Here is a 56,125-nt window from a genome sequence, read left to right on the forward strand (position 1 = left end):
ATTACTTTACCCTTATACGTCGCCCGATAGCTTCGGTGCCGGCGGCTTAGTCCAACAGACATTTAAAGGTCATGCTGCGCACGACCATTAAATGCTTAGGTGTTAGGCACTATGAATATAACGGAGAAGCAACTCATAAGGGCGATCTACTCGACTTGGGACTTCCAGCAAGCCCTGTCTGCTTTGACATTCCTGCTCGAGGACTGTGATTTTGGGGCGAAACATAGTCACGTAGAATTGCGTCGATTCAGATGCTACGAATCCACCCTGATAATCTCAATGGCGCGACCCTTCGAGACAACCAGAGGCGGGACGACAATTGGTTTGCGTGCTCTCGGCATCAGCTTGAACCAAGAGCAAAAGACGCTAGTTGATAGAGTATTGGACCTGCGCCGCAAGATAGTGGCGCATTCCTCGGAGGAAGAGATGCATTTCAGGATTTCTACCATCCCCATAGACGACGGCCGTTTCAATCTTCCTCATTTTCAGTTTAATGAGCGGCTGCATCTCGAAGAGAAGGAGCTTCGCCAACTCGAATATTTTCTAAGATATCTGAAGCATCAGATGGTCGAGTTCTTTTATAAAGTGGCTCAAGAGCAGCCCGAGCTTCTTGATCGTTACAAGGAGCCGAGCTCCCGGGGAGCCTAACAATTTGTTGTAGTACGTTCCGGCCAGCGGCCTTCACCGGACGCCCCTGCCGGGGCACCGCTAAACAAGCGCGTTAAGCTCTATTGTTGCGTGATGCGCACCATGCTATCATTCCCTCATGATTAAATCTTTCCGTCACAAAGGACTGAAGCGGTTCTACTCGACCGGCAGCACGGCGGGCATACAGTCTGAGCATGCCAAGAAACTGCGTATGCAGTTAGCTGCTCTAGATACGGCCACTTCGGTGGAGGACATGGATATCCCTGGCTTTCGGCTTCACCCATTGAAGGGTAAAGACAAGGGGCGGTGGTCGATTCGGGTTAACGGAAATTGGCGAATGACGTTCGAATTTCAGGACGGCAACGCCTACATTCTTGATTATGAGGATTATCACTAATGACTATGCATAATCCGCCGCATCCTGGTGAATTCATTCGCGAGGTGTACCTGGAGCCTTTCGGTATCAGCTCCCGTCAGCTTGCTTCCAGTCTGGGCGTTTCACCTTCTACTTTGTCTCGGCTGCTCAAAGGGGATAGCGGCATTAGCCCTGAAATGTCTTTGCGGCTGTCCAAGGTACTCGGGCGTACACCTGAGAGTTGGCTGGCGATGCAGGATATGTACGATCTCTGGGTGGCCCGCAGCACGGTAAATCTGGATGGCATTCAGCCCCTGGACTTCGAAGCAGCTTAACCAGTGGCTGTTGTCGGATGCGCCTGCGCTAGTGCTCCGGCACGCCGCAAAGCCAAGCCTTAAGTGTCAAAGGATTGATCGATGCAAGGTGAATGTCTCTGCGGAAGCGTGAAATTCGAAATTGATGGCGAGGTACGGAATCTCTATCAGTGTCACTGCTCGCTATGCCGCAAAGCCACAGGGGCTGCAGCCAACGCTGCCACGTTTGTGCAGGGTTCTAGTTTTCGTTGGGTCTCAGGTCAAAGCGAGATCCGGTCGTATCAAAAGCCAAGTGGTTTCCGGAGCGATTTTTGTTCGAGTTGTGGGAGTCCGGTTCCAAATAGCCTGCGGGGCACCGAGATGGTATGGGTTCCAGCCGGTTTGCTCGATGAACTCGCCGTATCAAAGATTTCTGTTCACCTCCACACAGCATCCGCCGCGCCATGGGAGCAAGAATCTACTGAGTGCGTTCGATTGGAGGGCGGCCCTGAGAGTCTGGAATCACTTAACAAATTGTTGTAGTACGTTCCGGGCCTCCGGCCCTACACCGGACGCCCATTTCGCTGCGCTACATGTGCGCCGCTAAACAAAAGCGTTATGGGGAGAGCCGTCTCCGCCAGTAGCCTGGTTTTCTGGAGTGGTGAGCAAAAGCAACGACTATGATAGCTTGGTTTCTTTCGATGGTTACGAGGGAGAAGGGGAATCTATGAAGGATGAGTTGTTTTGCTCCGGATTCTGCGGCGTCAGGGTTGACTGGAACCAGTGGGGGATAGGGTTCCTCAAGCAGCTCAATTGCTTGTTCGAAAGCATTGATCAGGCGTTCTCCAAGCCCAACTTCTTCCTGCTCATACCAGACAGCGGCTTCTTCCAATTCTGTAGCAGCTTCCCTGCTGACTCTTGCTCTCAAAACGATCAGCCTCTAATTCGATCTCTGGCGCGGGACAGAACTTCCTTTGCATCGAGCAGCTCTGCTTCTCCTGAATCAATCTGGTGGATTCTTCGGCGAATCTCACGGTCCCATGCTTCTGCAACACCTTCATCTGCAGGGCCATCCAAGCTTGCCACCAGATCTTTGGCTAAAGCGGCGCGCTCCTGTTCGGAGAGCGTCATGGCAGCATTTCTGAGGGTTTCGAGTTCGAGCGCAGTCATTTGACACCCCGCGGAGATAGACATAGGTAAATGATGCAGGATGTTTCACCCCATAACAAGGCGCATCGATTCGCGGCCTGCGGCCGCCATTGTGCGCTGGCGTTGGGCCACACCATTCTGTTTACTGACATCAGGAGGATGATTACATGAGCTCGTCCGCCCGTGCCGTTCTTAAAATGGGCAAGGTGTTTGTGGTTCTTCTGCTGCTGAGCAGTTTCACCGTGTTCGCACAGACTTCTCAAGAGCGCGTCCACCAGATGTCGCACAACGTAATGCCCTTCGACATGTCGAAGACCGTACACATCTTCAAGATGACAGAGTCGGGAGGCGTACAGCGTGTTCTTGCGAGGGATCCAGGCAAAAGCAACCAAATTGCACTGATCCGGCAGCATCTCAAGCACGAAGCTGAAAGGTTTCAGCGCGGCGACTATTCAGACCCAGAGATGCTGCATGGCGCAGACATGCCAGGGCTTAGGGAGCTTCGAGCCGGAGCCTCGGGCATCGAGATCTCGTATGCGGAGCTTTCCGCAGGCGCTGAGATCACGTTTGAAACGACTGATCTACACTTGCTAACGGCTATACATCGCTGGTTCGGCGCTCAGCTTTCGGAGCACGGCGCCGACGCCAAGGCAGAGTGAGCCGCAGGGAGAAAAAGCCCATGGAAGAATTGGCCGATGGTTCCTTGAAGGCTGTTTTTCGCCTTCTGAGCCTAGTTGTGAGATCCCTTATCTGGCTTGTCTGGGAGCTGTATTTCGAAATTATTGCCTGGTACGTGGGCTGGCCCATTTGCCGTGCTCTCTCTTTCGGTCGTTACCCAAAGGAGGCCATTGGCGAGAGCGAGGACGCCAATATGTTCACCAGTATTCTGGTGTCATTGGTTGGACTGGCTTTTCTCGCTGCTCTGGCGGTCGGTCTCGCTCAGCTCACCGGTGGGGGATGAAAGGGAACGGCCCTCAGCGGATAGATAACATGGACAGACTAATTTTTCATTTTCAGAGCAGGCACGCCGCAGTTTGAGCGCCGATGATCAATCACGATAAGTTCCAGAGTTTGGTAAAACAGCTTTACGAGACGGTCCACGAGTTAGAAGCGATGTTTCCCGGTCGCCATTTCACCCCTGACGGCCATATGGTGGGTAGCCTGGGCGAGTGTCTGGTTGCCGATGCCTACAATCTTGATTTGAAGACTGCATCCAACAAAGGCTATGACGCTGTCACTGAAAGCGGGCTGGAAGTTGAGATCAAGGCTACACAGTCCAGCTCCGTCGGATTCCGGAGTCAGCCCCAGCATACGATCATCATCAAGATCCTGCCTGATGGTACGTTCGAGGAGATCTACAACGGACCCGGCGCCCTTGTTTGGAAGCAGTTCAACGGGAAGCGGCTACCGAGTAACGGCCAGTTTCAGATCTCTCTCAACAAGCTCCGGCAATTAAATCAAAGCGTGGCTCAAACAGACCGTGTGCCCAGAGTCATTCCCTCTGCTTCGCGCAGGTTTGGTTGAAAAACAGGGACACCCATTAACCACCATAAACAGGCATAGCCAACGTCGCCTGCGTTACCCGGCCGATCATCCCCTTATCGTCAAATAGCCGCGTCTCCACCAGGCCATTACCGTTATCGCCCATGCGTGCCCGCGCATCGAATCCTATCCATTCGCCGCAGGGCGGACGTGTCAGGTACAGGCTGATGTCGGCATTGATGCTGCCCACGTTGTCGGCCACGTGCAGTTGCCCGATACCGTTGCCGAAGTCCGCCAGGGTGGCCGCCTGCACGGTGGTTGAGCAGGGCTCGCCGGCCACCACCGGAATCGGCAAGCGCATCCAGACCCGCCCCTCACCACGGCCCTGCACGCCGTCGATCAGGTGGACCTCGGCGGTGGTGTGCAGCCCGGTGAGTGTCAGTTGTGGCTCGTCGCGGTCGCGTTCGGCAACCTGTATCAGGGTTTGGGCTGGGCCCTCGCGGGCCGGCAGGGTGTCATCGGGAAAGCGGGCGTGCCCGGGGACGTCCAGCGGCGCCTGCTCCAGATACAGCGCGGTGGCCCGGCTGACCACCACATCATCCGCCAGCAGGTCGGCCTGCAGCACGCGAAGCCGGCGACCGGAGCGTACCGTGTCGACCCTTACGCTCAGAGGCTTTGACGGCACCGGACGCAGCAGGTCGGTGGTCAGTCTCGCCAGACGCAGACCACTGCCGGCGGCAGTCTGTTCCAGCGCCCATGCCAGCAGCCCGGTGGGCGGACCACCGTGCAGGTAATCCGGGCTCCAGGGCCCGCTGGCATTTTCAGTGGGTACGTAGGCTTCACCATCGCGCAGGAATAACGCCTCGGCCATCGTTGTCTTCCTTATGATTGTTGTAATAAAGGGGCAAGCATAACGGGAAAGTCCTGCCTTGTGGATATCAGCGCATAGTCTGGCATTGTCCGTTGTACGCCACCACGCCCTCCCCGGGTTCTGGGTTACACTGCAGCCTGTTCCATTTCCCGAATACGACAAGGCGCCCATGACCCCCGACCACAATGACCTCTGGTTCCTGCCCCTCGGCGGCACTGGTGAAATCGGCATGAACCTCAACCTCTACGGCCACGACGGCCAGTGGCTGATGGTGGACTGTGGAGTAACCTTTCCCCGGACGGGTCGGGTGATCGCCGACGGCACCGTGCACGGGCGCGGCGAACCACCGGTGCAAATGGCTGATCCTGCGTTTATTGCTGACCGCCGTGAGCAACTTGCCGGGCTGGTCATTACCCACGCCCATGAGGACCACATCGGTGCCGTGCCCTACCTGTGGCCGCTGCTGCAATGCCCAATTTACACCAGCCGCTTTACCGCCGAGATCCTGCGCCGCAAGCTGGCGGAGTTCGACCTGCTGCACCGGGTGCCGATCCATGTGGTGGACGTGGACGAGCGCCGCACCATCGGCCCGTTCGAGGTGCAGTGGCTGGCACTGACCCACTCCATCCCCGACCCCAACGCCCTCATGATCCGCACCCCGGCGGGGCGGATCTTCCATAGCGGCGACTGGAAGTTGGACGAGAAGCCACTGGTGGGCCATGGCTACACACCGGGCACGTTCAAGGCCCTGGCGGAGGAAGGGGTGACGGCCATGGTGTGCGATTCCACCAACGCCACCGTGGCGGGGCACTCGGTATCCGAATCGGCACTCGAAAAGGGGTTGCTGGCCGCCGTCGATGATGCGCCGGGGCGGGTTATCGTGGCCTGCTTCGGCAGTAACATCGCCCGGTTGCATACCCTGGCCAACGTGGCCCGGGCCACCGGCCGCTACATGGGCCTGTTGGGGCGCTCGCTGATCAACATGGCAGGAGCCGCCAAGGCCGCCGGCGTCTGGAACACGGACGACCATCTTATCCCTCCTGCCCACCTGGGCTACCTTCCTCGCGAGGAGGTGCTGGCTGTCGCCACCGGTAGCCAGGGCGAACCGCGCACCGCCCTGCGCCGCATGGCCATGGGCTCGCATCCCGAGGTGGAGCTGGAGCCTGGCGACCGGGTGATCTTCAGCGCCCGCGCCATCCCCGGCAACGAAGACGCCATTGAGGCGCTGATTGCCAGCCTCAGGGAACAGGGGGTGGAAGTAATCACCGCCGAAGCCGCCGACCTGCCCATCCATGCCTCCGGCCACCCGGCCCGGGACGAACTGCGGGCGATGTATCAATGGGTGCAGCCTGGTGTGGCCATCCCCGTACACGGCGAGGCTGAACACATGGATGCCCACGCCGGCCTTGCTCGCGAATGCGGCGTTCCCAAGACCCTGCTCGGTCGCAATGGCGACCTGTTCATGATCCGCCCGGTGCCGGGGATGCGTCGGCAGGTAGTGGAGACCGGTCGGCTTGGTTGGGACAAGGGGGAGCTGGTTCAAATCATTTCAGCGCCTCTCAGCTGACGGAGATCATGGCATACTGTTAGGTGTCTCGGAGGTTACTATGAATTTTGGAGTTCTTGTATTCAATCAGGTCGAGGAACTCGACTTTGTTGGGCCGTGGGAAATGCTCACGATGTGGCGGAAAAATGCCAACGGCCCTGAAAACTGCATCATTGTGGGCCAATCGATGGAGCCAATCACTTGTGCAAAAGGGTTGTCTATTAACCCACATGCTTCGTTTGCTACATGCCCCCCACTTGACTATTTACTAATTCCGGGAGGGCAAGGCACGCGTATTGAAGTTAACAATCCTGTGTTGGTTGATTTCGTTGCCAATCAAGCAAAGAACTGCAAGGCAGTCCTATCGGTTTGCACTGGTTCATTTGTGCTGCATGCCGCAGGGCTTTTATCGGGAAGGAAGGCAACAACTCACTGGGGCTCTTTAGAGCGTTTGCGTGCACTCGGTGACGTAACGGTTGTTGAGCAACGGTACGTACAAGACGACAACATATGGTCATCTGCTGGTGTCTCTGCTGGCACTGATCTCATGCTTGCATTTATTGCCAGCGTTGACGGTGAAGCTGCCGCTGGGGAAGTTCAATTTGCTTCAGAGTATTATCCCTCTTCAATCAAATACGGTGGTTTTGAAGACCACGCGCAAGCACCTACATATATCAAAGACACCTAACCATGCGTTGCACCGGATGAGCCGGTGAACGCGGCGATACATGGCTAGAAACGCGAAAGCAGTGGAGGGATCCAATTGATGACCGGTCGTTACGAAGTCAACAGCTCTGAAGGTGAGTACGAACCCGGCTCTGACGGTCTGGTTCTGGCAAACCGACTTGGCATCACTTCACCAGAGGATATGGACGAATTGGAGCTGCAGCTTCTGGAGGCGCTTTATCAGGCCGTGTTGATAGACCACTTTCCAGACCGCACCCTTACCGTTGAAGACCTGAAATCCTGGCATCGTCGCTGGATGGGTAATGTTTACGGATGGGCCGGGGAGGAACGCTCCGTCAACATGAGCAAGGGAGATTTCCCATTTGCTGCAGCGGCCCAGATTCCGAAGTTACTTTCAGGCTTTGAAACCAGCGTCCTTGCAAGAAATACACCCTGTCACGACGTTTCTGAAGATCAGCTTGCGGAGGCTATTGCCGAAACCCATGTAGAGTTTATCCTCATTCATCCCTTCCGAGAGGGGAATGGCCGACTGTCTCGCTTGTTGGCTGATGTGATGGCAGTTCAGGCAGGTTATGGCACGCTGGATTACAGCTATTGGGATCAGAGCAAGCTCGAGTACTTTCAGGCAATCCAGGTAGGAATGGGATGCGACTACACACCAATGACCAGGTTTGTTCGCTTGGCGTTGGCCAGTGGTGATAGCTCTATTTAGCTGGCCAGCTTTATGTGCGCGTATTTTCCAGACTTACGGCGTAGCTTACCTTCAAGTTCCTGGACACTCTCACCAGTCTCAATAGCCGTGGAGCTTGCCACCGAACGGCGAATGGATGCACTGGTGACGAGTCGTGATTTTTTCGAGGTTGGCGATTTGGCGCTCATCGACGGGCTTGCTCCAAAAATCCTGCATACTGAACCTAAATTATAGCAGAACGAAGGTAGCCCCGTTAGCCCGTAAAAGGAAAACGATTCATGACGACCGTCAACAATAACGGCGTAACCATCTACTACGAGGTGCTCGGCGCGGGCCAACCGGTTGTTCTTCTGCATGGCTTTACCGCCAGCAGAGCCCAGTGGCACTACTCCGGCCTGGCTGCCGAACTGGCAAAAGAACACCAGGTCATCCTTGTGGACCTGCGCGGGCATGGCAGAAGCAGCAAGCCCCACGATCAGGCTCTCTACTCCCTCGATGAGCGCCTGTCTGATATCAACGCTGTTCTTGACGACCTGGGCGTGGATCAGGCTCATTTGCTCGGCTACTCCATGGGTGGCTGGCTGGCCTTCGGCATGGCAGCCAGGTATCCGGAACGGGTGGCGTCGCTGATGATTGGCGGGGCCCATCCTTTCGCCGAATCAGCAGAGCCTTTCTATCAGGTATCCGGCGAGGATCCACAAGCCTTCCTTGAGGCGCTGGAGACGTTCATTGGTGAGACCATCGCGGATGCCGCCAGACCACTGGTGCTGCAGAATGACCTGGTGGCACTGGTCGCCGCGGCTGTCGATCGCCAGGACCTGTCGGAAGCGCTGGGCGAGGCCTCCATCCCCATGCTTCTGTTTGTGGGCGAGCAGGACAAGCGACTGAATGCCATGAAGACCACGGCGGAACGTTTCGACGCCGAACTGATTATGCTACCCGGGGTCGGTCATGCCATGACATTGTTCAGCGGCGCTTCGCTGGCCGGCGCGCTCAAGGCGTTTTTGAGGAAGGTAGCCTGAGACCGGGCGGTCACAAGCAACATTTTTTAGCGGAAAGGACGGGAAACCAAATTATGATGGACTATCTTCGCAACAATCCGGGTCAGGGTTTTCGAACCTCACCTTTCCGGGCCCCGCTCAGGGCGTGGGCGCTGGTGCCGGTGTTTGCCCTTATTGCGGGGGCTATCGGATTCAGCACCGGTCTGTTGGATGTGGCACCCATGGCTTCAAAGACAGCGCTCCTGCTCCCCCTGACCCTGTTTGTCTTCCCGTCGTTGCTGGAAGAGGCGTTTTTCAGGGGCGTGCTCATTCCACGGAACATACTGGACTCCGGCACCGCCAGCGCTGCCAAAGCGGTGGCCATCAGCACGTTCATATTCGTGGCCTGGCATCCGCTCAACGCACTGGCGTTCAACCATTCCGCCATTTCGCTTTTCCTGGACCCCTGGTTTCTGCTGATCGTGTGCGCACTCGGGATTACCTGCGGGTATGGCTATGTGGTTTCCCGGTCTGTCTGGGTTCCCACCATCATTCACTGGGCAACGGTGACCGTGTGGGTGCTTTTGCTCGGTGGCAGGAACCTTGTATTGGAGGTGTAACCACCCCAAGACGGATCAGGCACCAAAGACGATGCCCGAAATGACAGGAAAGCACCTAGTGTCCTGGCCCTGTCTCCCAACCTCCCCCCAAGGTATACTTGCAGGGATCATTCACTAAAGCCCGCCGTTTATGCGCGAACTGTATTTTTCCCCCATGTTGCTGGGCCTGTGCCTGTTGTTGGCACTGGCGGTCGCCTCCACGGCGCTCTGGCGGGTGTCGCGCCCCTACTCCGGGCCCGGTTTCTGGATGGCCGGTATCTGGTCGCTGATTGGCGGCATTGTGCTGTTCATCGGCTTCATGGCCACCGGCAGCCCGACACTCAACGTGTTGGGCAATGCAGGGCAACTGGCCGGTGAGGCGCTTTTCCTGCTGGGCATCTTCCGCTTCATGGGGCGCCCCCTGCCCTGGTGGATTGTGCCTGTCAGTGTCGCTGTTATGGCGGTCTTCAATATTCATTACTGGGTCTACGCCGGCAGTTCGGACTTCCTCATGGGGGTTTATTCCTCCATCGCCGGGCTTCTGCCCTGGCAGGCCATCTGGCTGCTGATACGGGCCCGTGACGACAACGCCACGCGACCGGCCCGCCTGCTGGTGGCCATCAGCCTGTTGATCTATTCGGTGGTCACCCTGGTTCGCGGTGGTTTCGGGTATGTGAATTGGTGGATCGACCATCCCTACGAGATGCCCTACGAGTCTTTCAGTTACCTGCTGCCCTACAACTTTGCGATACCAGCACTGGTGATGGGTTTTGTGGGTGTCACCCTGATGACCATGCAGCGCATTCTGGCCCTGAGCGAGTACCACGCGGACCAGGCCCGCAGCAGTGCCCAGCGTTTTGAACGATTGATGCGGGCCTCTACGTCCGGCGTCGCCGTGTTGCGGGAGGGACTGATCATGGATGCCAACCCCGGGCTGGAAAAACTCACCGGGCTGCCCCGCGACCAGTTGCTGCAGAAGCCTGTCACGGCGCTGTTCGCACCAGAGAGCCATTCGGCACTGCAACATTGTCTTGATCGGGGTGATGTCCATGAGCAGGAGCTGGTGGCCCGGCATCTCAGCGAGGGCGCCTATGCGGCAGAGATCTCCCTGTCGCCCCTGGAACAACAGACCAGTGACTGCATTCTGGAGATGCGGGACATCAGCCGCCATAAGGCCCTGGAAAAGCAGCTCAGCAGGCTCGCCACCCACGATCCCCTGACCGGCACCCTGAATCGGCGAGCATTCGACCAGGCCACTCATACTGAGCTGGACCGGGCCCACCGCTACGGCCATGGTTTCTGTGTGGCACTGCTGGACCTGGACCACTTCAAAAGGATCAACGACGAGTACGGTCACGCCGCCGGCGATCAGGTACTGAAAAGTTTTGCCTCCTGCTGTGGCCAGCAGTTAAGGGCCACCGACTACCTGGCACGATTTGGTGGTGAGGAGTTCATCATCCTGCTGGTGGATACTCAACTGGAGGACGCCAGGCAGTTACTGGAGCGCATGCGGGAGGCGGTGCAGGGACTGATTGTCGAGGAACTGCCGCAGGGGCAACGAATACGCTTCAGCGCGGGCCTCGCCCAATGGCAGGCGGGCGACACCCTTGACGCACTGGTGCGGCGCGCTGACAAGGCTCTGTATCAGGCAAAACGCAGCGGGCGCGACCGTATTGCCACCTTGCCCCCGGCGACGGAACCCGATGACGTTCTGTTTCGCGATATCTGACGGTACAGGGCCGACAGTCTACCTATGGCAGGTCCTCGCATTCCTTCGGGGTGGCATGCTTCGCCACCCCCGGTTGATCAGGCTGTCGTTGCACTGCCCTGCCGAAGCTCCGCCAGGAAGTCCAGGATGGCGTCATTGAAGACGTCGTTCTGGTCACCGGAGACCATATGGCCTGCACCGCTGACATCAATGGCCCGGGAGCCGGGGATCAGTTCGAGGAAATCCTTCACGCCCTCTTCGCTGACCACATCGCTCATCTTGCCGCGCACCAGCAGGGTGGGTACCTGTATCTGTTTGGCGGCGTCCCGCAAGCGGTCCACATTGCGCACCGAGTTGGGGGTTCGCTCGCCTACCATCAGGGCCGGGTCCCAGTGCCAGTACAGGCGACCGTCGTCCCCTTCCCGCAGGTTCTTGCGCAGGCCGGCGGAACCGCCACTGCCACTGCGCTTGCGGTGGGGCATGTAGGCGGCAACTGCTTCAATCACCTCCTCCATGGAATCGAAGCCGTCCAGGTGAGACAACATGAAATCACGGATGCGCTGGATACCTTCAACTTCCATCTTGGGCACGATATCCACCAGTACCAGGCCACGGATATGATCCGCCTCTCGGGCGGCGGCCGCGATCATGGAGCTGATGCCGCCAAGGGAGGCGCCCACCAGCACTGGTGGCTTGTCGAGGGTTTCCAGGATGGCATGCACATCCTCCACGAAACGGTCCAGGGTGTAGTCACTGTCCGGACACCACTCGCTTTCACCATGGCCGCGCATGTCCACGTTCAGGGCGTAGTAACCGTTGTCGCCCAGCACCTGGGTCAGCACGCCCCATGAATGCCGGGTCTGGCCACCACCGTGAAACATCACCACCGGCTGACCATCAGGATCACCCGCTACGTCTACTGCCAGCCGGATGCCATTGGTACCTGTGAGAGTCTGCCGTTCCATACTGTCTCCTGAAATGCTTTTGTTCTGTTTTGGCGTCCGGCTTGGGGGGTTTCCGAACGCTTGTTTTATTTCAGGATGATGCCTTAAAACGGGTGGGGAATACCAGTTAGTTCTGCAACTAATCGTAAGCGGTTGCCGGGGAGCGACGACTGCCCCGGGGGGCTCCTTTTCCTTAACGGCGCCTCAGCTTCCTGCCGGGTCAACCCGGCCAGATTTCCCCGCCGATCATCCCCCATTGTTCCTCAAATTCCGCCGAGGGCAAGCGGCTGAAACCCGACCGGATATAGCGCTGAATCCGCCCCTCCACAAACGTCATCACCCAGTCCGCCGCCCGGGGAGCGCTTGGATGGGGGCGCAACCCCTGACGGATGTCGCCTTCTTTCAGGATCTGGCGGATCTGGGTTTCCAGGCGGTCGAAGAACTGGCTGGCGCGTTTGCGCAGGGCTTCGTTTTCGCCGCTCAACGCCTCGCCGGTGAGGACGCGGCACAGGCCCGGGTTGCGTTCGGCGAACACCAGTACCAGCTGGGTGAGCTGCTGCAGGCGTATTCTGGCGTCGTCCTGCTCCTGCAGGATGCGCTGGCAGCGGGTGAAGACGGTGTCTTCGGCGAACTCGATCAGCGCCTCGAACATTTTGCGCTTGCTGGGAAAGTGACGGTAGAGGGCCGCCTCGGTGACGCCCACGGCGCGGGCCAGGCCGGCGGTGGTGATGCGGGTGCCGGGGTCGGTCTCCAGGATTTCCACCAGGGACTGGAGGATGGCGTCGCGGCGGCTGGGTTTCTGGTTGGTCATGACAGGACGACAGCGCTCTGTTATTTGATTATTGATTGGTAATGTTCGGGTGACGGGGTGATTCTACAGGGATTGGAGGAGTTTGTGGTCGAGTGCAGGGAGCCTGACTGCGGAAATACCCCCTCTCCCTTGAGGGGAGAGGGTTGGGGTGAGGGTGGAGCAACAAGCTTCGGAGTAGGATCGCCTCCCCCCTCTCCCTGGCCCTCTCCCGCCAGGGGAGAGAGGATGCAGGACGACACCCGGGCGATGTGGCCAGACGCAGAGAACGACCGCCTACCCTCAGAAAAACGTGCCATCAATCGGCGAAGAGGCACTGGCGTAGGCCTTCTTGGGCATACGCCCGGACAGGTAGGCTTCGCGACCGGATTCGATGGCCAGCTTCATGGCGCGGGCCATGCGGATGGGATCGCGGGCGGCGGCGATGGCCGTATTCATGAGGACACCGTCGCAGCCCAGCTCCATGGCAATGGTGGCATCCGAAGCGGTACCGACACCGGCGTCCACCAGCACGGGCACATTGGCATTCTCGACAATCAGCCGGATGTTATAGCGGTTCTGGATACCCAGGCCGGAGCCGATGGGGGCGCCCAGGGGCATGATGGCGATGCAGCCCATCTCCTCCAGACGCTTGGCCAGCAGGGGATCATCGGAGCAATAGACCATCACCTGGAAACCGTCGTTGATCAGCTGTTCGGCAGCCACCAGGGTTTCGGTCATGTTCGGGTAGAGGGTCTTTTCCTCACCGAGCACTTCCAGCTTTACCAGGTTGTGGCCATCCAGCAGTTCGCGGGCCAGTTTGCAGGTACGTACCGCGTCTTTCGCGGTGAAGCAGCCGGCGGTGTTGGGAAGAATGGTGTATTTTTCCGGCGATATGACATCCAGCAGGTTGGGCTCATCGGGGTTCTGACCCAGGTTGGTACGGCGTACCGCCACGGTGACAATCTCGGCGCCGCTGGCTTCGATGGCCTGGCCGGTTTCCGTCATGTCCCGGTACTTGCCGGTACCCACCAGCAGACGGGACTGGTATACCCGGCCGGCGATCTCGAGTGGCTTGTCTTCCGGCAGTGGTGTCTGGTTCTGGTCAGTCATGGGATTCCTTCAGGGAATTGGTCAGTAAACAGCGGGTATCAGCCTGCACGCAGGCACTGCAAGGGAAACAGCGGATCAGCCGCCACCGATGGCGTGGACCACCTCGACACGGTCGCCCTCGGACAGGCGAAAGTCGCCGTGCTGGCTGCGGGGCACGATGTCCTCATTAACCTCGATCGCCAGCCGCTTGCCGGCAAGCCCCAGATCGTTAACCAGCCACTGCAGGGTAGCCTGATCCGGCAGTTCCCGGTGATCGCCATTAAGCACTACATTCATAACGACCTCACATTCAAACGGAACGGCGCAGCGCCGCCCCCACCATGGCAGCCCAGCCCACCATGAAACAGACACCACCGAGCGGCGTAATAGGCCCCACCCAGCGGATGTCGGTCAGTACCAGCAGGTACAGGCTGCCACTGAAAAGGAGGATTCCGGCGAGGAAGAAACCACCGGCCACCCCCAGCAATCGGCGAGAGAGACCGGTGCCCGACAGCAAGGCCACCAGCACCAACGCGATTGCGTGATACATCTGATAGGTGACGGCCGTCTGGAAAACTTCAAGCCCCCTGGCACTGACCATGCCCCGCAGGCCATGGGCGCCAAAGGCGCCGGTCATCACCGCCAACAGGGCGATCAGGGCACCGGCGGCAAGCCAGGTGCGATGCACAGTGAAGGTTACGCGCTCAGCAGTCACAGTGGATCTTCTCGTCGGTATCCAGGTTCATAACGGTCAGCTTGCCGCCCCAGACACAGCCGGTGTCCAGGCCGATGTAGCGGTCACTGCCGGTGTCCCCTTCCAGGGCCGCCCAGTGTCCGAAGATAACCCGCACGTCGTCAGGCCTTTCGAACTGGAACCAGGGCGCGTAACCCTGAGGTGCCTTGTCGGCCGCTTCCTTGGCCGCCAGTTCCAGGGTGCCGTCTTCGGCAATGAAGCGCATGCGTGTGAAATAGTTGGTGATCATGCGCCAGCGGTCCATGCCCTGGAGGTCATCCCGCCAGCAGTCGGGATAGTTGCCGTACATCTCGCGGAAGTAGTCCTCCACGCCAGGACCATGAAGGACCGCCTCCAGCTCCCGGGCCAGGGCGGCGCCCTTTTCCGCCGTCCAGATATGGGGCAGGCCGGCGTGGGACATGACCAGGTTGCGCCGGGTGTCGTGGATACAGATGTGCTGCTGCAGCAGCCATTGCAACAGTTCCTCGTGGTCCGGGGCGTCAAGGATGTCCTGCAGGGTGTCCTTTCGCTTGACGGCATGACCGCCCAGCGACACCGCCAGCAGGTGCAGGTCATGGTTGCCCAGCACCACCACCGCAGAGCTGCCCAGATTCTTTATATAACGCAGACTCTCCAGGGAGGAAGGGCCCCGGTTGATGATGTCACCCGCCACCCAGAGACGGTCCCGGGAGGGAGAAAAATCCACCTTGTCCAGCACATCCAGCAACCGCTCATAACAGCCCTGGATGTCGCCAATGGCATAGTCAGTCATGGTCAGCCTCGTTTGCGGTCGTCGCCTGGGGCCGGTTTTCGGTCAGGTAGTCGGCAATGGCCACGTAGTCCGCCAGGGTCAGGTTTTCCGGCCTCAGACCATCATTAATGCCCAGGGTCTGCAGCTCCTCTGCCGTGATCAGACTACCCAACGCCTTGCGCAGGGTCTTGCGGCGGGCGTTGAAGGCCGTGCGCACTACCTGTTGCAGCATCGTCAGGTCCCGGGCCGGATGGGGCAGCGTCTCGTGGGGAATCAGGCGCACAATGGCCGAATCCACCCTTGGCGACGGCTTGAACGCCCCGGGCCCAACCTCGAACAGCGGCTGCACCCGGCAGAAGTACTGGGCCATGATCCCCAGCCTGCCATAGTTATTGTCACCGGTGCCTGCGGCCAGACGCTGCACCACTTCCTTCTGCAGCATGAAATGCATGTCTTTCACCACGCCGGACTGCTCCAGCAGATGGAAGATCAGGGGCGTGGAAATATTGTAGGGCAAATTCCCCACGATCCGCAGCGGGCCGTCTGTCGCCAGTTCGCTGAAATCGAACCTGAGTGCGTCGGCCTCGTGAATCTGCAGTTCCGGGTAGTTGAAGAACTTGGTGCGCAATACCGGGATCAGGTCCCGGTCCAGCTCCACCACGTGCAGCCGGGGGTTAACCGCCAGCAGTTCCTCAGTCAGCGCGCCGAGACCCGGACCAATCTCCACCATGGTGTCATCGGGTTTCGCACCGATAGACCGCACGATGCGTTCGATGACACCCGGATCGTGGAGAAAATTCTGACCGAACCGTTTGCGGGCCTGATGGCCAGCTTTTTTACTCAAGTGCTTTCTCCCGCCTGCGGCGTATGTTGCCGGCGATACCGTGCCATCTGTTCGCCCACGCGGATGGCCGTGTGCAGGCTGCCCGCATCCGCCTGCCCGGTGCCAGCAAGATCCAGCGCCGTGCCGTGATCCACGGACGTGCGTACGATGGGCAGGCCCAGGGTGATATTGACGGCGCGACCGAAGCCCTGGAACTTGAGCACCGGCAGCCCCTGATCGTGGTACATGGCCAGCACCGCATCGGCGTTGTCCAGCCAGTGAGGGGTAAACAGGGTGTCCGCCGGCAGTGGGCCTGTGAGCTGGATACCCTCCTGGCGGAGGTGCTCAAGGGTTGGCTCAATTACCTCGATTTCTTCCCGGCCCAGGTGGCCGCCCTCCCCGGCGTGGGGGTTCAGGCCCGCCACAAGGATGCGTGGGTGGCGAATGCCGAAGTAGGTTTTCAGGTCCTGGTCCAGGATGCGGGTCACCTGGGTGATCCGCTCCGGGGTGATGGCGGCGGGCACGTCCTTCAGGGGCAGGTGCGTGGTCACCAGAGCCACCCTCAGCTCTTCGGTGGCCAGCATCATCACCACCCGCTCGACACCGCACAGTTCCTGCAGGAATTCGGTGTGGCCACTGAAGGCAATACCGGCCTCGTTGATCACGCCCTTGTGAACCGGGGCGGTGACCATGCCGTCGAAGGTGCCATCCAGGCATCCACGGGCCGCAGTGGTCAGGGTATCCAGCACATACTGGCTGTTGCCGGGGCTGGTGACGCCTGCGGCTGTGTCAGAGATGCCGGCCACATCCAGTACAGAGAGCTGACCGGCCGCTGTGACCGCCTGATCACCCGGCTGCCAGGGCTGCAGCTCAACGGACAGCCCCAGGAGCGCCTGGCGCGCCTGCAGCAGCTCGCGACTGGCGATCACCACAAGGCGCTGTGCCCGCTCCTCTGTGGCCAGTTGCAGGCACAGCTCGGGACCAATACCCGCAGGTTCGCCTGCGGTCAGCGCCAGGGTGACCGGTGCGGTCATGAGTTCTTGATCTCCACGTATGCCTCGTCGCGGATTTCCTGCAACCAGTTCTGCAGCTCGGTCTCGTACTTGCGGCGGTAAAGGGCCTGACGCGCCTCGGAACCGCGCACCTGTTCGCTGATGTCCTGGTTGCGGCGCTCCTGCACCTCCAGGATATGCCAGCCAAAGCGGGAGCGGAACGGACGGGTAAATTCACCCACCGGCGCGTTCATCATCGCCTCTTCGAATGCGGGCACCATCTGGCCCGGGCTGACCCAGCCCAGATCGCCACCGGCCGAACCGGAACCCGGGTCGTCGGAATACTCCTTCGCCAGCTCGCCAAAGTCGGCCCCATTCTGCAACTGCAGGTAGACGTTGTTGATGCGCTGTTCGGCCTTTTCGTCCGAGACCACATCGGTGGTGCGGACCAGGATATGCCTTACCCGGGCCTGCTCCACGACGTTACGGGTTTCACCGCCACGGCGGTCCAGAACCTGCACGATATGGAACCCGCTGCCACTCTGTAGCACTTCAGACGGCTGATTGAGGGGTAACTTCGGCACGATATCTGTCACCAGGGATGGCAGGTCAGCGCGACTACGCCAGCCCATCACACCGCCTTCCAGGGCATTGCTGGCATCAGACTCCGCCACGGCCACCGACTGAAAATCACGACCCTCGGCGATTTCCTCCCGCAGGCGGCGGGCCTTCTCCCGGGCCTCTGAAACAGCCTCCTGATCAGAGAAGTTATCCACGGCCACCAGAATGTGGGCCAGCAGGTACTCGGTAGTGGTCTCGGTCTGGCCCGCGGTCTGCTCCAGGTAGTTTTTCACTTCCCGGTCGGTGACCCGCACCCGGCTGTCAACGCGGCGCTGCTGGACACGGCTGACCAGCATCTCGCGGCGGATCTGCTCGCGGGCTTCCTGATAGGACACCCCTTCCACCGCCAGCTGTTCCTCAAACTGCTCGACCGTCAGGTTGTTGCTGCGGGCAATACGGTTGATGGTTTCGTTCAGCTCGTTGTCACTGACCCGCATGCCCATCTTCTCGGCCATCTGCAGCTGGATGTTTTCAGTGATCAGCTGGTCCAGCACCCGCTCCTCCAGCACCTGTCTCGGTGGCAGGCCGGTACCCTGGGCCTGCAGCCGCGAGCGGATGGTGTTGACCCTGGCGTCCAGTTCCGACTGCAGGATGACGCCATCGTCAACAATGGCGATCACCCGGTCCAGCGGCTGACGCTCCGCCTGGGCAACCGTTGTCACGACCATCAGCAATACCACAAGTACTGTCTTCAACCCCGTCAGGCTATGGTTTGCCTGCATACGTACCTCGTTCATGATTTAAAATTCGTGTCAGGGGCGCACGCCAAAAAGCTGGCGCTCGCGTTGTTCGTAACCGTAGAAGGCATCGGACAGGGTACTCTCGGTGCCGCCCGACCCACCAAGGCCCTTGAACCGGACCTGAAACACCACCCGGTGCTCAACGTCTTCGCCATCGGTCTGGTAGCGTTGCTGGACCAGCTGGAAGCTCCAGCAACAGTTGTTGTATTCCAGCCCCGCCAGTGTACCGACGGTGTTATCCAGCTGTGAATCGAAGACCCACCGGCCGATCAGGCTGATATTGTCTGTGACCGGGACAATGCCCCCGATATCCATCTGCTCAAAACGATTGTCGGGGGTGGTACCACGACTGTAGGTATGCCCCAGGCTCACCAGGTAACGGTAGTCCGGCGAGTGGTAGGCCAGCACGCTGCGGCCTTCCTCGGTGACATGTTCACGGTGGTCCCACAGGCCGGACACCCGGATATCCAGGGTATCCAGCGGCCGGAGCACCGCCTCACCGGCGTAGGACGACTCGCTCTGGGTACCGCCACCACGGCCGTTCAGGGTGACATCACGGTCCTCGTAATAGAATACCTGACCCAGGCTGAAGCGCGCCGTTTCCGCGCCGTTAGCCAGACTGTTGAAGCGGCTGGTGAGCGCCACCGTGACCTGATTGGTGTCACCGACACGGTCGCCGCCCACAAAGCGGTTGGGCTGAAACAGGTTATCAAAGCGGAAGGAGCGCAGGCCCGCGTCAAAGTTGGGAATATAATCCTGATCCTCTTCCGCATCCGAGTAGACGTAGTACAGGCGCGGCTCCAGCGACTGATTGTAGTCGCTGCCGAACAGCGTGGTCGTGCGGTCGAGGTAAATGCCGCTGTCCCATTCCACCACCGGCACGGTCCGCTCGAAATCCGGATCACCCAGCTCGTAGTCTTCCAGGTTGTACCAGGTCTGGTCCAGGCTGACGGACGGGCGGGTATAACCCCAGATGGTCCGCAGCGGCAGCGCCAGCTCAGGAATAACCCGCGTGCGCTGGCCGACCGCCCGGTTCAGGCCGGTCAGATCTTCATTGTCGCGGTCGAACCGGGTGTACTGGCTCTCGAGCCCCAGTTCGAAAATACCAGCCGGCACGGTGGCCCCATAGACCACCTCCGGCAGCTGGGAATAGGGGTCAATGTTTCTGTCGGTAAGCACCTGATACCCGGCGACATAGGCCTCGAACATCTGCCAGTCATCCTGGTAGCGAACACCACCACGACGCAGCAGCTGGGTAGCGTTGCTGATATCCAGTGTCTGGCTCAGGTCGCTCAGGTAATCATTGTCCGACACCGCCGAGTAGTCCGCATAGCCAGTCCAGCCACCACCGAAATTGGCCTGGCTCTGAAAGTCGAGGCCCCAGCGTTCGCCGTCTTCACCAGGAAATTCTTTCCGGTACTCCTCATCATCGTCGATATAACCCACCTGCAGCACCGATTCGCCGAACGGGCTCAGATAGCGCCCTTCCACCTCGCTGAACAGACCTCGACCATGCATGTACTGAGGCGTCAGGGTAGCGTCGTAATGGGGCGCCAGGTTCAGGTAGTAAGGGGTCGACAGATACATGCCCCGGCCGGTATTGGACGTTCCGAACGTGGGGTACAGGAAACCGGTCTTACGACGGTCGTCGATGGGAAAGCTGGCCCAGGGCCAGTAGAACACCGGCACATCCTTCACCTGCAGCCGCACGTGTTTTGCGGTGCCATAGCCCTCGGCGCGGTTCAGACGGATATCCGAGGCCACCAGCGACCAGTCGTTTCGATCCGGGGCGCAGGTGGTCAGATAGCCCCCTTCCACATGGATAATCTGGTCTTCAGGGCGGCTGATGAAGGAGGCCTGGCCGCGCATCTCGGACTGGTGGAACAGGAAGGTCGCATCCTCGATACTGAAGTAGCCGGAATTGGCATCGTAGAGGGCCTGATCACCAGTGAGCAGCATGCCGGGGCTGCGGCTGGTCATGGGCCCGGCAATATCCACCTGACCACTGGCCTGATCGTAGACGGCGCTGTCGCCGGTCAGGGTCGTGCCCGCCTGGGTCAGGCGCACGTCACCCTCCAGCAGCAGCCGGGTGTCCATTTCATAGCGGGCCGACAAGGCGCTGGCGTTAACCGGTCCACCCTCGCCGGTTATGGTCGCCTCGCCCCCGACCTCGGGCGATACATAGCCACCACGACAGAACAGGGGCAAACGGGCCTGTTGCTCCGGCGGCAGCTCCGCCCTGGGGCGCCAGTCGATGCTGGCTGCGTCCGGTGGCTGCCCGGCAGCCGGGAAAACGAACGACAGCAGGCAGGCGCCGGCCAGCAGGGCGGCAACCCGGGAACGTTGCGCGTCAACAACGACAGACTGTTGGCGGCCTGATGGCCGGACGTAATATTCTGGTGGCACCGGATCCGGATCCTGTTGGTGATCGGTGTGCGGGCGCAGCGAACCACCCGTCAGACGCGGGGTAGTTTACACGGCTGGGAGAGGCTTGTTAACGCGCGTTTCCGATGGTTCCATACCAGGGTGCAGCGTTATCCTCCCCGGGAGACGTTTCCGCCCCGTGGGCGTTATACTCTGACTCCATAGAACCCGGACGAGCCGACATGAACTTCGTGGCGACTCGGTCTGTTCAACCCAAGGAGCCGCTGCATAAGCCCTGATGTCCTGCTGTGTTCAGGACTTGTGCAGCGACTCCCTGACCGGAAGGCACCAAAACATGGACACCCGCCTGGAAAAACTCAGTTACTGGGTCCACCAGCACACCGGTTTCGACCGCGCCCACCTGACCCCGGTGAGCGGAGACGCCAGCTTTCGCCGGTATTTCCGGGCTACTGGCAAGGACAACACCGGCAAGGCTATAACCGCTATTGCCATGGACGCTCCACCGGAGCGGGAAGACTGCCACCCATTCGTGGCCCTGGCGCGGCACTGGCACCAGCATGGTATCTCCGTACCACGCATTCTTGCCGAGGACCTGGAGCAGGGCTTCCTGCTGCTGGAGGATTTTGGTGACCGGCTGATGCTCGGACGCCTGAACGGGGTGACGGCAGACGACCTTTACGACGAGGCCATGGCGGAGCTGATCCGCATCCAGCAGGTGCCCGACAGCAGCGATTACCCGCTACCGGACTACAACGAGGAACTGCTGGACCGGGAGATGAACCTGTTCCCGGACTGGTTGCTGGATGGTCTGCTGCAGATGAACCTGACCGACGGCGAACGCTGCATGCTGGAAACCACCTTTGCCTTCCTGCGGGAAAGCGCACTGGCCCAGCCCAGGGTGACGGTTCACCGGGACTATCACTCCCGCAACCTGCTGGTGCGGCCGGATACCCCGGTACCCGGTGTCATCGATTTCCAGGATGCGGTCCACGGCCCCATCACCTACGACATTGCATCATTGCTCAAGGACTGCTACATCGACTGGCCTGCGCCCCGTCGCAATGCCTGGCTGGAAGATTTCCGGCTGATGAGCCGGGAGGCCGGCCTGCACCAGGCGGACAGTGACACGTTCCTGCAATGGTTTGAACTCATGGGCATGCAGCGCCACCTCAAGGCCGCAGGCATCTTCGCCCGCCTGTACCTGCGGGACGGCAAGAGCGGGTACCTCGCCGACATCCCGCGAACGGTCAACTACCTGATCGAGGCCAGCCAGCCCCTGCCGGCACTGCGCCACTTCCACCAGTTTCTGCGGGAGAACGTGGTGCCCGCCATTCACCACCATCTGGGCACGCCCCCGGATGACCTGAACGAGGCCTCACGCCCTTGAAAGCCATGATCCTGGCCGCCGGCAAGGGCGAACGTATGCGCCCCCTGACCCTGACCACGCCCAAACCCCTGCTGCCGGCCGGCGGTGCACCGCTGATCGTGCACCACATACGCAAGCTGCGTAAGGCGGGCTTCACCGAGCTGGTCATCAACCATGCCTGGCTGGGCGAACAGATCGAGCAGGCACTGGGAGACGGCAGCGAATATGGCGTGACCATCAATTACTCACCCGAGGGGGAGCCACTGGAAACCGCTGGTGGCATCCTGCAGGCACTGCCATTGCTGGATGGGAAAGCGGGCTGGTTCGCAGTCATCAATGGTGACATCTGGCATGATTTTGACCTGACCGGGTTGACGCCCCCTGACCACGGCAAGGCGCTGCTGGTACTGACGGACAACCCGGTGCATCATCCGGAAGGCGATTTCGCATTGGCTGAAGACGGCCGGGTCAGCAGTGATGGCGCCCGGAAACTGACCTTCACCGGTATCAGCCTGCTGCACCGGTCACTGTTCGAAGGACTGCCCCGGGGCAGTCGCAAGCTGGCCCCGATCCTTCGGGAGGCCATGACCCATGGCGATGTCACCGGCCTGTACCATCGCGGCCAATGGATGGACATTGGCACGCCGGAGCGCCTGGCCACACTGGACCGGCTACTGACCCAATCCTCGCACTCCTGATACCACCATGAGCGACAGCCACCAGCACACCCTGCCAGCCCGCACCCACGCCCAACTGGAAGAGCTCCTGTCCGACTTTGTTGCCAACGGACACCAGCCCACCCGAATGATTGCCCGTCACACCCTGGGGCGAGGCGCCAGACAGGCGCTGTTCTACTGCCTCGGCTACATTGCCAAGGCAGAGGGCCGGGTAACCGAGAGCGACATCCGCTACGCAGAAAACCTGATGACCGGCCTGCGGCTGTCATCCCGGGCCCGCCGCAAGGCCATTCGCCGATTCCATCAGGGCCGTGACAGCGCCGAACTATCACCGCTCAAGCTGGCGTGGTTACGGCTGACGGCTCCCTGGCGACTGGCCAACAACCTGCTGATTGGCCTGTGCCTGTGCCATGGCACCCAGCTTCAGGGCTCCCCGGAACGGGCGCGGCGTTACCGGTGTGAGGATGCCTTCTGCCGCCTGGGCCTGCCGCTGGTTGCCATGGACCGGATCTACCGTGTCTACCGGGAGGAGGTGTGGGTGGCCGAGCCACCGCCAAAACCGGAATCCCTGCAGGACGCCTACCAGATTCTCGGGGTCAGCACGTCGGTCAGCTTTACCGAGGTCAAGCGCGCCTACCGTCGCGAGGTTTCCCGCTATCACCCTGACAAACTGGGCGATAACCTGACCCCGGCTGAACAGGCCCGTGCACGGGATCAACTGCTGCGGCTACAACAGGCCTGGGAAGTGGTCAAGCGCCGCGAGCGGGTGACCCGGTAGTGTTCGCCGCAGGGAGGTGTCAGTCCGACCCCAGCCAGCCCAGCAGCCGGTTGGCAATCACACCCGCGTGCCGCCCCGCCGGTCTCGGTGACACCGGCACGGCCTGGGCCTCGTAGGACGCCAGCCCCGCACGACGAAAAGCCGCCGCGCGATCGGGGGCGGATGCTCCCCGCGATGAATACAGATCAAGAACCGGTAATGCCTGCCCGCCCCCGGGCAACTGACTGATATCTTCCGGAGACTGACCACCAAAATCCGCCGCCACCCAGACCACCTGCCTCACCACCGACGGCGCTTCCGACAGGAAGGCCCTGGCGTCATCGGCACCACGCCCAACGCCAACCAGCACCACCCGCTGGTACTCACGCTCTGCGAACCATGCCACCGCCGCAGCCAGGCGGCCGTTCATTACCTCACGATGGGATTCCAGCAAGTCTTTTGCCACCTGATCGTTGACATCAATCACCGCCCCCGCATCCTCTCCGCCATCGTCGGCGGAGGAAGGGGCACTGGCCAGACGCTCCCGAGCCAACCGGAGGGACGGAGACGGTTGCTCCAGGCCCAGGGTCATGGTGGCCCACCCGGCCTTGCTCAGTCGTGAGCGCAAACCTTCCAGCAAACCATCGTTAGCGGACTGGCCTTCGCCAGCCAGGATAACCACGGCTCCGGAGGGGGTGCCAGTGGCCTCCCGTTCCACCAGGCCCAGCACCCTGGGGGCATCCTCCGGCTCCAGCCACACCGCCAGGTGCGGATATTGCTGGGCCAGTGCGCCCGAGTCTGATGACGAGCGTACAAACTTCCTCTGTACCGGCTCGTCGGTAGGGACTTCCGCCTCCCCCGCTGCATCGGCGCCATTACCCCCTCCCTGATCCTGGGCCGCCAGGGGAGTCACGGTTGCCAGAAACAGGGCGGCGAGGATGGCACGGTATTGCTGAGAGCCACTCACGATCTTTTCAGCTGTCGCCACGGACAATCCCCACTCAGAACTGGTAGAATCACGCGGTTCCGGAATGGGCTTCCCGAACCCGTGTCAGGAATCTTAACACAGGGAACCCGCGCCTCTTTCACGCTGAACACAGCCGTTTGACGAGACCACCATGAAACAGCCTGAACTGATCGCTCCCTCGATTCTCTCTGCCGATTTCGCCCGCCTGGGCGAGGAAGTCGACAACGTCCTGGCCGCTGGCGCCGACATCGTCCACTTCGATGTCATGGACAATCATTACGTGCCCAACCTGACCATCGGCCCCATGGTCTGCGAGGCCCTGCGCAAGCACGGCGTTACGGCGCCCATTGATGTGCACCTGATGGTCTCGCCGGTGGACGATCTGATTGGCATGTTCAGTGATGCCGGCGCCAGTTACATCACCTTCCACCCGGAAGCATCCAACCATATCGACCGCTCGCTGCAACTGATCCGCGACGGCGGCTGCAAGGCCGGGCTGGTGTTCAACCCCGCCACCCCGCTGAGCTACCTGGATTACGTCATGGACAAGGTGGACATGATCCTGCTGATGTCGGTGAACCCGGGCTTCGGCGGCCAGAAATTCATCCCCGGCACCCTCGACAAACTGCGGGAAGCCCGCAAGCGCATCGACGACAGTGGCCGGGATATCCGCCTGGAAATCGATGGCGGCGTGAAGACCGACAACATCCGCGAAATCGCTGCGGCCGGTGCCGACACTTTCGTGGCGGGCTCTGCCATCTTCAACACCGATGACTACAAGGCCACCATCGACGCCATGCGCGCCGAGATCGCCAAAGCGGGATAACCGGACAACCATCGTGGACGAACCCAATCGCAGCTTCACCTCCCTCTGGCCAGGCGTGGCCCTGTTCGACCTGGACGGTACCCTCGTGGACAGCGCGCCAGACCTTGCTGCTGCCATCAACGACATGCTGACCGCTCTTGGCAGGCCCGCCGCTGGCCAGGAAAAGGTTCGCCAATGGGTGGGCAACGGTGCACAGGTACTGGTTCGGCGTGCCTTGACCGGCCGGACAGACTGGGAAAACGCCGAGCCCATCGACGAGTCCCTGTTCCGGGATGCCTCAGAGCAGTTCTACCAGTCCTACGAAGCGCTTAACGGCAGCTGCTCGACCGTGTTTGACGGGGTCGAGCCCTGCCTTGAGTGGCTTCACGAACACGGCTGCCGCATGGCGGTGGTGACCAACAAACCGGAGCGGTTCGTCCGCCCGCTGCTGGAATGCATGGGGCTGGAGCACTGGTTTGAAATGATCATCGGCGGCGACACCCTGCCTGTAAAGAAACCGGATGCCGAGCCGTTGCTGCTGGCCATGCGGACGCTGGAGGGGAATCCGGGCACCACGGTGATGATTGGCGACTCCGCAGCGGACGCAACAGCCGCCCGCAATGCCGGCCTGCCCGCTGTTCTGGTGCGTTACGGATACAACTACGGCCCGTCAGTGGATGAACTGGGGGCGGAGATGGTTGTTGATTCGCTGACGGAGCTTTTGTAACCTCACAGGGACGATTTCAACGTGAACCCTTCACATCGGGAGATTCCTGCAATGCAGGGACTGAATCTGACTGCATCACGCGGGGTGCTGACCACCCGCGCAACACGATGGTGGCGATGGCGTACCGGCTGAGAAAGGCCCGGCAGAGCGGCCATGTCCGCGCGAAAAACTACGCCGCCACTGATTGAAACATCGGCGGCAATCGCAGATCAGATTTCAGGAAGATGTCATGACACCCGAGCAATTCGACCGGCTGGCCGAGTCCGGCTATAACCGCATTCCCGTGTACCGTGAGGTTCTGGCGGATCTCGATACGCCCCTGAGCACCTACCTCAAGCTTGCCAGCGGCCCATACTCCTACCTGTTTGAATCCGTTCAGGGCGGCGAGAAGTGGGGCCGTTATTCCATCATCGGTCTGCCCAGCCGCGAAGTGCTGAAGGTGTATGGCGAGAAGATCTCCATCACCCGGGACGGCCAGGTGATCGAGGAATCCGAACGGGACGATCCCCTCACCTTCGTCGAGGAATATCAGGCACGCTTCAACGCCCCGGACCTGGACGAACTGCCCCGATTCAATGGTGGCCTGGTGGGCTATTTCGGTTACGACACCGTGCGTTATATCGAGAAGCGCCTGCGCGACACCTGCCCGCCGGACCAGATCGGCACCCCGGACATCCTGCTGATGGTGTCGGACGAAATCGTGGTGTTCGACAACCTGCGGGGCAAGCTGCACCTGATCGTGCATGTGGACCCGGCGATGAAGGGCGCCTACGAACAGGCCATGGCCCGCATCAGCGAGCTGGAAGCCCGCCTGCACCGGCAGACCGCCGACGCCCTGCGAACCCCGGAACACCTGCGAGGCAAGACCGTGGACGAGAGCGACTTCGTCTCCGGCTTCAGCCAGGACCGTTACGAGGAAGCCGTGGACCGTATCAAGGGCTACGTGCTGGACGGCGACGTTATGCAGACGGTGATCTCCCAGCGCATGTCGATTCCTTTCGAAGCGCCGCCGCTGAACCTCTACCGTTCGCTGCGGGTGCTCAACCCGTCGCCCTACATGTACTTCCTGGATCTGGACGATTTCCACATCGTGGGCTCGTCCCCGGAAATCCTCGCCCGGGTGGAAGATGACGAGGTCACTGTCCGCCCCATCGCCGGCACCCGCAAGCGGGGCGCCACCGATGCCGAGGACAAGGCACTGGAAAAGGAACTACTGGCGGACCCGAAGGAAATCGCCGAGCACCTGATGCTCATCGATCTGGGCCGCAACGACGCCGGCCGGGTATCGGAAACCGGCACCGTGAAGCTGACAGACAAGATGATCGTGGAGCGCTATTCACACGTGATGCACATCGTCTCCAACGTGACCGGACGCCTGAAAGAAGGCACCTCCTGCCTGGATGTGCTGAGGGCCACCCTGCCTGCCGGGACCCTCAGCGGCGCGCCAAAGATTCGCGCCATGGAGATCATCGATGAACTGGAGCCGGTAAAGCGCGGCGTCTACGGTGGCGCGGTGGGCTACCTGTCGTTCAACGGCAATATGGATACCGCTATTGCGATCCGCACGGCGGTGATCAAGGATCAGACCCTGCACATACAGGCCGGGGCCGGCATCGTCGCGGATTCGGTGCCACGCCTTGAGTGGAAGGAAACCATGAACAAGGGCCGGGCGATATTCCGGGCCGTTGCCATGACCTACAACGATTTCGACCACTGAGGCGGGGGAGAACCAACATGCTGTTAATGATCGATAACTACGACTCCTTCACCTACAACGTGGTGCAGTATCTGGCAGAGTTGGGGGCGGACGTTCACGTTCACCGCAACGATGAGATTACGATTGAAGAGATTGCAGCCCTGAAGCCGGAGCGCCTGGTCATCTCTCCGGGCCCCTGTACGCCCAACGAGGCGGGTATTTCCATGGAGGCGATCCGGCATTTTGCCGGCAAGCTGCCGATCCTGGGAATCTGCCTGGGGCACCAGGCTATCGGGCAGGTATACGGCGGTAACGTGATCCGCGCCGGACGGGTGATGCATGGCAAGGTGTCACCGGTGTATCACTCGGACTCGGGGGTATTCCGGGGGCTGTCCAACCCTGTACAGGCAACCCGTTACCACAGTCTGGTCATTGAGAAGGAAAGCCTGCCGGACTGTCTGGAGGTGACTGCCTGGACCCGTAATGACGACGGTTCCATGGAGGAAATCATGGGGGTCCGCCACAAGACATTGCCTATTGAGGGGGTTCAGTTCCACCCTGAGTCTATTATGACTGAGGAAGGGCATGAGCTTTTGCGGAACTTCCTTCGTTACTGAGAAATTCAGCTTTCAGAATTGGTACCTGTGTCTGGCTCCGGCCAGGGGAGCGGTATCATTCTTCCAGACACGCCCCGCAAGTACGTCCATGTAGGGCTCGACGGCAGCCGTCCCTGGCTGCCGACGGTCTGGAAGAATAATCCCCCACCCCAGGCCTCAGAGGTGCCCGCAAGCGGCTACGCCACCTCGCTAGTTAAATCAATGCGGCGTGTCTTTGCCCTTTTTTGAATTAAATGGGGTCCACGGTTACCTGAACAGCCCGTCGGCCGGTGGGTGGAGGGGGTATTTTCATAGCAGCGCCATGGATGGCGCGGAGCAAGGCGGGCGCCAGGGATGGCCCCTGAATTGCGGCGGAGAAAATACCCCCTCCACCCACCGGCCAGGCACCCAAACCAGAACACAATTGCACACAGAGTTAACCAAGAGAGGCCCACCAAAAATGGACATGAAAGAAGCCCTGAACCGAATCGCCTCCAACCTGGACCTGAACCGGGAAGAAATGAAAGAGGTCATGCGCATCGTCATGGGCGGTGAGGCCACCGATGCCCAGATCGGCGCCTTCCTGATGGGCCTGCGAATCAAGAGCGAAACCATTGAAGAGATTACCGGTGCCACCGAAGTCATGCGGGAACTGGCCACCAGCGTGACCATCAGTGCCGAGCCGCTGGTGGATATTGTCGGCACCGGCGGCGACGGCGCCAACCTGTTTAACGTATCGTCGGCTTCCGCCTTCGTGGTGGCGGCCGCCGGCGGCTTCGTCGCCAAGCATGGCAACCGGGCAGTCTCGTCCAAGAGCGGTTCAGCGGACCTGCTGGAGAAAGCAGGCGTCAACCTCGACCTGACCCCGGAACACGTCGCCCGCTGCGTCGAGCAGATCGGCGTCGGCTTCATGTTCGCGCCCGCCCATCACGGTGCCATGAAACACGCCATCGGCCCCCGCAAGGAACTGGGCTGCCGCACCATTTTCAACATCCTCGGCCCCATGACCAATCCCGCCGGCGTCAAGCGTCAGCTACTGGGCGTGTTCACTCCGGCCCTGTGCCGCCCCATGGCGGAAGTGCTGCAAAAGCTGGGCAGCGAGCACATCATGGTCGTGTGTTCCAAGGATGGCCTTGATGAAATCAGCCTGGCCAGCGCCACCTACGTGGCCGAGCTGAAAGATGGCAAGATTACCGAATACGAGATTACCCCGGAAGATCTGGGTATCAAGAGCCAGTCGCTGATGGGGCTGAGCGTGGACACCTCCGAGGAATCCCTCAACCTGATTCGCGCCGCCTTTGGCCGTGGCCATGATGAAATGGCCGAGAAAGCCCGCGACATTATCGCCCTCAACGCCGGCGCCGCGATCTATGTGGCCGGGCTTGCCACCAACCCGAAAATGGGTGTGGATATGGCCCTGGATGCCATGGGCAGCGGCCTGGCAGCCGGCAAGATGTCCGAACTCGCCGATTTCTCCCACTGTTTCGACTGAGCAAGCATAACGATGACCGACCGACACAATGATCGCACTCCCACGATTCTCCGCAAGATCGTGGATCGCAAGTGGGAAGAGATCGACGAGCGCAAGCGTAGCGCCTCCCAGGCCGACCTCAAGGCCATGGCCGGCGACCAGCCCCGGGCCCGGGGTTTTGCCCGGGTGATGGCCGATCGCATTGGCGCGCAAAAGCCGGCGGTGATTGCCGAGATCAAGAAGGCCTCCCCCAGCAAGGGCATCCTGCGGGATCCTTTCAATCCGCCGGCCATCGCGGAAAGCTACGAGAAAGGCGGCGCCACCTGCCTGTCGATTCTCACCGACCGGGACTTCTTCCAGGGCCACGAGGATTACCTGAAAGAAGGCCGGGCGGCCTGCAGCCTGCCCGTTATCCGCAAGGATTTCATGGTGGCGCCCTACCAGGTCTACGAGAGCCGGGCCATCGGCGCCGACTGCATACTGCTGATCGCCGCCTGTCTGACTCGCGGCCAGATGCAGGAACTGGAAGGCATTGCCCACGAAATCGGCCTGGACGTACTGGTGGAAGTGCACAACGGCGAGGAAATGGACGACGCCCTGACCCTGACCACGCCGCTGGTCGGCATCAACAACCGCAACCTGCACACCTTTGAGGTGTCCCTGGACACCACCTTCGACCTGCACCAGCGGATTCCCGAGGACCGTCTGACCATCACCGAAAGCGGTATCGTTACGCGGGACGACGTGGTCGCCATGACCGACCAGGGCATTTACGGCTTCCTGGTGGGCGAGTCCTTCATGCGGGCACCAGAGCCGGGGGAGAAGCTACAGGAACTGTTCGGGTAAGAAACGGAGAGCAGCCACCGCTGGCTGCCCTCCGTCAGGTAACAACCTTTACTGCGGCTCCGCCAGCGCCTCCTGCAACAGGGACTGCAGATGGGCCGGCATGGTGCCCGCCAGTTGCAACGCGGCCTCATGGCCCCTGGGGGACATCTTGCCCCAGGTACGGCGGACAATGCGCAGCCACTTGTCCTTGTCGTAGTCTGTCCTCTCGTAGAAATCCGCGAAGTAGCGCTCCAGGAAGACCATGCAGGCCACGTCTTCCAGCAACTGGGTGTCCGGATCATCCCGCAGTTCACGTTTGGTGAGGATGGTAGCCACCTTCTGACATTCTTCGTCCGGGTAGCCGCAGCTGGCCATAATCCCGGCGGCGCGCTCGCCATGAAACTTGCCGCAGTCCTGGCGCCACTGGTAATAACCCTTGCGGCCCTCGGGGTAGTCCACCCGTGGCCGGGTCCAGCGTTCAATATGCTGGGCGCGGCAGGCGATCTGCATACGGTCCGAGGGTGCCACCTCCAGGGCGTACAGCCAGCGGGTCATATGCAGGCTGTAGGCGTATTCCCGGGGCAGCGACTGGCCATCCACCTGCTCCACGTTGGGGTCCTGGCGGTTGGCCTCGTCAATGGCATCCAGTGCACATCCAAGTTGTTGCTCGTCGCTCATGGTCCTTCTGTCCTTTTTTCTTTGGCCGGCAGGTGCTTATGCCTTGGCTGAGGGGCGCTCTTTCATGCGATCGCACCAGGCCTGCAGGTTCTTCTGTTCAGGGGTGATACGGATGTTGACCACCTTGGCAAAGTCTACTGTACAAAAGGCGGTAAGATCAGCGGCGCTGACATCATTGCCATAGATAAATTCCCGCCCTTCCAGGTGCTTGTCGAGGAAGTTGAAAAACGACTCGGTCTGGCGACCGGCTTCTTCACCCCACTCCTTGATCGGATTCATGCGATCCTTGAAATAACCACTGGTGTGCTGGAAGCACATGCCCGTGGGCATGAAAAAATAGTAGTCCAGCCAACGCTGCCACTGCTCCAGCTGCGCCTTTTCCAGGGGTGTCGTACCCATCAGCGGCTTCTCCGGGTACAGCTCCTCGAAGTAGCGGCAGATTGCCATGGTTTCCGCCACGCAGTTGCCGTCATCCAGCTGCATCACCGGCACCTTTTTCATCGGGTTCATGGCCTGGAATTCGGGGGTCAGGTTCTCGCCCTTGGGCAGGTCCACCTGAACGAATTCCACCTTGTCCAGCAGGCCCTTTTCGGCCAGGAACATACGGACACGGCGTGGATTGGGGGCGGTTTTTGTTTCATAGATTTTTATCACTGGCTCAACCTCGATTTTTTATGAACATCCATACCTGATACAGCGGAGCAGGCCCGACTTTCAGCCAGCCACAGAGTGGCCTGTTCATGAAAGAGCGTCAAGGCAAGTCCGGGCTGGGCCCGACGTTCATACCCGAAAGCAGCCGGGCTCGGTTATTGGGCGGATAAAGCCGACTCCTGAGCATAGCCGGTTACGCGATTCCTCCCGCTGTCCTTGGCCTGATAGAGCGCCTGATCCGCGTTACTCATCAGGCGGGTGCCGGAGCGTTTGCTGATCCCCCGGGTAGAGGCAACACCGACGCTCACCGTGACCACGTTGAGAACAGGCGAACTGGTGTGCTCAAGCCCAAGGTCCTCGATTGACTGACGGAGCGTCTCTGCGTGTTCCATCGCCACCTCAAGCGGAGTACCCGGCAACAGGATGTTGAACTCCTCGCCTCCGGTTCTTGCCACCAGCAAACCCTGCTGTCCCATAGTTGCCTGCATGGCCTCTGCCACCCTGACCAGGCACTCATCCCCTGCCGGGTGGCCATAGTGATCGTTGTAGAGCTTGAAGTGGTCGATATCAATCATCATCACCGACACAGCCGGCTCCCCGGGGGCCATCAAGGCCTGCTCAAGGCTGGCATCAAATAGCCTGCGGTTGGCCAGCCCGGTCAATGAATCATGCTGGGAAAGCTTGAGCAACATCCGGCCCTGGGCATGCTGCTGGTCCAACAGACTCTGAAAATGGTGGGCAAGCGTACCGAACTCATCTCGCCGTTTCAGCAATGAGGGTGGCACTGTCCCTCCAGAGTCGGTACCCAGTAACGAGTTGATACCATGCTGACTGCGGGTAAACCGGGTGAACTGCCCCAATGGCCGGATGACCAGTAGCAACAGCAGCGACAATACCATCAGCATCACGAGCAATAACAGCGCCGCTGTCCAGGCCAGGGCAAAACGAAACAGGCGGGCCGCTGTCTGAAAGCGTTCACGAGGCATCCGTGTGGTGAGCTCCAGAGCCGGATCGGTCGTTTGGGCCGCCAGGCGCCGGCTGACCTCGAGCTGGCCGGAATCCCGGATGACCACCGTATGTTCTGGAGACGAGGCCATAGACTTACGCGCATTAATGGCTACAGGTAACCCGGTCTGCTCTTCGAGCAACGAGGTGACGCGGGAATCAATCAACCGCACCTTGACCAGCCACCCCGCCGCCGCGCCACTGCGGTCCGTGCGCAAGATTGGAGCCACGGCCGCCATGGCAGGCCAGGGCCGGCTGACATTGACGGCAAACCCTGATTGGGCTGTATCCGCCAGTAAGGGGCGCAGTACCTCCAGAAGGGAGCGGGTCCAGAGGCAGTCATTGGTTGCCCGGCTGCACACGGTATACTTACCCGTCGCTGGATCTATACCAGCCACCCAGTAGAGATCCTTCTCAGCGGTATAGAAGACCATGACCTGATAGTTCATGTCCTCGAACATTTCGCGACTGAAATTGGCAGAGGCATAGGTGTCGTGCCGCCCCTGCACAAACTCATAGGTATCATCCCAGTGGGCCCAATCCCGGACTTGAGCCAGTAGCGAACTTCGGTTGTGTTCCAATGCCTGGCCAATGCGGGCAAGTTCCTGGGCGGCACGCCGGTTCTCCTCTTCAAGAAGCACCGGCATAACAACCAGACGTTCAATCAGGAACAGGGCGGAAATTGCCAGCAGGAGCAAGCCTGCAAGACCTATAAGGAAGCGGTGAGCCAGCGACCGGAAGAAATGCTTCATGGGGTCGAAAATCCTGGACAAGAGACCGAACTATCCCGGGTAGCCCCTTGGAATTCGATTGCAGCCATCCTTCCTTACGGCGGCCACGGCGGGCCTCTGAACTGTCACGGCAGAGTGTTACCGATTGACCCGGGCACAGTATTGCGCGAATCCGGGACAAGTTCTTTATCGACCTGTACCAGTATGTGACCATGAGTAACCCACTGGCATCAAATCCGGTAAAACCACGACAGACCATTAACCGCCCCCAGCGGCGAAGCTCGCACTGTCCAGTTGCTGCATGACCCAGTCCGGCGCGTCCAGGGGCAGGTCGTGGCCGGCATCGGGATGAATCCGTAACGGCCACTGCCAGCGGTTTGCCAGGGCACGGCTGCAATGCCAGTGCACGATCCGGTCACCAAGACTGGCTAGCAGCAATCCGTTGGCCGCAGGCGCGTCCGGTTGAGGCTGGTAAGCCGCGGCCGCCCGTATCTGGGCCAGGGCGGTCCGTCGGGTGACCGGTCGCCGGCGCTGCACAAGCAGCCAGCTTGCCTCCAGGGCCTGGCCGATCGGGCGGTTGGAGGTGAGCTGGAGTATGCCCCGTTCACGCCCCTCCACGTCCTGGCGCAGCGCCATACCCAGGGCCTGGCCGAAGGCCATGGGACGCATGCGGCGCCAGGGCGCGCTGAACCCGCTGCTGGTGTTGATCAGCACCAGGCTGCCAATCCGGCCAGGGTCTGCCTGAGCCCAGTCCAGCGCCACCATGCCCCCCATGGAGAGGCCCAGTAGGCCAACCGGCCCGGGAATATGTGCGGCATAGTCCTGCACCCGCTGGCGTATACCGGCGATGGTCGATGGTGAGGAATCCCGGAAGCGGGTGCCGGTGCCAGGCAGGTCAATGCAATGGAAGCGGTGGCTGGGAAACCGCAGGCCCAGTTGCTGGCGGAAGTCGCCCCAATGGCCCTGCTCCCGCGTGAGCCCGCGCAGCAGTATCCAGTTCACTGTGCCGCCCGCCGCCGGGGCCATCAGGCTTCCCGATACCAGTGCATGATGGCGGCTTCCCGCAGCATGCGGGCCTGGTCGCCTTCCGGCAGCCAGTTCTCATGGCTGACAGCGGCATTGATCAGGAAATCGATCAACAGCAAATGTGTGCGCAGTACCCGCTGGTGGCGATGAGGAGCCAGGGGATTGAAGAAGCCATCGAGGCGGAACAGCTGCCGGGGTCGCTTCCTGAGCCAGCGCCAGGAGCCCATTTCCAGGGTCAGGGGCAGGAAGGTTCCCGTACCACGCTTGTTTACCTGCTTGTAGAAGTAGTCCCACAGGTCGCCATGGGTCAGGTAGTGGGCGGACTGGGGCTCGAACACATAGTTATGGTTGGGATAGGCCTGCTCCCAGAGCAGTTTGAGGGCCATCACCGAATCAATCCGGCGCATGGGCCGCCGGCGATAGGCGTAGGGAAACCAGATCTGGTCCTGCCAGCCGAAGCCGGAGTGGCAATCCAGGGCAATGCTGAAACGGCTGTTGGGCAACAATTCGTCAATCACCGACTTCAGTGCCTCGTTTTCCGGCTCCATGCCCTGCTCCGGCTCCCCGGTATACCAGGGCAGGCGCGGCGACATCCGCTGACCACCGAGCAGGAAGGTGCTGTCCCCCTGGGCGATGATCGGCGCGTTGCGCATCAGGTCGACACCGGCGGGATTGGCCCGCTGATTCAGGAACATGCCGCCGGGATTCATGATCGGCAGCGCCACAATACGGACTTTTTCCAGCAACGCGTTAAGGTGATCATCCCAGCGCAAACGGGAGATCAGGCTGGCCAGCCAGGCGATCACCACCTGGGCGCCGATGCGCTCCAACCCATGAACGCCACCCACCAGCAACACCACGGGCGCCTCGCTGTCCGTTGCGCCAATATCGGCCCGGTAGATAGGCACCGACATATCCTTGACGGAAATCCGTGTCAGAACGCGGCTCTGCACGGATTCGGGCGCCTCCGCCAGCAGCCGTTCAAGCTGGACCAGTTCGGGAATGAAGGTACGCAACCGGCGGCGCTGGCCGCTGTCACGGTCGGCCTGCTCCGCCGCTACGGAAAGGTGGGGAGTGATGCTCTTGAGTTCGGCCATGCTGAAGTCCGTTGCTGTCGCGGAGCTCCAGCGTGACCGATGTTTACGACAGTTTTATGAAGGCGGGGCTTTCTGCCGGGCAGACTCCTAGCCTGCAATCGGGCCAATACCTACCTTGCGGCGCACGTCGCCCATCAGCGGCGTGGCATAGTCACGGGCCTTCTCAGCGCCCCGCTGCAGGATACGGTCGAGCTGGGCCGGGTCGTCCATCAGGGTGTTGTACTCCTCCCGCATCGGCGCCAGCTCCTCGTTCAGGAACTCGAACAGGCGCTTCTTCATCTCGCCCCAGGCGATGCCGTTGGCGTATTCCCGGCGCATATCCTCGACCTGCGCGGGCGTGGCGAAGGCCGAATAGATGTCGAACAGGGCGGAGTCGTCCGGATCCTTGGGCTCGCCCGGCTCCAGCAGGTTGGTCTTGATCTTGTTGATCAGCTTGCGGAACTTCTTTTCGCCTTCGAACAGCGGGATAGTGTTGTTATAGCTCTTGGACATCTTGCGACCATCCAGCCCCGGCAGCACCATGCCGGATTCCTCGATGACCGCTTCCGGCAGGGTAAAGGTGTCGCCGAACAGGTAATTGAAGCGCTGGGCAATGTCCCGGGCCATTTCGATATGCTGGGTCTGGTCCCGACCCACGGGGATCTTCTCACCATTGAACATGAGGATATCCGCCGCCATCAGGATGGGATAGCAGAACAGCCCCATGGTGATGCCCCGGTCCGGGTCAGCGCCTTCCGCCTCTTCGTTTTCCTGTACCGCCGCCTTGTAGGCGTGGGCCCGGTTCATCAGGCCCTTGGCGGTGACCGTGGTCAGCACCCAGCTGAGCTCGGTGATCTCCGGCACGTCGGTCTGCCGGTAAAAAGTGACCCGTTCAGGATCCAGGCCACAGGCAAGCCAGGTGGCGGCAATGGCCCGCACGGACTCCTGGACCCGCGCCGGCTCCTGGCATTTGATCAGGGCGTGGTAATCCGCCAGGAACAGGAAGGACTCGGTATCGGCATTCTGGCTGGCCTGAATGGCCGGACGGATGGCGCCGGCGTAGTTGCCCAGGTGTGGAATGCCCGTGGTGGTGATGCCCGTCAGTACTCGTGTCTTGCTCATGGTGATTACATCGTTCCGGGAAGAGGTCAGAGAGAAAGCAGAACCATACCCAAACCGGCGCCACCCGGCAAACGGAACCATAGGCGACGTTGACACGGGCCGTGTATCATGCCGGCTACCTTTGTGATTCTGAAGCGCCCATGTCCGACGAAACCCTGCCACTGATATACCAGGACCAGCACCTGGTGGTGGTCGATAAGCCCGCCAACCTGCTGGTGCACCCCAGCGAGATCGACCGCCGGGAAACCCGCTCCGCCATGATGATACTGCGGGATCAGTTGGGGCAGTGGGTGTATCCGGTGCACCGCCTCGACCGCCCCACCTCGGGCCTGCTGGTGTTCGCGCTGGACCGGGATGTCGCCCGCAGCCTGGCCACGGCCTTTGAGGAGCGGCAGGTCAGCAAGGATTACCTGGCCGTCGTCCGGGGGCACCCTCCCCTGGGCGGCATTGTGCGACATGCGCTGACACTGAAGGATGACCGCCAGTCGCGGCGCACAGTGACCGGCGAAGCCCAGGACGCGCTGACCCTGTATCACAGGCTGGCCACGGTGACCGTGGACTGGCCGGTGGACAAACGCTACCCCACCAGCCGCTATGCACTGGTCCGCTGCCGACCGGCAACCGGCCGCCGGCACCAGCTACGCCGGCACCTGAAGCACCTCAGTCACCCGATCATCGGCGACAGCAGCTACGGCAAGGGGCCCCACAACCGCGCTTTCGCGGAGCGCTTCGGAGACAGCCGGCTCTACCTCCATGCCAGCCGGCTGAGTGTGATCCACCCGGTCAGTGACCAGCGTCTGCAACTACACGCCCCGCTGCCGGCAGCCTTTCGACAGGTTTGCATGGCCTTCGGCTGGCCGCTGTCACCCTTGCGCTGAACAATGGCAACCTGTCATAGGCTTTGCCACACTCCTCTGTAGTGATAACAACGCCGGACCGACTATCCACGATGACCAGATTGCTGATTGCAGCCCTTGCCACCATTCTCCTGGCCTTCCCGGCCGGAGCGACTACCGTCACCGTGGCAGTCAACCACTCTCCGCCCTACCGGATCGTATCCGATAGCAAGTTCAGCGGTTTCTACATCGAGGTCTTCGATGCCATCGCGGAAGAGCTGGGGTGGACGGTGAAGTATCGGGAAATGCCGTTCCGCCGGATCCTCTGGATGATGGAAAATGGGGACGCCGATATCATGCTGGGAGCACTGCCGACATCAGAACGCCTCGAGTACATGGATTTTTCAGTTCCGGCATTCCCGCCGGAGCCGAAACGGTTCTTCCATCTTGCCGGAAATCCCACGGTGACCGAATACAGCGACTTGCAGGGCAAGATGATCGGCGTACTCCGGGGCAGCACCTACTCCGAGCGGTTTGACAATGACCCTGAGCTCATCCTGGAAGCCGGCGTCAGCTATCGAATCCTTATGGGAATGCTCGCCGCCGACCGCCTCGACTTGGTGGTGGCACCTGAAATGGTGGGCCGGCACACTGCAGCCAAGGTATCGGATGATATCCTGATCGCGCCCTACACCATCATGGGTGCCCACTCCTATATCGCGATCTCCCGGCACTCGGATATCATGGGCAGCCGACAGGATCTGCGAAGCGCCCTGAAACGAATCAGGAAAAACGGTACGTTCCAACGCATTTTTCAACGTTACACCAATAGGGAGTAAGTCCGTCATGCCCTTACAGCTCTACCAGTTCGCCATCTCCCACTTCTCGGAAAAGGCGCGCTGGGCACTGGATTACAAGGGCATCGCCTACAAACCGGAGTTCCTGCTTCCGGGCATGCACACCAAAACCGTGCGCGGTCTTACCGGGCAAAAGATTACCTCTGTGCCGGTGCTGGTGGACAACGGCCAGGCCGTGCAGGGATCAGCCGCAATCCTGGACCACCTGGACGCGGCTTTCCCCGACAAACCGCTGCTACCCGACGAGCCCAATGCCCAGGCGTCGGCCCTGGCCTGGGAAAAACGACTGGACCAAGAAGCCGGTCCGGCGGTGCGCACCTTCGCCTACCATCACCTGTTGCAGCGCCCGAAAATTGTAGCGCCACTACTGGCCGCCAGGACGCCCTTCTGGAACCAGTATCTGCTGCGGCTGGGGTTCAGCCGGGTGGAGGAGATCATGCGGGAGACCATGGCCATCAACCAGAAGACGGCGGCCTGCGCGCAAACCACGATTGAAGGCATGCTTGAAGAAATAGCTGGTATTTACAAGGAAGGCCGGTTCCTGGCGGGTGACCGGTTCAGCCGGGCGGATCTGACAGCCGGCGCCCTGTTCGCGCCCCTGTTCATGCCTCCCCAGTACCCGGTGCCCTGGCCTAAACCGGACCGACTGCCCCCGGATCTGAAGGCGTGGAACCGGGAAAACAAAGAGTTGCTGGCGCCAGTCGCGCAGGTCTACCAACAATACCGTTAAGGACGAAGCCGGCGCCTGGCGTTCTCACTGCACGGGATGCTGCTGGAGGAAATCGTGCCAAAGGTTGGCGGAGCGTTCAGGCACTTCCAGCATGGGTACATGCCCGACACCGTCCAGCAGCACCACCCGGGAGGTCTGGATGCCTTCGGCGAACACTTCCGCGTTTTCCGGCGCCAGCACGCGGTCCTGTCGGCCCCAGACAATCAGTGCGGGAGCCTCCACGGAAGATAGCACCGACTCCAGGGACATAATTTCCCCGGATGACCGGATCGCTTCGAAGATTGCTTCATTCACCTCTTCCCGCGCCATGGCCTTTTCCTCCATCACGGAGGCCAGGGGCCAGGGCATGAAGGGACGCTTTTCCAGGACGAAGTCCATCAGGTCGTCCATATCACCGGGTTCTTCCACCACCAGCGGGTTCTCGCCCCTCGCCAGGGCTTCATCCAGTTCCGAGGGATAGCGTGTGGATCCTGCAGGGTCATAGAGTGCGATGGTACGGACCCGGTCCGGGTATCGGCTGGCGAAGTAGACGGTGATACCGCCCCCCATCGAGTTACCGGCCATGTCCACCCGCTGCACCCCGAGTTTATCGAGAAAGGCAGCCAGCGTTGCCGCCTGGGCCTCGACGGTATAGTCGTCAGAGGAACCGACGCTGCTATCGCCATGACCGGCCAAATCCGGAATCAACAGCCGGTAGTCCTCCGGCAGGTAGGGTGCCATCCGCACCCAGTTGTCCTTATTGCCCCCGAAACCATGAACCATCAACAGGACACGCTCGGGCTCTTCGACGGAATTGCTGAGGTAGGCCACGGACAGGTCACCAACCCGGAGTTCAGAAGACTCGAGCCCCGCCTGACCGCGCTCGTAATCGATAATCCAGTGATACACATCGTGGCGGGAGCATGCCGCCAGCAGCACAATGATCAACAGTACCACTGGCCACCCCAGGTGGACCTTGTTCATAGCTTCCTCTGATTTCAACCAGCCTGGCATCCTGGCAATACAGGTCCAGAGGCGCCCGCGGCACGCCACAATCGACGAACTGACGCGGGCTTGCTTGTCCTACCCGCCGGGACTGGTATCCCGTGCGATTAATTCGCTGGCCTCCTGCGTGACACCCCTTCGGGAGCCACTGAGAGCCTTGATAGCCGCGTCGCAACCACCAAACCTTCGCCACCGCGCCTTGCTCTCAAGGCTCTAAGTGGCTCAGCAGGTCAACGAATTAACCGCACGGGACACTAGCAGTCTAACGGGTGCCGTAGACCACCATGGTTTTACCTTTTACCTGCACCAGGCCCTGTTCTTCCAGGGTCTTGAGGACACGGCCAACCATTTCCCGGGAACACCCGACGATACGCCCGATCTCCTGACGGGTGATCTTGATTTGCATGCCGTCGGGATGCGTCATGGCATCCGGCTCCTTGCAGAGATCCAGCAGGGTGCGGGCCACACGACCGGTGACATCCAGGAACGCCAGGTCGCCCACCTTGCGGGTGGTCTGGCGCAGGCGCGTTGCCATCTGCTCACCGATAAAGTAGAGCACCCGTGGGTCCTGCTGGGCGATTTCACGGAACTTGGTGTAGCTGATTTCAGCCACTTCACATTCCGTTTTTGCCTTAACCCAGGCACTGCGGGAGTCCATGTTATCAAACAGCCCCATCTCGCCGAAGAAATCCCCGGCATTCAGGTAGGCCATGATCATTTCGCGACCGTCTTCATCCTCGATGATAACGGTAACGGAACCTTTCACAATAAAGAACAGGGAGTCGCTTTTGTCACCGGCATAGATAATGGTGCTCTTGGCCGGATAGCGACGGCGGTGGCATTGGGACAGGAAATAGTCCAGATGCTTGGTTTTCTGCTCAACAGGCCGGACGATAGTAGCCATGGTAAGTGTCGTGCCTCCTCAACGGTCGCCATCCGTGGACATTGTTTTGATGAGTGGCCTGCTTTCCTGCAGGCCTTTCTTTTTTTGGCGGCGCCTTTTGGGGGCTTCCCGCCTGCATACCGGGTCAGGTATGTCGCCTTTATAGACGAAATGGTATTACGACTCACGATCTTAAGCGGTACCTGCAAAATCGTCCATAACGCAAGTCTCATTAGAGACCCATGTCACAGCATTTAACCGCTTTATGATAGGATCCTGCACCTTAATCTACACAATGGGACATTAGCATGAAAGCAACCATAGACTGGACTGGAAAGGCCAGCTTCAGGGCCACCAGTGGCAGCGGCCACCAGGTACAGATGGACGGACCGCCCGATCACGGCGGTGAGGATCGCGGACCGCGCCCCATGGAAATGCTGCTGATGGGGCTTGGCGGCTGCTCTTCCTTTGATGTCATGAGCATTCTGCAGAAGAGCCGACAGGATGTGACCGCCTGTCACGCCGAGCTGGAAGCGGAACGGGCCGACGCTGTACCCGCGGTGTTTACGAAAATTCACCTGCACTTCGTGGTCAGCGGCCACAACCTGAAGGAAAACCTGGTGAAAAGGGCCGTCAGCCTGTCGGCCGAGAAATACTGCTCCGCCTCCATCATGCTGGAACAGGCCGGCGTCGAGATTACCCACAGCCACGAGATCCGTCAGGGTTGACCCGGGCAGCCCCTCGCACCCGGACTGTGCAAGGCCCAAAAACCGCCCTGACAGAGCGTACAGCGGTGCTAAAATGTGCTGCAAAACCTCTATTAAATCGATGGTGCGATGTGCATAATACGCACCCTTCTCCGCCGGTCTGCGCAAAAGGTGAACAACCAGTGTCTACTGTCCCGCGGACGTGACTGCAAATACTCATCTCCATCATCCGGAGGGGCTGAACATGGAATCGAAACTCCAGCTGCACGGCTTCAACAACCTGACCAAATCGCTGAGCTTCAACATCTACGATATCTGTTACGCGCAGACCGAAGAGCAGCGAAAAGCCTATATCGATTACATCGACGAGATGTACAACGCCGAGCGGCTGACCCAGATTCTGACGGATGTGGTCAAGATCATTGGCGCCAATGTCCTCAATATCGCCCGCCAGGACTATGAGCCCCATGGCGCCTCCGTCACCATGCTGATCGCCGAGCATGAGCTGAGCGACGGTGAAACTGACAACGAGGAGTCCCCGGGCCCCCTGCCGGACACCATCGTGGCGCACCTGGACAAGAGCCACGTTACCGTACACACCTATCCGGAAAGCCACCCCTATGAGGGCATCAGCACCTTCCGGGCCGATATTGACGTGTCTACCTGTGGCCTGATTTCGCCCCTCAAGGTTCTGAACTACCTGATTCACAGTTTCGATTCGGATGTGGTGACCGTGGACTACCGGGTACGGGGCTTTACCCGTGACGTGGACGGCACCAAGCACTACATCGACCACGACATCAACTCGATCCAGAACTACCTCACCGAGGACACCCGTAACGCGTACCAGATGATTGACGTCAACGTGTATCAGGAGAACCTGTTCCACACCAAGATGATGCTCAAGAATTTCGATCTGGACAACTACGTGTTTGGCGTTAATGCCCGGGATCTGGGTGAAGAGGAAGCCACCTCCATCGAGGAACGCCTCAAGCGGGAGATGCTGGAAATTTTCTACTCCCGCAACGTGGAATAACCTTCTGCCGGCCCAGGGAAGGGTCGCTGGACAAGCTCCCGGCTTGTTCAGTTTTCCTGAACGGAGCAGCCGGATTTTTCCGGTTTCTTCCTGTCTCGCGCCGTCCTTTAATAGAGCCTCACCCACTCTACGGCGGAGGCCATCATGACTGACCGTGCCATCAAACGTGCTATCCCCTCCATGGAGACTTCAGACGGCGCCGGCGTGCGCATCCGCCGGTCACTGGGCCAGACCCAGCTTGTTCGCCTGGACCCTTTCCTGATGCTTGACGAATTCGGCTCCGATCAGCCACAGGATTACCTGGCGGGTTTTCCGTCCCACCCGCACCGGGGCTTCGAGACGGTCACCTACATGATCGAGGGCCATATGCTGCATGAGGATCACCTGGGTAACCGCGGCAACCTCCTTAGTGGCGGCGTGCAATGGATGACCGCTGGGCGCGGCATTATCCATTCGGAAATGCCCCAGCAGGAAGAAGGCATGATGCGCGGCTTCCAGCTCTGGCTTAACCTGCCGGCGGCGGAAAAGATGAAGGATGCAGGTTACCGCGATATCCAGCCGGACGAGATTCCGCAGATCACCACTGCAGGCGCGGACATCAAGCTGATCGCAGGCACCCTGGCAGTGGAAGGTAAAGAGTACCGGGGTTCCGTGACTGGTGGCTCCACCGAGCCCCTGTATGCTGACCTGCACCTGGCGCCGGATGGCCAGGTCACCCTGCCCGTGGCCGGCCACCTGAACGCCTTTATCTACCTCTATGAAGGTGCTGTTCGTATTGCGGGGAAGGACGTGCCAACAGCCTCAGCCACCATCCTCGATCAGGGCGATCAGGTGACGCTTATGGCCGGTCCGACAGGGGCACGGGCTCTGCTGATTGCCGGCCGGCCACTGAACGAACCGGTGGTTCAGTACGGGCCCTTCGTGATGAACAGTCGCGAGGAAATCGAGCAGGCGTTGCAGGATGTCCGGAACGGACGGCTGACCGCCTGAGTACAACCGATCACGGCCTGCCCAGGCTCTCCAGCAGCCTGGGCTTTTCGATCACATAGCCCTGACCGTAGTCCACCCCAAGCTTGCGCAGCATGTCCAGAACTTCCCGGCTCTCGATATGCGTGGCGATAACCTCGCGGTTCAGGTAGTGGGCCATCTCCACCATGGAGCGCACCATGGCCTGGTCGGTACTGCTGGTGCTGATCTGCCCGACAAACGCTCCGTCGAGTTTGATCATATCCACCGGCAAGCTACGCATATACTGGTAGGAAGTGGGCCCGGCACCAAAGTTGCCGAGGCAGAAACGACAGCCCAGCTCCTGCATCTCGCCGATAAATTCCGCCACCGAGTCAACGTCCCTTATGGCAGCCGCTTCCGTGATCTCGAACCACAACCGTTCGATGGGAGCGTCCTTTTCGCTCAGCTTGCTGTAGATAAACTCGAGCAGCCCCTCATCGTTCAGCGAATACCCGGAAAGGTTGATGCAGTAACCCGGCTGGCTCTCGCTCGCCGACGAGCCGGGCCGCTCACTGTTCTCCCGAAGCCAGTCCAGCATGTAGCCGACCACCCAGCGGTCCACTGACTGCATGCGATTGTAACGCTCCGCCATGCGCACGAAATCCGCCGCCGTGATCAGGTTGCCCTGGTCATCGTACATGCTGATCAACACCTCGAACTGCGTATTCAACCGGGTGTGCTTGTGCAGGGGTATGATCTTCTGGCAACGCAGCAGCATGCGCTCCTCGTCCAGGTCGCCGAGGGTAGCCACCTTGGCGGCAATCTGTTCCTGCTGGTCGTAATGTTCCGGCTCCAGGTGATAGACCACATACTTGCCGGGCCCGCGGGTCTTGGCGACCTTGCAGGCATCCTCCGTGGCCCGCAACCAGCGCTCGGCGGTGGTCAGTGCCGGCAGCTGCGGAGCCAGGCCAGCGCTGGCGGACAGGCTGTACCGGCGCCCCTTCCAGTTCAGGTCCAGGCCTTCCACGGCGCGGATGATGCCCAGCACCGTACTGCCAGCTTCCTCCGATGGCAGCAGGAAGCTGAACTCATCGCCATCCAGGCGGGCCAGGGGCATACCATCACCCACCTGACTGGACAGAATACCCGCCACCCGTCGCAGTACTTCATCCCCTGCGGCACGACCAGCCGTATCGTTAAGCAGCCGGAACTGACTCAGATCCAGCCTGACCAGCGTACGCTCGTCTTCGTGACGACTCAGCTGCTGCTCCAGTACCCGCTCGAACTCCCGCCGTTCCAGCAGCCCGGTCAGTTCATCATGGGTCGAAGCCCACGACAGCTGGTCGTAGACCTTGCGCACCATACGGTCGATGCTCTCGTCCACCAACGGCCGTTCATACTGGGAGTCCAGCACGATGATGCCCTTCTGCATACGGTCCGCCAGCTCCGTGAGATTCAGCTCCACCACCCGCATACCCTGGTGGTTGACGAATACGAAACGGTTGAATCCGCGGGCTATCCACACCAGCCTCACATACTGGGGCTGGTCGGGGTTGGTCTGGTCTTTCAGCCAGTCACCGGTGCGCAGCTTCTGGGCCCTGGCAACCCAGCGCTGGAGACGCTTCTGAAGACGTTCCTGCTGCTTGCGGGCGACGTCCTCCTCCGGTTCCGCGCGGGGCATGGGCACCCGCTCAACCGGCCCCTCATGCTGGCTGACCAGAAAATGCTTGAGTTCTTCCCGTACCTGGGAAGCCGGCAGATGGTTGCTGGAAATGGATCCCAGTCCATCCTGGATCAGCCGCAGCAGTTCCGACAGGTTGATCTCTGTATCGGGGTCGTCCGCAAACGTCATCAGGGTATCGACCACAGACAGGTAGTCCTGCCATAGCTGACTGTCCGGCCCCTGGCGGATCCAGGTCAACGACAGCAGATCACGCCAGCCGGCATTGAGCAGGCTGATGATTGCCCGGGGCACATCACGGCCGCCCAGACGCTCGTCCAGGGCGCGGGTAACCGCCGACTTGGACTCGGCTACTTTCTGGGCACCCTCGGCAGCAGCCGTCACCCGCTCAACGTTGCGACGGTAGATCAGGTTCTGGCGATCGATGAGCGTGTCCAGCTCCTCCATGGCCCCATCAAACACCCGGGTATCCTGCTCGAACTCGTTGGCAATCCGCCCGACCAGGTCATCCACACGTCGCTGAACCGCTGGGTTGCTGCGACTGCCACGGGCGCCCAGCTGCGCCAGGCGGTTCATCACCCCGCGAACCGGACTTTCGATATCGTCAAAAAAGGCCGGATCCCGCAGTACCACTTTCAATACCGGCACTTCCAGTCGGCGCATCTGGCTGCGGGTACGGTCAGAAATTTTCGGGCTTTCCACCACGCTGCGGAAGAAACGGTCGACCACATCCAGGGTGGCCTGCTGCTCCTCGTCCAGGCCATGCTCCCCGGACGTTTTTACCTGTTCGATCACCCGGTCGCGCAGGGGTACCGGTGTTTCTTCCGCCACCGGCGCCTTCTGCAGAGTCTGCAGCTCCTTATGGAACTCGCCCTGGGACAGGGGACGAGCCCCCTCGGCAAAGGGCGCAGGTTGCTCTGAAGCAATACCGGCGGTCTTCAGGGTACCAATCAGGTTGCGCACCGTCGCGAAAGCCGAACGTGCCAGTGACATGTGCTCTGAAAAAACCTGACCCTGGACACCGGAAGGTCCGGACGGTACCGCCCGGCCATGCCCGGCTTGCGTGGTCGGTGAAGCTCCCTCGGCCTGGGCCGGCTGCACCGGTTTGTCTGTAGAGCTGACCAGCTTTGGCGTGGGCGGTGAGGTCTTTGCCGGACCCGTGGATTCGGTGCGGGGTTTGCGCTCACTCAGGTAGCGGCTGAGATCCAGGTCAGGCAGGATGCCGTGGCGGATAAGGATCTGGTTGAGTTCCTCATAGAGCGGGCCAATCTTCTGCAACACCTGGGTTTCAAAGGTCTTCAGGCAGACTTTTTCCACCGCACGACTGGTCCGCAGGCTCTCCAGGCCAACGTGAAACGCTTCGCACACCAGAGACGGCCCCAGCGGGTTCTGGTGGCCAGTCGCATTGGTGACACCCAGTCGGTCCAGGCGCATGCGCAATTGAAGCAGCTCCGCCCGGTACAGGGTATCAGCCTTGGTCACCATCACCTTGATGGCCAGCCAGTCTTCGAACTCACCCTTGTCCACCAGTGAGAGGCTGGCGGTATTCTGGTTGTCCCGGGCCGGTTTCAGGGGGGACTCCAGGGAACGGGACATCAGTAGCCAGATGGATCGACGCCGGCTTTCCACCTGGGCGGCTGCGTCCATGTATTCGTTGGCCTGCTGGTCGTTGGGCGCCTTGAGGGCCGCCTGACGGAGATTTTCGGCCATGGCCTCAAAGCAGTCGGCCATCAGCGGCTCGATTCGCTGCGATACCGCCCTGGCACACTGACGCAGGATAAACTGCACCCGCTCGCTGGGCGGCTTGAGAGCCGAGCGCTCCTGGGCGCCCTCGTCGGGGCTGCACAGGGTGAGCATGGCATCCACGGCCTGGGGGCTGGAGTGGGTAAACTCGACGCCCATGGCACCGTCAATCAGCCGTACCGGGCGCGCTTTAAGCTGATGACGATCGCGACCGTCCTCGGTGCGAAAGAAGATCCCCAGGTCCTGTCCCGGGTACGCCTGCAGGTAATTTCGGATTTTTTCAGACGTGTCGCCGGAATAGCGAACAAAAAGACCTTCCGCGCAGAAGTCTGCGATCTGACAGGGCCATACCCCTGACTCTCCCAGATCCACCTGGGCGGCCAGTTTGATGGGTCGGCGGGGACTGGAGCGTCGTTCCTTCGGATCCATTGACTACCTGATCGATGGTATAGCCCGACGTCCGGTCGGGACGACGGGGCGATTCCCTTTCAAGCGGGCATCCCGGAGGCACCCACCAGAATTATCAGGCGGGCCGGCAGGACACTGCTAAACGTCATACACCCAGCAGTATAGCCGTGATGGGCCGAAAACAATGTCAAGAAACGTGAAACACCCAAAGCAGGGGATGCCCTGAGGTCCGAGACGTTTAACTAATATGACTACTATCACGACATTTCGTCAAGCTGTTTTTCGAGCAATCGCTCGTAATCTTCCGCCCATAGCTCTGCTGCAACCGGTGCTGGCATGGCAACGGACCGCATCAAAGGCGTTTGACGAATACCTTGGAGTTGCGCCGGGTATTATAGGAAGCCAGTTTTGGCCCCGGCAACGACTGCACCGAGGAAGGCTCGAAGCCCCGCTCCCGGAACCAGTGCTCGGTCTGGGTGGTCAGCACGAACAGCCTCGCCAGGCCCTGGGCCCGGGCTCTGTGCTCCACCATCGAGAGGATATCGTCTCCGCGCCCCCCCCGCCGGTAAACAGGATTCACGGCAAAGCAGGACAGCTCACCCGCCTGCTCCTCAGGGTAGACGTAAAGGGCGGCGCAGCCAATGATCATGCCATCCCTTTCCGCCACCACGAACTGGTCTATTTCCGTTTCCAGCATCTCCCGGGAGCGGCGCACCAGGATACCCTGCTCCTCCAGGGGCTGAATCAGTTCCAGCACGCCGCCAATATCCTCCACCCGGGCACGGCGGATCTGCTCATAGTTGTCGTCGCTGACCAGGGTGCCGGAACCATCGCGGGTGAACAGCTCCTCGAGAATGGCTCCATCGCGCAGATAGCTGATGACATGAGCCCGACGGACCCCCTTGGTGCACGCATCGCAGGCCGCCCGCAGCAGGTCTGCGTCATGGCCGGACACCACCTGGTCAGACACTTTCTGCAGGGCCTGGCGTACGGTGAGCTCACGAATCAGGGAGCCATCCTCGTCCAGCACACCCTGATCATCGGTGAACACGATCAGCTTGTCTGCCTTGAGGGCAGAAGCCACCTGACTGCCCACGTCCTCGTAGGAAAGATTGAAGATATCGCCGGTGGGAGAATAGCCCTGGGGTGGCATCAGCACGATGTGCCCCAACTCCAGCAGGCGTTCGATGCCCACCGTGTCTACCCGGCGTACCCGCCCGGTGTAACCGAAATCCACACCGTCCAGCACACCGACCGGCCGGGCCGCCACAAAGTTGCCACTGCTGACCCGGATCTTCGCCCCATGCATGGGTGAATTCACCAAGCCCATGGACAGACGACTCTCCAGCCAGCTGCGGAGGCCGCCGACGGATTCCATGATCAGCGGCAGGTCCTGTTCCCGGGTGATGCGCAGCCCGCCTTCAAATTCGGAACGGTGTCCGGCCTGTTCCAGCCTCTGCTGGATCTGGGGGCGGGCACCGAACGTTACCACCAGCCGGATGCCCAGGCTGCTGAGCAGGGTGATGTCATGGATGATGTTCAGCAGATTGTCGCTGGCCAGCGCCTCACCACCGAGCACCAGCACCACGGTGCTGCCGCGGTGGGTATTGATATAGGGGGACGAGTGGCGGAAGCTGTGCAGCCAGTCGGAGACGCTCATAGACAGAAATGCCTGATCAGTTGTTTCAGCAGGGTAATCGTGGGGTCAATCTGGGACAGGTCCAGGTACTCATCCGGCTGGTGGGCCTGATCGATAGAGCCCGGGCCCATCACCAGGGTCTCCAGGCCCAGTTTCTGCAACCAGGGGGCCTCGGTGGCAAAGGCCACGGCGTCGGCCTGGTGGCCGGTGAGCTTCTCACACACTCTCACCAGTTCAGCGTCGGCAGGCGTCTCGAATGGGGGCACCCCATCGAACAGCGGCGTAAATTCCAGTGACAGGTCGCGGCGGCTGGCCACCGGCTGCAGGTGTGTGAGTATGCTCTGTCTCAACTCGGCCATATCCATACCGGGCAACGGGCGCAGATCAAAGTGCAACTCACAGCGGGCGCAGATGCGGTTGGGGCTATCGCCGCCGTGGATACAGCCCAGGTTCATGGTCGGGTACTGCACGGCAAAATGGGGATTGTTGTGCTTTTCCTGCCACTGGGCCCGCAGGGCCAGTAATTCATTCATGGCCTCGTTCATGCCCTCCAGGGCGTTGCGACCCAGGGCAGGATCCGAGGAATGCCCCGACTGCCCCTCAAACACCAGCCGCTCCATCATGATGCCCTTGTGCATGCGAATGGGCCTGAGGGTGGTAGGCTCTCCAATCACGGCATACCGTGCTTTCGGATAACCGGCTTCGGCCAGGGCCTGGGCGCCGCTCATGGAGCTTTCCTCGTCGGCGGTGGCCAGGATAATCAGGGGCTGTTTCAGTGGCTGTTGCGCCGCTTCCCGGGCCGCTTCGATGGCGAGGGCGAAAAAGCCTTTCATATCGCAGGTGCCCAGCCCGTACAGACGGTTGTCTTTTTCGGTCAGGGTGAAAGGATCGCTTTGCCAGCGCTTGTCGTCATAGGGAACGGTATCGGTGTGACCGGACAGTACCAGCCCGCCGGGGCCGGACCCGAGGGTTGCCACCAGATTGTATTTCCCGGGCATGCCCGGCACGGGCAGTATCTCGTTGCGAAAACCCAGCGGCTCCAGCCATTCCGCCAGCAGCCGGACCACGGCCTCGTTGCTGTGGTCCCAGTCCGGGGAGGCACTGCTGATGGATGGTATGGCTACCAGCTGCGACATCATGGCGCGAACGTCTGGCGGCCTCCTGCCGGTGCCGGCAGCGCTACTCTGTTTATCTGTCATGGTGACGAGCTCCTGCTGGAAATACCTGGAATCCTCCGGTCACTCCGGTGACCGGGTGCCCCTGCGCCACACTTCCAGCCGGTCTACAGCGCGGCTGGCCATGGGGTAGGCCACCTCACCACCATCGACAGGGCGTGCCACTTCCACCTGTTTCTCGTCGACTCTGGTCAGACGGCCCTCCACGGTGCGGCCATTGCTCAGGGTAACCCGCACCGTGTGATCAAGCCAGCCTTCCGCCCGCTCCAGCGCCACCGGCTGCCAGCCAGCAACAACCTGGGCCTGCTCCGGGCTGGTCAACGGTTCCAGCGCCGCTGGCGCTACCTCCGGCGTTACCGGTTTCATCCGGCTCAGGTACACATCCGGCACGGTCGAGCCATTATAGGTTACCGGCAGGGCCTGGCCCGTCGGGGCATCGCCGTCGTCGGTCTCCCCGTCATTGGCAACGTCGTCGCCTTCCCTCACCGGCAGCGCTGGCCAGCCTGTCCCCGGGAGGGTGAGCGCCAGCTCACCGCCTTCCGTCAGCCACTGGCGATACAACGCCAGCAACTGCGGTGAAGCTTCAAGCCCGCGGCTTGCCAGCCCTTCGCTGAAGGAAGCCATCACCAGATCGGCCCATGCCGACTCCGATAGGCTGGTCTCCCGGGCGCAGTAGGCAGTCACCCGTCGCATCAGGCCACCGTCGCGAACCACCACCTTTACGCTGTCGGCGGCGGGCGTCAGGCTGATGCTGTCGCCGTCATAACGCAGGCGGGCATTGTCCCACTCCATCTCAAGGCTGCCGGATTCACGGGTGAACAGCTCAAGGCGAACGCCGCCAGAGGTCTGCCGGAGCTGGGCGTCGCCGGCCAGGTCGGTGACACCCATGCGGATCAGGTCACCACTGCCCAGTTGCTGACGGGCATCGGGGCCACATACCGGGGCAAACAAAGGCCGCGGTGCCTGTTCGTCGGTGTCGGTGACCCAGTTACGTAACATGGCCGAATCCAATGGCAGCCGCCAGCCGGCCACATCCAGCCGCCAGGTCCGTGGCAGGTCATGCCCGCCATAGAGGCTGGTCAGCAGGGCCAGGGGAGATCCGGCCCGGTAGGTGATACGCCGGATCTCCAGGGGCTGGGTCAGCTGGAACGACTGGTAGCGGGTGCCGTCCAGCACCAGCTCGCCGCCAACCGTGGAGGCGATATCGCCCCGCTCCAGTGCCCCGTGATCGGAGACGGAACGGCGTACTTCGGCAAGGGTCCTGTCAGCAAACCACCACACAGCCCCCTTGTAACTTCCCCAGGCCACCAGGGCCAGAATGACGATAAGCGACAACAGTTTTTTCAAGGTTCCATCTCCCTGCCTATCTCCGCGCTGGTAGCCTGGTGCTCCGGGCCGCTTCAGTCGCGGGAAATCAATGTACCCACGCCCTCGTCGGTAAATATTTCCAGTAGGGTGGCGTGAGCAACCCTGCCATCAATGATGTGGGCGGTTCCGACACCGTTTTCCACCGCGCTCAGGGCGCAGCGGATCTTCGGCAACATGCCACCATGGATGGTGCCGTCTTCGATCAGGTCGTTGACCTGGGCGGCCGTCAGGCCGGTCAGCACCTTGTCATCCTTGCTCTTCAGGCCGGAGACATTGGTCAACAGGATCAGCTTTTCGGCATTGACCGCTTCGGCCACCTTGCCGGCCACCAGATCCGCATTGATGTTGTAGGAAGCGCCATCCGGCCCCACGCCAATGGGCGCAATCACCGGAATCACGTCGCTGTGGGTGAGCATGTCGATGACCTTGGTATTGACCTTTTCCACCTCACCCACATGGCCGATATCAATAATTTCAGGCCGGTTCAGTTCATCATTCCGGCCCATCACTTCAAGCTTGCGGGCGCGGATCAGGTTGCCGTCCTTGCCTGTCAGACCCATGGCGGTGCCGCCGTGGGAATTGATCAGCGAGACGATTTCCTTGTTCACCTGGCCGCCGAGCACCATTTCCACCACGTCCATGGTTTCCGAGTCGGTGACCCGCATGCCGTTGACGAAGTGTGACTTGATATTCAGGCGATCAAGCAACTCGCCGATCTGGGGGCCACCACCGTGGACCACAATGGGATTGATGCCCACCAGTTTCATCAGCACCATGTCACGGGCGAAGCTGCTCTTGAGCTCCTCGTTCTCCATGGCGTTGCCGCCGTACTTGATGACCACGGTCTTGCCGGTAAACCGCTGGATATAGGGCAGACCCTTGCTCAGTACATCCGCCACCTGCATTGCTGTATTACGATCCAGTGCCATTCAACCTGCCTTTACTGTTTTTGCCCGGACATACCCGGGCCCTGGTCAGAAAGTGATATTCACGTCCGGGGCCAGGGCCTTTAGCTGGCCCCGGAATATCTGTTTGATGCGCTCGAGGGCGCCTTCGTTCTCTGCCTCAAACCGCAACACCAGCATCGGTGTGGTGTTGGAAGCCCGGCAAAGACCCCAGCCGTCCGGGTAATCCACCCGCACGCCGTCGATGGTGGTGATGTTGGCCTCACCGAAATCCGCCAGCTCCGCCAGCCGCTGGATAATGCGGAACTTGCCTTCGTCTGTCACCTCGAGAGTCAGCTCCGGCGTGCTGATATCTTCAGGGAATTCGGCAAATACCTCGCTGGTCTGGCGGTCTTCGATACCCAGGATTTCCAGCAACCGGGCAGCGGAATACAGGCCGTCGTCAAAGCCGTACCAGCGCTCGCCGAAGAAGATGTGGCCGCTCATCTCCCCCGCCAGCAGGGCACCGGTTTCCTTCATTTTCGCCTTCATCAGCGAATGGCCGGTCTTCCACATAACCGGGCGGCCACCGGCGGAGGAGATAATCCCACTGAGGCGACGGCTGCACTTTACGTCGAACAGCACGTCCGCCCCGGGGTTGCGGGACACCACGTCACGGGCAAACAGCATCATCAACCGGTCGGGCCAGATAATTTTGCCCTCGTTGGTGACCACGCCCAGGCGGTCACCATCACCATCGAAGGCGATGCCCACATCAGCTCCTTCCTGCTGCACCCGCTCGATCAGGTCCTGCAGGTTCTCCGGCTTGCCCGGGTCCGGATGGTGATTGGGAAAATTACCGTCCACCTCGCAATACAGGGGGATCACTTCGCAGCCGAGCTCTTCCAGCAACAGCGGGGCCAGTTCGCCGGCAATGCCGTTGCCGGCGTCCACCACTACTTTGAGGGGGGCGGCTACGGCGATATCGCCCACGATCCGGTCCAGGTAATCCCGGCGCACGTCTTCGCTGGAGGCACTGCCCTGCCCCTGGTGCAGATCGCCGGTCTGGATACGCTGGTACAGCTTCTGGATGCCATCTTCCGACAGGGTTTCACCGCCCAGCATGATTTTCAGGCCGTTATAGTTGGACGGGTTATGGCTGCCGGTCACCATCACGCCTGAACCGGTGCCCATGTGGTGGGTGGCAAAATACAACACCGGCGTCGGCACCGCCCCGATAGTGACCACATTACAGCCCGCAGCCATAATGCCGGCAGCCAGCGCTTCTGACAGCTCAGGGCTGGAATGACGACCATCGTAGCCAATGCAGAGGGTGTCCTGGCTGCGATCCAGGGCTTCCGACCCGATGGCCTGGCCAATCACCCGGACGATATCCGGGGTCAGCGTTTCGCCGACAATACCGCGAATATCGTAGGCACGGAAAATGGTGGGCGAGATGGGAGCCGCCGGCGCCCGGGTTTCTCCCACTTCCGGTGTTGCCCCTGCAGGGCTCTCACCAAAACCGAGCACGTCTTCATCACCGTCCAGCATGTCGATTTCCGGCATGTCCCGGTCCTGGAACATGGGCTCTTCCGCTTTTGGCTCCGGAGCCGGGCGACTGGCCCCCGCTGCCGGAGCCTTGCGGGCACTGCCCTCAACCCGCTTGTCCACGGCCTTGCTGATGCGATGCAGGACTTCGGCGATAACAGCGGGTATCTCCCACCGGAACTGGGGTGGTGCCGAGCGATCACCGGCAAACGCCTTGTGGGACCACTGCACCAGGCGGGTGGTTTCCTTGCGCAAGGCGCTCTGGGCTGATGAGAGCATCACCCAGACAATGAGAGCCGCCGCCAGGAAGCCGGCCACCACCAGCCCCAGGACAATAACCGTGCTAAGGCTGGGTGCGGGCACCTGTGGACGGTAGGTCAGGCTCCAGTCGGGGATGGAAAGAGAGCGGGACACTTCGGGGCCATTGCCCTGACCGCCACTGACCACATCCCGCGCCTGACCGCCTACCGTCTGCACCAGGGTGGCACGGCCATTGGTGCCGCCCAGCACCTGGGCCAGCACACTGGCATCGAACTGGATCACCAGCGTACCCTCGACCACCTGACTGGAGGGGTTGCGGATGCGCGCCGCTGTCTGCACCAGCCACTTGCCGTCCCTGGGGAAGGCATCAGGGTGGACATCGCGACCGGACTCCGCCCGCCGCGCCAGATCCAGGGTGGCAAACCCCAGGTCTGCGTCGTCATCAGCCCGACGCGGTATGCTGCGGTACGGGAACAGGAATACCTTGTGGATACCCGGCATCAGGGTCTGCAGCTCCTCCGCCAGCTGGCGCTCACCACCAAACTCTTCAAGGGCGCTCCGCACGCTGGTCTGGGTTCCCAGGCCTGTTGTCAGCGTCTGCAGGAGCTCCATGCGGCTTTCCAGCCTGGCGACCGCTGACTCGACGCCGACATCCGCCACCTGCTGACGGCGCTCGCTTTCCGCCGACTGAAAGACCCCCAGCTGCAAAGCCACGGCAACCAGCGCCCCGGTCAGAAGTACCACCATCGCCTGGGTTATGGCCACGGAGGACAGTTTGCGCACCTTGCTTCCGGCGTCCTTCGAGGGTTGCCCCTTGTCGGATTTACCCGCGGCTTTCTTGTTCTTGGGGGACTCCTCCACCGGGGTATCTTCAGCCCCGGCGCTCCCCTTTTTCTTGCCAAATTTCATAGTCGGCTCCGTCTTGACGGCTGCTTCATTGTTCTTAGCGCTGACAGTCGTTGGGTTAACGTGCTGTCAGTATAGATGTTTACATGAATTGGTTAATGACACATTCGGCGAATTGGTAACTTTCCCGCAGTCTGCACCGGAAACTGTCAGTGCCGCCCTGTTGACCCGAAGCCGCCATCACCCCGGCCAGTGGCCTGGAACTCATCCACTACCTCAAAGCGGGCCTGCACCACCGGTACCAGCACCAGCTGCGCAATGCGCTCGCCCACATTGACGGTGAAGCTGCTGGTGCCCCGGTTCCAGCAGGAAACCATCAGTTCCCCCTGGTAGTCCGAATCGATCAGTCCCACCAGATTTCCCAGCACGATGCCGTGCTTGTGACCCAACCCACTGCGGGGCAGGATCATGCCCGCCAGAGAGGCATCCTCGATATAGATGGACAGACCAGTGGGAATCAGGGACGACTCCCCCGGCG

56 protein-coding genes and 1 pseudogene (1 of these 57 cut by a window edge) are annotated in these 56,125 nt (G+C 60.7%); 28 read left to right on the forward strand and 29 right to left on the reverse strand.

What is annotated here, in order from left to right:
- Window positions 1–111: 111 nt before the first annotated feature.
- The 4 genes from ACFOZ5_RS12515 (at window position 112) to ACFOZ5_RS12530 (ending at window position 1,839) form a co-directional block, all read left to right on the forward strand.
- Entirely contained in the window at window positions 112–648 is a 537-nt protein-coding gene (locus tag ACFOZ5_RS12515) for a hypothetical protein (RefSeq protein WP_379887804.1), read from the forward strand.
- Between the two features lie 118 nt (window positions 649–766).
- Complete coding sequence (locus tag ACFOZ5_RS12520; RefSeq protein ID WP_379887806.1) at window positions 767–1,045, forward strand: type II toxin-antitoxin system RelE/ParE family toxin; 279 nt, start codon at window positions 767–769, stop codon at window positions 1,043–1,045.
- Entirely contained in the window at window positions 1,045–1,338 is a 294-nt protein-coding gene (locus ACFOZ5_RS12525; protein ID WP_379887809.1) for a HigA family addiction module antitoxin, read from the forward strand. The genes ACFOZ5_RS12520 and ACFOZ5_RS12525 overlap by 1 nt, the downstream gene beginning before the upstream one ends.
- Before the next feature lie 81 nt (window positions 1,339–1,419).
- Window positions 1,420–1,839, forward strand: coding sequence for a GFA family protein (locus tag ACFOZ5_RS12530; RefSeq protein WP_379887811.1), 420 nt, complete (start codon window positions 1,420–1,422; stop codon window positions 1,837–1,839).
- 73 nt (window positions 1,840–1,912) lie between these two features.
- Here the strand turns inward: ACFOZ5_RS12530 and ACFOZ5_RS12535 are convergent, their stop codons facing one another.
- Together ACFOZ5_RS12535 and ACFOZ5_RS12540 are read right to left on the reverse strand one after the other, a co-directional pair.
- A complete protein-coding gene (locus ACFOZ5_RS12535; RefSeq protein WP_379887813.1) occupies window positions 1,913–2,224 on the reverse strand; it encodes a type II toxin-antitoxin system RelE/ParE family toxin in 312 nt (103 codons plus the stop codon).
- Window positions 2,225–2,229: 5 nt separating this feature from the next.
- Window positions 2,230–2,466 carry an addiction module protein gene (locus ACFOZ5_RS12540; RefSeq protein ID WP_285389865.1) on the reverse strand — a complete coding sequence of 79 codons (237 nt, stop codon included), beginning with the start codon at window positions 2,464–2,466 and terminating at the stop codon, window positions 2,230–2,232.
- A gap of 146 nt (window positions 2,467–2,612) precedes the next feature.
- Here ACFOZ5_RS12540 and ACFOZ5_RS12545 point away from each other — a divergent pair, with 146 nt between their 5' ends.
- From ACFOZ5_RS12545 to ACFOZ5_RS12555, 3 genes are all read left to right on the forward strand, one after another.
- Entirely contained in the window at window positions 2,613–3,104 is a 492-nt protein-coding gene (locus ACFOZ5_RS12545) for a hypothetical protein (protein WP_379887815.1), read from the forward strand.
- A 20-nt stretch (window positions 3,105–3,124) separates the two neighbouring features.
- Window positions 3,125–3,406, forward strand: coding sequence for a hypothetical protein (locus ACFOZ5_RS12550; protein WP_379887817.1), 282 nt, complete (start codon window positions 3,125–3,127; stop codon window positions 3,404–3,406).
- An 83-nt stretch (window positions 3,407–3,489) separates the two neighbouring features.
- On the forward strand, window positions 3,490–3,969 hold the full coding sequence (locus tag ACFOZ5_RS12555; protein WP_379887819.1) for a DUF6998 domain-containing protein: 480 nt from the start codon (window positions 3,490–3,492) through the stop codon (window positions 3,967–3,969).
- A 16-nt stretch (window positions 3,970–3,985) separates the two neighbouring features.
- Here ACFOZ5_RS12555 and ACFOZ5_RS12560 read toward each other — a convergent pair whose 3' ends face one another.
- Window positions 3,986–4,798 carry a thioesterase family protein gene (locus tag ACFOZ5_RS12560; protein WP_379887821.1) on the reverse strand — a complete coding sequence of 271 codons (813 nt, stop codon included), beginning with the start codon at window positions 4,796–4,798 and terminating at the stop codon, window positions 3,986–3,988.
- Window positions 4,799–4,967: 169 nt separating this feature from the next.
- Here ACFOZ5_RS12560 and ACFOZ5_RS12565 point away from each other — a divergent pair, with 169 nt between their 5' ends.
- From ACFOZ5_RS12565 to ACFOZ5_RS12590, 6 genes are all read left to right on the forward strand, one after another.
- A complete protein-coding gene (locus tag ACFOZ5_RS12565; RefSeq protein WP_379887823.1) occupies window positions 4,968–6,365 on the forward strand; it encodes a ribonuclease J in 1,398 nt (465 codons plus the stop codon).
- Between the two features lie 40 nt (window positions 6,366–6,405).
- Window positions 6,406–7,032 (forward strand): DJ-1/PfpI family protein, encoded by a 627-nt coding sequence (locus tag ACFOZ5_RS12570; RefSeq protein ID WP_379887825.1) that lies wholly within the window; start codon window positions 6,406–6,408, stop codon window positions 7,030–7,032.
- Window positions 7,033–7,110: 78 nt separating this feature from the next.
- Window positions 7,111–7,743 carry a Fic/DOC family protein gene (locus ACFOZ5_RS12575; RefSeq protein ID WP_379887827.1) on the forward strand — a complete coding sequence of 211 codons (633 nt, stop codon included), beginning with the start codon at window positions 7,111–7,113 and terminating at the stop codon, window positions 7,741–7,743.
- A 257-nt stretch (window positions 7,744–8,000) separates the two neighbouring features.
- Window positions 8,001–8,744 carry an alpha/beta fold hydrolase gene (locus ACFOZ5_RS12580; RefSeq protein ID WP_379887829.1) on the forward strand — a complete coding sequence of 248 codons (744 nt, stop codon included), beginning with the start codon at window positions 8,001–8,003 and terminating at the stop codon, window positions 8,742–8,744.
- A gap of 53 nt (window positions 8,745–8,797) precedes the next feature.
- On the forward strand, window positions 8,798–9,322 hold the full coding sequence (locus ACFOZ5_RS12585) for a CPBP family glutamic-type intramembrane protease (protein WP_379887831.1): 525 nt from the start codon (window positions 8,798–8,800) through the stop codon (window positions 9,320–9,322).
- A 130-nt stretch (window positions 9,323–9,452) separates the two neighbouring features.
- Window positions 9,453–11,030, forward strand: a complete 1,578-nt coding sequence (locus ACFOZ5_RS12590; RefSeq protein ID WP_379887833.1) for a sensor domain-containing diguanylate cyclase — start codon at window positions 9,453–9,455, stop codon at window positions 11,028–11,030.
- Window positions 11,031–11,107: 77 nt separating this feature from the next.
- Here ACFOZ5_RS12590 and ACFOZ5_RS12595 read toward each other — a convergent pair whose 3' ends face one another.
- From ACFOZ5_RS12595 to ACFOZ5_RS12640, 10 genes are all read right to left on the reverse strand, one after another.
- Window positions 11,108–11,974: an alpha/beta fold hydrolase gene (locus ACFOZ5_RS12595; RefSeq protein WP_379887835.1), complete on the reverse strand. Its 867-nt coding sequence runs from the start codon at window positions 11,972–11,974 to the stop codon at window positions 11,108–11,110.
- Window positions 11,975–12,173: 199 nt separating this feature from the next.
- On the reverse strand, window positions 12,174–12,764 hold the full coding sequence (gene slmA / locus ACFOZ5_RS12600) for a nucleoid occlusion factor SlmA (protein ID WP_379887837.1): 591 nt from the start codon (window positions 12,762–12,764) through the stop codon (window positions 12,174–12,176).
- A 279-nt stretch (window positions 12,765–13,043) separates the two neighbouring features.
- Window positions 13,044–13,853, reverse strand: a complete 810-nt coding sequence (locus ACFOZ5_RS12605; RefSeq protein WP_379887839.1) for a thiazole synthase — start codon at window positions 13,851–13,853, stop codon at window positions 13,044–13,046.
- A 75-nt stretch (window positions 13,854–13,928) separates the two neighbouring features.
- Window positions 13,929–14,129, reverse strand: a complete 201-nt coding sequence (thiS, locus tag ACFOZ5_RS12610; protein WP_379887841.1) for a sulfur carrier protein ThiS — start codon at window positions 14,127–14,129, stop codon at window positions 13,929–13,931.
- A gap of 13 nt (window positions 14,130–14,142) precedes the next feature.
- Window positions 14,143–14,547 carry a DUF423 domain-containing protein gene (locus ACFOZ5_RS12615; RefSeq protein ID WP_379887843.1) on the reverse strand — a complete coding sequence of 135 codons (405 nt, stop codon included), beginning with the start codon at window positions 14,545–14,547 and terminating at the stop codon, window positions 14,143–14,145.
- Window positions 14,537–15,337, reverse strand: a complete 801-nt coding sequence (locus ACFOZ5_RS12620; protein WP_379887845.1) for a symmetrical bis(5'-nucleosyl)-tetraphosphatase — start codon at window positions 15,335–15,337, stop codon at window positions 14,537–14,539. The genes ACFOZ5_RS12615 and ACFOZ5_RS12620 overlap by 11 nt, the downstream gene beginning before the upstream one ends.
- A complete protein-coding gene (gene rsmA, locus ACFOZ5_RS12625; RefSeq protein ID WP_379887847.1) occupies window positions 15,330–16,160 on the reverse strand; it encodes a 16S rRNA (adenine(1518)-N(6)/adenine(1519)-N(6))-dimethyltransferase RsmA in 831 nt (276 codons plus the stop codon). The genes ACFOZ5_RS12620 and rsmA overlap by 8 nt, the downstream gene beginning before the upstream one ends.
- Window positions 16,157–17,173 carry a 4-hydroxythreonine-4-phosphate dehydrogenase PdxA gene (pdxA, locus tag ACFOZ5_RS12630; protein ID WP_379887849.1) on the reverse strand — a complete coding sequence of 339 codons (1,017 nt, stop codon included), beginning with the start codon at window positions 17,171–17,173 and terminating at the stop codon, window positions 16,157–16,159. Before pdxA ends, rsmA begins: the two co-directional genes overlap by 4 nt.
- Window positions 17,170–18,489: a peptidylprolyl isomerase gene (locus ACFOZ5_RS12635; protein ID WP_379887851.1), complete on the reverse strand. Its 1,320-nt coding sequence runs from the start codon at window positions 18,487–18,489 to the stop codon at window positions 17,170–17,172. The genes pdxA and ACFOZ5_RS12635 overlap by 4 nt, the downstream gene beginning before the upstream one ends.
- Window positions 18,490–18,504: 15 nt before the next feature.
- Entirely contained in the window at window positions 18,505–20,898 is a 2,394-nt protein-coding gene (locus tag ACFOZ5_RS12640) for an LPS-assembly protein LptD (RefSeq protein ID WP_449288625.1), read from the reverse strand.
- Between the two features lie 313 nt (window positions 20,899–21,211).
- On the opposite strand from ACFOZ5_RS12640, the gene ACFOZ5_RS12645 reads away from it, so the two are divergent.
- The 3 genes from ACFOZ5_RS12645 to ACFOZ5_RS12655 are packed head-to-tail and all read left to right on the forward strand — an operon-like array spanning window position 21,212 to window position 23,698.
- On the forward strand, window positions 21,212–22,264 hold the full coding sequence (locus ACFOZ5_RS12645; RefSeq protein WP_379887853.1) for an aminoglycoside phosphotransferase family protein: 1,053 nt from the start codon (window positions 21,212–21,214) through the stop codon (window positions 22,262–22,264).
- Entirely contained in the window at window positions 22,261–22,941 is a 681-nt protein-coding gene (gene murU / locus ACFOZ5_RS12650) for an N-acetylmuramate alpha-1-phosphate uridylyltransferase MurU (protein ID WP_379887855.1), read from the forward strand. Before ACFOZ5_RS12645 ends, murU begins: the two co-directional genes overlap by 4 nt.
- 7 nt (window positions 22,942–22,948) lie before the next feature.
- Window positions 22,949–23,698 (forward strand): DnaJ domain-containing protein, encoded by a 750-nt coding sequence (locus ACFOZ5_RS12655; protein ID WP_379887857.1) that lies wholly within the window; start codon window positions 22,949–22,951, stop codon window positions 23,696–23,698.
- Window positions 23,699–23,717: 19 nt separating this feature from the next.
- On the opposite strand, the gene ACFOZ5_RS12660 is transcribed toward ACFOZ5_RS12655, so the two are convergent.
- Entirely contained in the window at window positions 23,718–24,665 is a 948-nt protein-coding gene (locus ACFOZ5_RS12660; protein WP_379887859.1) for a DUF3530 family protein, read from the reverse strand.
- A 130-nt stretch (window positions 24,666–24,795) separates the two neighbouring features.
- On the opposite strand from ACFOZ5_RS12660, the gene rpe reads away from it, so the two are divergent.
- The 6 genes from rpe to trpC all read left to right on the forward strand — a co-directional run bounded on the left by rpe (window position 24,796) and on the right by trpC (window position 30,785).
- Window positions 24,796–25,470 carry a ribulose-phosphate 3-epimerase gene (gene rpe, locus ACFOZ5_RS12665; RefSeq protein ID WP_379887861.1) on the forward strand — a complete coding sequence of 225 codons (675 nt, stop codon included), beginning with the start codon at window positions 24,796–24,798 and terminating at the stop codon, window positions 25,468–25,470.
- 13 nt (window positions 25,471–25,483) lie between these two features.
- On the forward strand, window positions 25,484–26,176 hold the full coding sequence (locus ACFOZ5_RS12670; RefSeq protein WP_379887863.1) for a phosphoglycolate phosphatase: 693 nt from the start codon (window positions 25,484–25,486) through the stop codon (window positions 26,174–26,176).
- Between the two features lie 229 nt (window positions 26,177–26,405).
- A complete protein-coding gene (gene trpE, locus ACFOZ5_RS12675) occupies window positions 26,406–27,893 on the forward strand; it encodes an anthranilate synthase component I (RefSeq protein WP_379887865.1) in 1,488 nt (495 codons plus the stop codon).
- Window positions 27,894–27,910: 17 nt separating this feature from the next.
- On the forward strand, window positions 27,911–28,489 hold the full coding sequence (locus ACFOZ5_RS12680; RefSeq protein ID WP_379887867.1) for an aminodeoxychorismate/anthranilate synthase component II: 579 nt from the start codon (window positions 27,911–27,913) through the stop codon (window positions 28,487–28,489).
- Between the two features lie 439 nt (window positions 28,490–28,928).
- Window positions 28,929–29,960, forward strand: coding sequence for an anthranilate phosphoribosyltransferase (gene trpD / locus ACFOZ5_RS12685; protein ID WP_379887869.1), 1,032 nt, complete (start codon window positions 28,929–28,931; stop codon window positions 29,958–29,960).
- Between the two features lie 12 nt (window positions 29,961–29,972).
- On the forward strand, window positions 29,973–30,785 hold the full coding sequence (trpC, locus tag ACFOZ5_RS12690) for an indole-3-glycerol phosphate synthase TrpC (RefSeq protein WP_379887871.1): 813 nt from the start codon (window positions 29,973–29,975) through the stop codon (window positions 30,783–30,785).
- Between the two features lie 48 nt (window positions 30,786–30,833).
- On the opposite strand, the gene ACFOZ5_RS12695 is transcribed toward trpC, so the two are convergent.
- From ACFOZ5_RS12695 to ACFOZ5_RS12720, 6 genes and pseudogenes are all read right to left on the reverse strand, one after another.
- Window positions 30,834–31,442, reverse strand: a complete 609-nt coding sequence (locus tag ACFOZ5_RS12695; protein WP_379887873.1) for a DUF4202 domain-containing protein — start codon at window positions 31,440–31,442, stop codon at window positions 30,834–30,836.
- A 36-nt stretch (window positions 31,443–31,478) separates the two neighbouring features.
- The gene (locus ACFOZ5_RS12700) at window positions 31,479–32,093 is read right to left on the reverse strand and encodes a glutathione S-transferase family protein (protein ID WP_379888118.1); all 615 of its coding nucleotides are present in this window, start codon (window positions 32,091–32,093) and stop codon (window positions 31,479–31,481) included.
- A 155-nt stretch (window positions 32,094–32,248) separates the two neighbouring features.
- Window positions 32,249–33,850, reverse strand: coding sequence for a GGDEF domain-containing protein (locus ACFOZ5_RS12705; RefSeq protein ID WP_379887875.1), 1,602 nt, complete (start codon window positions 33,848–33,850; stop codon window positions 32,249–32,251).
- Window positions 33,851–34,087: 237 nt separating this feature from the next.
- On the reverse strand, window positions 34,088–34,855 hold the full coding sequence (locus ACFOZ5_RS12710) for an alpha/beta fold hydrolase (RefSeq protein ID WP_379887877.1): 768 nt from the start codon (window positions 34,853–34,855) through the stop codon (window positions 34,088–34,090).
- Window positions 34,855–35,952 (reverse strand): M14 family zinc carboxypeptidase, encoded by a 1,098-nt coding sequence (locus ACFOZ5_RS12715; protein WP_379887879.1) that lies wholly within the window; start codon window positions 35,950–35,952, stop codon window positions 34,855–34,857. Before ACFOZ5_RS12715 ends, ACFOZ5_RS12710 begins: the two co-directional genes overlap by 1 nt.
- 105 nt (window positions 35,953–36,057) lie before the next feature.
- A pseudogene (locus ACFOZ5_RS12720) lies at window positions 36,058–37,053 on the reverse strand (tryptophan--tRNA ligase); the annotation flags it as partial.
- A gap of 140 nt (window positions 37,054–37,193) precedes the next feature.
- Here ACFOZ5_RS12720 and ACFOZ5_RS12725 point away from each other — a divergent pair.
- The 3 genes from ACFOZ5_RS12725 (at window position 37,194) to ACFOZ5_RS12735 (ending at window position 39,476) form a co-directional block, all read left to right on the forward strand.
- Window positions 37,194–37,931 (forward strand): pseudouridine synthase, encoded by a 738-nt coding sequence (locus ACFOZ5_RS12725; RefSeq protein WP_379887881.1) that lies wholly within the window; start codon window positions 37,194–37,196, stop codon window positions 37,929–37,931.
- A 71-nt stretch (window positions 37,932–38,002) separates the two neighbouring features.
- Window positions 38,003–38,728, forward strand: coding sequence for a substrate-binding periplasmic protein (locus ACFOZ5_RS12730; protein WP_379887883.1), 726 nt, complete (start codon window positions 38,003–38,005; stop codon window positions 38,726–38,728).
- Window positions 38,729–38,735: 7 nt separating this feature from the next.
- Window positions 38,736–39,476: a glutathione S-transferase family protein gene (locus ACFOZ5_RS12735; protein WP_379887885.1), complete on the forward strand. Its 741-nt coding sequence runs from the start codon at window positions 38,736–38,738 to the stop codon at window positions 39,474–39,476.
- A 24-nt stretch (window positions 39,477–39,500) separates the two neighbouring features.
- On the opposite strand, the gene ACFOZ5_RS12740 is transcribed toward ACFOZ5_RS12735, so the two are convergent.
- Together ACFOZ5_RS12740 and crp are read right to left on the reverse strand one after the other, a co-directional pair.
- A complete protein-coding gene (locus tag ACFOZ5_RS12740; protein WP_379887887.1) occupies window positions 39,501–40,439 on the reverse strand; it encodes an alpha/beta fold hydrolase in 939 nt (312 codons plus the stop codon).
- A 283-nt stretch (window positions 40,440–40,722) separates the two neighbouring features.
- Window positions 40,723–41,364 carry a cAMP-activated global transcriptional regulator CRP gene (gene crp / locus ACFOZ5_RS12745; protein WP_092015555.1) on the reverse strand — a complete coding sequence of 214 codons (642 nt, stop codon included), beginning with the start codon at window positions 41,362–41,364 and terminating at the stop codon, window positions 40,723–40,725.
- Window positions 41,365–41,651: 287 nt separating this feature from the next.
- Here crp and ACFOZ5_RS12750 point away from each other — a divergent pair, with 287 nt between their 5' ends.
- From ACFOZ5_RS12750 to ACFOZ5_RS12760, 3 genes are all read left to right on the forward strand, one after another.
- Window positions 41,652–42,071, forward strand: coding sequence for an OsmC family protein (locus ACFOZ5_RS12750; RefSeq protein WP_379887889.1), 420 nt, complete (start codon window positions 41,652–41,654; stop codon window positions 42,069–42,071).
- Between the two features lie 223 nt (window positions 42,072–42,294).
- On the forward strand, window positions 42,295–43,086 hold the full coding sequence (gene speD, locus ACFOZ5_RS12755) for an adenosylmethionine decarboxylase (RefSeq protein WP_379887891.1): 792 nt from the start codon (window positions 42,295–42,297) through the stop codon (window positions 43,084–43,086).
- 144 nt (window positions 43,087–43,230) lie between these two features.
- Window positions 43,231–44,076, forward strand: a complete 846-nt coding sequence (locus ACFOZ5_RS12760; protein ID WP_379887893.1) for a pirin family protein — start codon at window positions 43,231–43,233, stop codon at window positions 44,074–44,076.
- Window positions 44,077–44,086: 10 nt separating this feature from the next.
- Here the strand turns inward: ACFOZ5_RS12760 and ACFOZ5_RS12765 are convergent, their stop codons facing one another.
- From ACFOZ5_RS12765 to dut, 7 genes are all read right to left on the reverse strand, one after another.
- Complete coding sequence (locus tag ACFOZ5_RS12765; protein WP_379887895.1) at window positions 44,087–47,887, reverse strand: DUF1631 family protein; 3,801 nt, start codon at window positions 47,885–47,887, stop codon at window positions 44,087–44,089.
- A gap of 331 nt (window positions 47,888–48,218) precedes the next feature.
- Window positions 48,219–49,526: an amino-acid N-acetyltransferase gene (argA, locus tag ACFOZ5_RS12770; protein WP_379887897.1), complete on the reverse strand. Its 1,308-nt coding sequence runs from the start codon at window positions 49,524–49,526 to the stop codon at window positions 48,219–48,221.
- Window positions 49,523–50,644 carry an acetylornithine deacetylase gene (gene argE / locus ACFOZ5_RS12775; RefSeq protein ID WP_379888120.1) on the reverse strand — a complete coding sequence of 374 codons (1,122 nt, stop codon included), beginning with the start codon at window positions 50,642–50,644 and terminating at the stop codon, window positions 49,523–49,525. The genes argA and argE overlap by 4 nt, the downstream gene beginning before the upstream one ends.
- Before the next feature lie 99 nt (window positions 50,645–50,743).
- Window positions 50,744–52,027: an LSm family protein gene (locus ACFOZ5_RS12780; RefSeq protein ID WP_379887899.1), complete on the reverse strand. Its 1,284-nt coding sequence runs from the start codon at window positions 52,025–52,027 to the stop codon at window positions 50,744–50,746.
- Window positions 52,028–52,080: 53 nt separating this feature from the next.
- Window positions 52,081–52,977 (reverse strand): acetylglutamate kinase, encoded by an 897-nt coding sequence (gene argB / locus ACFOZ5_RS12785; RefSeq protein ID WP_379887901.1) that lies wholly within the window; start codon window positions 52,975–52,977, stop codon window positions 52,081–52,083.
- A gap of 45 nt (window positions 52,978–53,022) precedes the next feature.
- Window positions 53,023–55,650: a phosphomannomutase/phosphoglucomutase gene (locus tag ACFOZ5_RS12790; RefSeq protein ID WP_379887903.1), complete on the reverse strand. Its 2,628-nt coding sequence runs from the start codon at window positions 55,648–55,650 to the stop codon at window positions 53,023–53,025.
- Between the two features lie 146 nt (window positions 55,651–55,796).
- Window positions 55,797–56,125, reverse strand: partial view of a dUTP diphosphatase gene (gene dut / locus ACFOZ5_RS12795; RefSeq protein WP_379887905.1) — the 3' portion only. It continues 133 nt past the right edge of the window; only the last 329 of its 462 coding nucleotides appear in the window; the start codon falls outside the window, past its right edge; it ends in the stop codon at window positions 55,797–55,799.

Origin of the sequence: Marinobacter lacisalsi (genome assembly GCF_042651045.1) — a bacterium.
Taxonomy (GTDB): Bacteria; Pseudomonadota; Gammaproteobacteria; order Pseudomonadales; family Oleiphilaceae; genus Marinobacter; species Marinobacter lacisalsi.

Bases quoted from the DNA above. Each gene is read 5' to 3' on its own strand.
- ACFOZ5_RS12515 (WP_379887804.1), top strand. From the start codon at position 112: ATGAATATAACGGAGAAGCAACTCATAAGGGCGATCTACTCGACTTGG.
- ACFOZ5_RS12520 (WP_379887806.1), top strand. From the start codon at position 767: ATGATTAAATCTTTCCGTCACAAAGGACTGAAGCGGTTCTACTCGACC.
- ACFOZ5_RS12525 (WP_379887809.1), top strand. From the start codon at position 1,045: ATGACTATGCATAATCCGCCGCATCCTGGTGAATTCATTCGCGAGGTG.
- ACFOZ5_RS12530 (WP_379887811.1), top strand. From the start codon at position 1,420: ATGCAAGGTGAATGTCTCTGCGGAAGCGTGAAATTCGAAATTGATGGC.
- ACFOZ5_RS12540 (WP_285389865.1), bottom strand. From the start codon at position 2,466: ATGACTGCGCTCGAACTCGAAACCCTCAGAAATGCTGCCATGACGCTC.
- ACFOZ5_RS12545 (WP_379887815.1), top strand. From the start codon at position 2,613: ATGAGCTCGTCCGCCCGTGCCGTTCTTAAAATGGGCAAGGTGTTTGTG.
- ACFOZ5_RS12550 (WP_379887817.1), top strand. From the start codon at position 3,125: ATGGAAGAATTGGCCGATGGTTCCTTGAAGGCTGTTTTTCGCCTTCTG.
- ACFOZ5_RS12555 (WP_379887819.1), top strand. From the start codon at position 3,490: ATGATCAATCACGATAAGTTCCAGAGTTTGGTAAAACAGCTTTACGAG.
- ACFOZ5_RS12560 (WP_379887821.1), bottom strand. From the start codon at position 4,798: ATGGCCGAGGCGTTATTCCTGCGCGATGGTGAAGCCTACGTACCCACT.
- ACFOZ5_RS12565 (WP_379887823.1), top strand. From the start codon at position 4,968: ATGACCCCCGACCACAATGACCTCTGGTTCCTGCCCCTCGGCGGCACT.
- ACFOZ5_RS12570 (WP_379887825.1), top strand. From the start codon at position 6,406: ATGAATTTTGGAGTTCTTGTATTCAATCAGGTCGAGGAACTCGACTTT.
- ACFOZ5_RS12575 (WP_379887827.1), top strand. From the start codon at position 7,111: ATGACCGGTCGTTACGAAGTCAACAGCTCTGAAGGTGAGTACGAACCC.
- ACFOZ5_RS12580 (WP_379887829.1), top strand. From the start codon at position 8,001: ATGACGACCGTCAACAATAACGGCGTAACCATCTACTACGAGGTGCTC.
- ACFOZ5_RS12585 (WP_379887831.1), top strand. From the start codon at position 8,798: ATGATGGACTATCTTCGCAACAATCCGGGTCAGGGTTTTCGAACCTCA.
- ACFOZ5_RS12590 (WP_379887833.1), top strand. From the start codon at position 9,453: ATGCGCGAACTGTATTTTTCCCCCATGTTGCTGGGCCTGTGCCTGTTG.
- ACFOZ5_RS12595 (WP_379887835.1), bottom strand. From the start codon at position 11,974: ATGGAACGGCAGACTCTCACAGGTACCAATGGCATCCGGCTGGCAGTA.
- slmA (WP_379887837.1), bottom strand. From the start codon at position 12,764: ATGACCAACCAGAAACCCAGCCGCCGCGACGCCATCCTCCAGTCCCTG.
- ACFOZ5_RS12605 (WP_379887839.1), bottom strand. From the start codon at position 13,853: ATGACTGACCAGAACCAGACACCACTGCCGGAAGACAAGCCACTCGAG.
- thiS (WP_379887841.1), bottom strand. From the start codon at position 14,129: ATGAATGTAGTGCTTAATGGCGATCACCGGGAACTGCCGGATCAGGCT.
- ACFOZ5_RS12620 (WP_379887845.1), bottom strand. From the start codon at position 15,337: ATGACTGACTATGCCATTGGCGACATCCAGGGCTGTTATGAGCGGTTG.
- pdxA (WP_379887849.1), bottom strand. From the start codon at position 17,173: ATGACCGCACCGGTCACCCTGGCGCTGACCGCAGGCGAACCTGCGGGT.
- ACFOZ5_RS12635 (WP_379887851.1), bottom strand. From the start codon at position 18,489: ATGAACGAGGTACGTATGCAGGCAAACCATAGCCTGACGGGGTTGAAG.
- ACFOZ5_RS12645 (WP_379887853.1), top strand. From the start codon at position 21,212: ATGGACACCCGCCTGGAAAAACTCAGTTACTGGGTCCACCAGCACACC.
- ACFOZ5_RS12655 (WP_379887857.1), top strand. From the start codon at position 22,949: ATGAGCGACAGCCACCAGCACACCCTGCCAGCCCGCACCCACGCCCAA.
- rpe (WP_379887861.1), top strand. From the start codon at position 24,796: ATGAAACAGCCTGAACTGATCGCTCCCTCGATTCTCTCTGCCGATTTC.
- trpE (WP_379887865.1), top strand. From the start codon at position 26,406: ATGACACCCGAGCAATTCGACCGGCTGGCCGAGTCCGGCTATAACCGC.
- ACFOZ5_RS12680 (WP_379887867.1), top strand. From the start codon at position 27,911: ATGCTGTTAATGATCGATAACTACGACTCCTTCACCTACAACGTGGTG.
- trpD (WP_379887869.1), top strand. From the start codon at position 28,929: ATGGACATGAAAGAAGCCCTGAACCGAATCGCCTCCAACCTGGACCTG.
- trpC (WP_379887871.1), top strand. From the start codon at position 29,973: ATGACCGACCGACACAATGATCGCACTCCCACGATTCTCCGCAAGATC.
- ACFOZ5_RS12695 (WP_379887873.1), bottom strand. From the start codon at position 31,442: ATGAGCGACGAGCAACAACTTGGATGTGCACTGGATGCCATTGACGAG.
- ACFOZ5_RS12705 (WP_379887875.1), bottom strand. From the start codon at position 33,850: ATGAAGCATTTCTTCCGGTCGCTGGCTCACCGCTTCCTTATAGGTCTT.
- ACFOZ5_RS12710 (WP_379887877.1), bottom strand. From the start codon at position 34,855: ATGGCCCCGGCGGCGGGCGGCACAGTGAACTGGATACTGCTGCGCGGG.
- ACFOZ5_RS12715 (WP_379887879.1), bottom strand. From the start codon at position 35,952: ATGGCCGAACTCAAGAGCATCACTCCCCACCTTTCCGTAGCGGCGGAG.
- ACFOZ5_RS12725 (WP_379887881.1), top strand. From the start codon at position 37,194: ATGTCCGACGAAACCCTGCCACTGATATACCAGGACCAGCACCTGGTG.
- ACFOZ5_RS12730 (WP_379887883.1), top strand. From the start codon at position 38,003: ATGACCAGATTGCTGATTGCAGCCCTTGCCACCATTCTCCTGGCCTTC.
- ACFOZ5_RS12735 (WP_379887885.1), top strand. From the start codon at position 38,736: ATGCCCTTACAGCTCTACCAGTTCGCCATCTCCCACTTCTCGGAAAAG.
- ACFOZ5_RS12740 (WP_379887887.1), bottom strand. From the start codon at position 40,439: ATGAACAAGGTCCACCTGGGGTGGCCAGTGGTACTGTTGATCATTGTG.
- crp (WP_092015555.1), bottom strand. From the start codon at position 41,364: ATGGCTACTATCGTCCGGCCTGTTGAGCAGAAAACCAAGCATCTGGAC.
- ACFOZ5_RS12750 (WP_379887889.1), top strand. From the start codon at position 41,652: ATGAAAGCAACCATAGACTGGACTGGAAAGGCCAGCTTCAGGGCCACC.
- speD (WP_379887891.1), top strand. From the start codon at position 42,295: ATGGAATCGAAACTCCAGCTGCACGGCTTCAACAACCTGACCAAATCG.
- ACFOZ5_RS12760 (WP_379887893.1), top strand. From the start codon at position 43,231: ATGACTGACCGTGCCATCAAACGTGCTATCCCCTCCATGGAGACTTCA.
- ACFOZ5_RS12765 (WP_379887895.1), bottom strand. From the start codon at position 47,887: ATGGATCCGAAGGAACGACGCTCCAGTCCCCGCCGACCCATCAAACTG.
- argA (WP_379887897.1), bottom strand. From the start codon at position 49,526: ATGAGCGTCTCCGACTGGCTGCACAGCTTCCGCCACTCGTCCCCCTAT.
- argE (WP_379888120.1), bottom strand. From the start codon at position 50,644: ATGATGTCGCAGCTGGTAGCCATACCATCCATCAGCAGTGCCTCCCCG.
- argB (WP_379887901.1), bottom strand. From the start codon at position 52,977: ATGGCACTGGATCGTAATACAGCAATGCAGGTGGCGGATGTACTGAGC.
- ACFOZ5_RS12790 (WP_379887903.1), bottom strand. From the start codon at position 55,650: ATGAAATTTGGCAAGAAAAAGGGGAGCGCCGGGGCTGAAGATACCCCG.